This window comes from Paracoccus shanxieyensis (assembly GCF_009711265.1).
In the GTDB taxonomy this organism is placed as follows: Bacteria; Pseudomonadota; Alphaproteobacteria; order Rhodobacterales; family Rhodobacteraceae; genus Paracoccus; species Paracoccus shanxieyensis.
On record NZ_WMII01000008.1, the window covers coordinates 1 to 55,662 of the forward strand.

The window sequence follows — 55,662 nt, forward strand, 5'->3', positions numbered from 1 at the left end:
AAGGTCTCGCAACCCGAAACTTGTCCGAAGATCGACGGTGACCGCCAGCGTCACCAACGGCCGCGCGCTGCGCTACGCCGAAGGCTCCGCGCGCGGCCTCCTACACCATGTGTTGGGACACTGCCCCTCGGCTGCCTCTCCAGCAATTACATTATTGATCGGTCCCGTTCTGTTATCCTGCATATCTACGATGATCGCGGGATGGATGTTGCAGCGGGCCATCCTTCAGCGCTTCGGCCTTTATACGAGAAATTCAATTGCTGGCTGCTGGATCATGACCGCGAAAAAATGGATCTTATCTTCGGTTGAGCCTCACTGCGGCGCTGTTTGGTCACCTGTTCGATACCACGAGGGTTGGAAGACAGCACCGATCAAACCGGTTGCAGTCCCCCCTAAACCCTTTTCCGCCGCCGCTTTTGCGCGCGCTTCACCTCGGCCAGCCGGGCTTGCGTTGCGCGTTTGCGCATCGGTCCGCCCTTGCCGCGGCGCGATCCGCCTTGTGGCAGGGCGCGGCCCTCGATTTCCAGCAGTTCCAGCATCAGCCCGCCGGTCAGCGGCACGGCCTCGGACAGGCGCACGGTGACGCGCTGGCCGATGCCGATTTCCAGCCCGGTTTCCGATCCCATCAGCACCTGCGCCTCGGGGTCGTAATGGAAATATTCGCGCCCGATCTCACGGATCGGCAGCAGCCCGTCGGCGCCGGTTTCGTCCAGCCGGATGAAGGCGCCGAATTTCTGCACGCCAGAGACGCGGCCGGAGAACTCGGCCCCGACCCGATCCGAGAGATAGGCCGCCAGATAGCGGTCGGTCGTGTCGCGTTCGGCCGCCATCGAGCGGCGCTCGGTATCGCTGATCTGCTTGGCGGTATCGGCCAGGTTTTCGACATCCCATTGCGACAGGCCGTCATCGCCCCATTTATGCCCGGCGATCAGCGCCCGATGCACGATCAGGTCGGAATAGCGCCGGATCGGCGAGGTGAAATGCGCATAGGACCGCAGGGCCAGCCCGAAATGGCCATAGTTTTCCGGGTGATAATACGCCTGCTGCATCGAGCGCAGCGCCGTCATGTTGATCAGCTCGTCGAAATCCGACCCCGCCGCCTGTTCCAGAAGCCGGTTCAGGTGGCGCGTCTGCAGGACCTGCCCCTTGGCCAGGCTGAAGCCCGAGGCCTCGGCCACCTCGCGCAGCGCATCCAGCTTTTCGGTGCTGGGTTCTTCATGGACGCGATACAGCAGCGGGCGGCGCAGTTTTTCCAGTTCCTCGGCGGCGGCGACATTGGCCAGCACCATGAATTCCTCGATCAGCCGATGCGCGTCGAAGCGGTCGCGGAAATTGACCGATTTCACCCGCCCGTCGGGCGTCAGGATGATCTTGCGTTCGGGCAGGTCCAGTTCCAGCGGCTGGCGACGGGCGCGGGCCGATTTCAGCAACTCATAGGCGTGCCATAGCGGCTTGATGACCGCATCCAGCAGCGGCGCGGTCTGATCGTCCGGATTGCCATCCGCCGCCGCCTGCGCCTGTTCATAGGACAGGCTGGCCGGGGAATGCATCATGGCGCGGTGGAAGCTGTGGCTGGTCTTGTTGCCCTGCGCGTCCAGCCGCATCCGGACCGCGATGACCGGCCGGTCCACGCCCTGATGCAGCGAACACAGATCGCCCGACAGCACATCGGGCAGCATCGGCACCACGCGGTCGGGGAAATAACTGGAGTTGCCGCGCTTCCTCGCCTCGCGGTCAAGGGCCGAATTCGGGCGGACGTAATGCGCGACATCGGCGATGGCGACCCAGATATCGGCGCCGCCATCGTCGCGGATTTCGGCGGCTACGGCGTCGTCATGGTCGCGCGCGTCCGAGGGGTCGATGGTGACCAGCGGCAGTTTGCGCAGATCCTCGCGGCCCTTCATGGTGGCGGGCTTGGCGGCGTCGGCCTCGGCCATGACCTCATCGGGGAAATCGTCGGGAATGCCGTGCTGGTGGATGGCGATCAGGCTGACGGCGCGCGGCGCGGAGGGATCGCCCAGCCGTTCGCTGACCCGCGCCAGAGGCAGGCCGATGCGGCCGCGCGGGCCGACCTGCTCGGCCTCGACCAGCTCGCCGTTCTGCGCGCCATGGGCGTCGCCGGGGCGCACCTGCCATTCCTTGTCGCTGCCCTTGTCGATCGGCATGATCCGTCCGCCCGCATCGGGGTTCGCGCCCGCACGGTAGATGCCGACGATCTTGTGGCTGACCGTGCCGATGCGGCGGATCAGACGGGCCTGATAATCGTGATCCTCGCCCCGCGTCTCGATCAGCCTCGCCAGCATGCGTTCGCCGGGGGCCATGGCGGGATCGGATTTCAGCGCCGCATACAGGATGCGCGGCATCGGGCCGTCGCCCTGCCATTCCAGGGGCTTCACGAAGATGTCGCCATCCGCATCGGGCGGCAGCAGCTGCACCACGGTGACGGGCGGCAGCTTTTCGGCATCGTGATAATGGCGGCGGCGACGCTCCAGCAGGCCCTCGGCCTCAAGCTCTTTCAGCATGCGCTTCAGCTCGATCCGCTCGGCGCCCTTGATGCCGAAGGCCTTGGCGATGTCGCGCTTTGCGGTTGCATCGGGATGGGCCGAAACCCAGTCGAGAATCTGTTGTCGGGAAGGAAGCTGTGCCATGCTGGCACGCTAGCACGCGTCCGCGCGGCACGGCAGAGGTAAAAAAGCCCGGACCGGCCTTCGCGGATCAACGGAAATTTCATGATAGCGTCTTAGGCTATGCACGAATCTGGGGGACAGGATGGCGCAGCGCCACCCCCGGAACCGCCGGAAGGAACACCGTGACCCACCTGCACAACATCGCCCGCTACAGCGCATTCGCCCTTTGCATTCTGGGCGCGGTCTTTTCCGCCATCGTGCTGGGCCTTGGCTGGCGCTTCAGCGGGGTTTTCCTGCTGGTCTTTCTGGCGCTGACTGTCGTGGGCATCCGCGATCTGCTGCAAAAGCGCCATTCGATCCTGCGCAACTATCCCGTCATCGGCCATATCCGCTTCATGTTCGAAGAGATCCGCCCCGAAATGCGGCAATATCTGATCGAAAGCGACACGGATGAGCTGCCGTTTTCGCGTGAGACCCGCAGCCTCGTCTATCAGCGCGCCAAGGGGCAAGAGGATAAAAAGCCCTTCGGCACCACGGAACGGGTCTACGATTCCGGCTATGCCTGGGTCACGCATTCCATCGCGCCCAAGGTCATCACCGATACGGATTTCCGCGTGCTGATCGGCGGTCCGGATTGTCGCCAGCCCTATTCCGCCTCGCTTTACAATATCTCGGCCATGAGCTTCGGGGCGCTGTCGGCGAATGCGATCACCGCGCTGAACACGGGCGCGCGGCTGGGCGGTTTTGCGCATGATACCGGTGAAGGGGGCATCAGCCGCTATCACCGGCAGAATGGCGGCGATCTGATCTATCAGGTGGCCTCGGGCTATTTTGGCTGCCGGGATGAAAATGGCCGCTTCGACCCGGAAAAGTTCCGCAGTCAGGCCGCCGATCCGCAGATCAAGATGATCGAACTGAAGCTGAGCCAAGGGGCCAAGCCCGGTCACGGCGGCATGTTGCCCGCCGCCAAGATCAGCCCCGAGATTGCCGAAGCGCGCGGCGTGCCGATGGGCGTCGATTGCATCTCGCCCCCCGCGCACAGCGCCTTTTCCACCCCGATCCAGATGATGCAGTTCATCGCCCATCTGCGCGATCTGGCGGATGGCAAGCCGGTCGGCTTCAAGCTATGCATCGGACACCGGCGCGAATTCATGTGTATCGTCAAGGCGATGCTGGAAACCGGCATCACGCCGGATTTCATCGTCGTCGATGGCAAGGAAGGCGGCACAGGCTCGGCCCCGCTGGAATTTTCCAGCCGCGTCGGGATGCCGATGCGCGAAGGGCTGCATTTCGTGCACAACACCCTGCGCGGCGCAGGTCTGCGCGATCGGATCAAGATCTGTGCGGCGGGCAAGATCGTCACCGCCTTCGACATCGCCCGCGCATTGGCGCTGGGGGCCGATTGGTGCAATTCGGCGCGCGGCTTCATGTTCGCCATCGGCTGCATCCAGTCGCAATCCTGCCACACGAATGCCTGCCCGGTCGGGATCGCCACGCAGGACAAGCTGCGCCAGCGGGCGCTGGATACCGGCGACAAGGCGCAGCGCGTGGCGCGGTTTCACCGCAACACCCTGCACGCGCTGGCCGAGATTGCGGGTGCGGCAGGGCTGAATTCGCCCAGTGATTTCCTGCCCTATCACTTCATGTTCCGCCATAATGACGGCACGTTTCAGGACGGGAACGAGGCGTATCCCTATATGCCCGAAGGCTTCCTGTTTTCCGACCAGCCCTCTGAGGAACTGGATGTCTGGCGCAGGCGCTGGAAACGCGCCAATGCCGAAACCTTTGCGCCGACGGAAATTCCCAGCGGGCGGTTCAACTAGCGCCGCCGGGTCGGCTGCGCCCATGCTCAGATCTGCTGCGTCACCCGCACCAGCGCGGCGGCCTCGCGCACGATCGGGTCGGCCTCGGCGCCCTCGCGGATCAGCGCCACGAAATCCTGCCGCATCTGCGGGGCCCAATTGTCGTTGATATGCGCGGCCACCGCCTGAGACGCGGGACGATCTGGCTGGTGGCGAAAGAAATCGGCCATCTGCGTGGCCATGCGGATCAGTTTGTCATTGCCGGTCATGCAGCGGTCCTTCATGGGGCGGTCCTGATGCGGTCTGGATGGGAATAAAGCTCGAAACTGTCGCCACGGGCGCGGGCGATCAGCGTGATCCCGGCGCGTCGGGCCCAATCCAGCGCCAGCCCGGTCGGCGCGCTGGCACCGATCAGCACCGGCGCGCCGATCCGCGCGGCTTTCTGGACCAGATCGACCGACAGGCGCGACGACATGACGATGGCCCCCTGCCCGGCAGCAAAGCCCGCCAAGGCCCCGGCCAGCTTGTCCAGCGCATTGTGGCGGCCGACATCCTCGCGCACCGTGGCCGTCGCGCCGTCCCAGAATGCCGCGCCATGGATGGCGGGCGTCGCCCGGCGCAGGATCTGCCCCTCGGACAGGGCGCGCATGGCCCGACCCACATCCTGAGGCGGCATCGACCAGTCCGAATTGACCGGCACGACCGCAGGCAGGGCGGCGGCGATGCTGTCGACGCCGCACAGCCCGCAACCGACTGGACCGACCATCGACCGCCGCCGTTCGGCCAGCCCCGCGGCCAGACCGGGACGCAGCCACAGCCGCGCCTCACGCGCGGGGAAGCCCTCAGCCTGAACTTCGGCCTCCTCGAAATCCAGCACATCGGCGGGGCTGGCAATCAGCCCCTCGGTCAGGGCAAAGCCCATGGCGAAATCGCGCAGGTCCTGCGGCGTGGCCATCAGCACGGCCTGCGACATGCCGTCGATCACGATGGCCACCGGGCATTCCTGGGGCTGGGGCGGCGGGGCGGCGTGATGCCAGCCGCCATCCCAGCGCAGCGCGCCGTCCGTTGCGTCCCGCATCTTATTCGGCGGCGGTGGGCAGGATGCGTCGCGACAGGTCGGAATGGCTCTGATACTCCTCTTGCCAGTCCGACGGGCCGTTCGAGGGGCTGACCTGCACGGCCGTCACCTTGAATTCGGGGCAGTTGGTGGCCCAGTCGGAATTGTCCGTGGTCACCACATTGGCCTGAGTCGTCGGGTGATGGAAGGTCGTATAGACCACGCCGGGTGCCACCCGTTCCGTAATCAGCGCCCGCAGGCTGGTATCGCCGGACCGCGAGGCGACGCGCACCCAGTCGCCGTCCCGCACGCCCCGGTTTTCTGCGTCCGAGGGGTGGATTTCCAGAACATCCTCGGCGTGCCATGCGACGTTGTCGGTGCGCCGGGTCTGCGCGCCGACATTGTATTGCGACAGGATCCGCCCGGTGGTCAGCAAAAGCGGGAAGCGCGCGCCGGTGCGTTCCTCGGTCGCGACATATTCGGTATGGATGAACTTGCCCTTGCCGCGCACGAAGCCGTCGATATGCATCAGGGGCGTGCCCAGCGGCGCCGCCTCATTGCAGGGCCATTGCACCGAGCCTTCGCGCTGCAAAAGGTCATAGGTCACGCCGGTAAAGCTGGGCGTGGTCATCGCAATCTCGGCCATGATCTCGCGCGGATGGCTATAGCTCCAGTTGCCGCCCAGTCGGTTGGCCAGCATCTGGGTGATCTGCCAATCCTCATAGCCGTTCTTGGGCGTCATGGCCCGGTTCACCAGATTGATCCGGCGTTCGGCATTGGTGAAGGTGCCATCCTTTTCCAGAAAGCTCGACCCCGGCAGGAACACATGCGCGTAATTCGAGGTCTCGTTCAGGAACAGGTCATGCACGATCACGATGTCCATCGCCGACAGCGCGCCGGTCACATGGCGCGTGTCGGGGTCGGATTGCACGATATCCTCACCCTGACAGTAAAGGCCGCGGAAGCGACCGGCCAGCGCCTCGTCGAACATGTTGGGAATGCGCAGGCCGGGCTCGGGTGACAGTTCCACCCCCCAGACGCGCTGATACAGCTCGCGCGTGGCCGGGTCGCTGACATGGCGATAACCCGGATATTCATGCGGGAAGCTGCCCATGTCGCAGGAGCCCTGCACATTGTTCTGGCCGCGCAGCGGGTTCACGCCGGTGCCGGGCACGCCGATATTGCCGCACATCATCGCAAGGTTCGCAATGGCCATGACGGTGGTCGAGCCCTGCGAATGTTCGGTCACGCCCAGCCCGTAATAGATGCTGGCGCGCGGTGCGGCCGCATAGGCCCGCGCCGCCTGACGGATCAGATCGGCCGGCACCTTGGCAAGCTTCTCGACCTCCTCGGGCGCGTGTTTCGGATCCAGCACGAATTCCGCATAGGCCAGAAATTCGTCCCAGTCGCATTTCTCGCGGATGAAGGCCTCGTCATACAGCTTCTCGGCCACGATCACATGCGCCAGCGCCGTGACCACGGCGACATTGGTGCCGGGCCGCAGCGGCAGATGCAGGCTGTCGCCCATATGCGGCGTATGCAGCAGGTCGATTTCACGCGGGTCGATGACGATCAGCCCCGCCCCCTGCCGCAGCCGCTTGCGCAGCCGCGAGCCGAAGACCGGATGCCCGTCGGTCGGGTTGGCGCCGATGACCAGCGCCAGATCGGTGTCCTCGACCGAGTCGAAATCATGCGTCCCGGCCGAGGTGCCAAAGGCGGTTTTCAGGCCATAGCCGGTCGGCGAATGGCAGACGCGGGCGCAGGTGTCGGTGTTGTTGTTGCCAAAGACCGCGCGCGCCAGTTTCTGGACCAGATAGGTTTCCTCATTGGTGCAGCGCGACGAGGTGATCACCCCGATGCTGTCGCGGCCATGATCGGCCTGCGCGCGGCGCAGCCGGTCGGCGGCGAAACCCAAAGCCTCATCCCAGCTGACCACGCGCCAGGGATCGCTGATATTCTCGCGGATCATCGGCTCCAGCTTGCGGTCCTGATGCGTGGCATAGCCCCAGGCAAAGCGGCCCTTGACGCAGCTATGGCCCCGGTTGGCCTTGCCGTCCATGCTGGGCACCATGCGCACGACTTCCTCGCCGCGCATATGCACGTCAAAGGAACAGCCGACACCGCAATAGGCGCAGGTGGTTTTCACGATATGCTCGGGCGTGCCGATTTCGATCACCTTGTTCTCGATCAGCGTCGCGGTCGGGCAGACTTGAACGCAGGCGCCGCAGGACACGCAGTCCGAGGACAGGAAGCTGTCGCTTTCCATCCCGGCGCTGACCCGACTGTCGAAACCGCGCCCCTCGATGGTCAGCGCGAATGTGCCCTGCACTTCCTCGCAGGCGCGCACGCAGCGCGAACAGACGATGCATTTCGCCGGGTCGAAGGTGAAATAGGGGTTCGACTGGTCCTTGGGCCGGTATTCCGGGTTTGGCCCCTCGGCCGTGCGCTTGGCGAAATGGTTCGCGCCCGGCTCATAGCGCACCTCGCGCAGGCCGACCGCGCCCGCCATGTCCTGCAATTCGCAATCGCCATTGGCGGCGCAGGTCAGGCAGTCCAGCGGGTGGTCGCTGATATAAAGCTCCATCACCCCTTTGCGGATCGCCGCGACCTCATCGGTCTGGGTGCGCACCACCATGCCCTCGCCCACCGGGGTGGTGCAGGACGCGGGCGTGCCGCGCATCCCGTCGATCTGCACGACGCAGAGCCGACACGAGCCAAAGGCGCTGACATGATCGGTGGCGCACAGTTTCGGCACGCTGATCCCGGCCACGGCGGCGGCGCGCATGACGCTGGTGCCCGCCGGAACGCTGACCGGGATGCCGTCCACGGTCAGGTTGACGATGACATCGGACTTGACCGCAGGCGTGCCCATGTCGCGGTCGGGGATGATGAAGTCTTTCATTCTGCGGCCTCCTTCCGGGGTTCGCTGCGCCCGTGGAATTCGTCAGGGAAATGCGTCAGCGCCGACATCACAGGAAAGGGCGCAAAGCCCCCCAGCGCGCAAATCGAGCCCCATTTCATCGTGTTGCACAGGTCTTTCAGGACCGGGATGCCGTCCTCGTCGCCGGCGGCAATACGGTCGATCGTTTCGACCCCCCGGACCGAGCCGATGCGACAAGGCGTGCATTTGCCGCAGCTTTCCAGGGCGCAGAACTCCATGGCAAAGCGCGCCAGCTTCAGCATGTCGGCGCTGTCGTCAAAGACGGTGATGCCCGCGTGCCCTAAAAGCGCGTCCTTGGCGCCCAGCTCCTCATAGCCAAAGGGCACGTCGAAATTCCAATGCGGCACATAGGCGCCCAGAGGGCCGCCGACCTGCGCCGCCTTGACCGGACGGCCGCTGGCCGTGCCGCCGCCGAATTCCTCGATGATCTGGCGCAGGGTCATACCGAAGGGCGCCTCGAACAGCCCGCCATGTTTGACATTGCCGGAAATCTGGATCGGGATCGTGCCCTTGGACCTTCCGATGCCCAGTTTCGCGTATTCCGGCCCGCCATGCGCCAAGATCCACGGCACCGTCGCCAGCGAGACCAGATTGTTGACTACGGTTGGACGGCCCAGAAACCCTTCCAGCGCCGGGATCGGCGGCTTGGCCCGCACCGTGCCGCGCTTGCCCTCCAGACTGTTCAGCAGGCTGGTCTCCTCGCCACAGACATAGGCGCCGGCGCCGACCCGAACCTCCATGTCAAAGGCATGGTCCGATCCCAGCACCGAGGCGCCCAGAATGCCCGCCTGCCGGGCCTTGCCGATGGCAGCCTCCAGCACCCGGATCGCATCGGGATATTCGCTGCGGCAATAGACATAGCCCTGCACCGCGCCGACCGCGATGCCGGCAATCGCCATGCCCTCGATCAGGACCAGCGGATCGCCCTCCATGATCATGCGGTCGGCGAAACTGCCGCTGTCGCCTTCGTCGGCATTGCAGACGATGTATTTGCGCGGGGCTTGCGCACCCGCCACGGTTTTCCATTTGATCCCGGTCGGAAAGCCCGCGCCGCCGCGCCCGCGCAGCCCCGAGTCGGTCACGTCCTGCACCACGGCCTCGGGCCCGATGTCCAGCGCCCGGCGCAGCCCCTCCAGCCCGCCATGCGTCTGATATTCCTCGACCGACAGCGGGTCGATCACGCCGACGCGGGCAAAGGTCAGCCGCTGCTGCGCCCGCATCCAGGGCAGATCCTCGACCGGCCCCAGCGCCAGCGGATGATCGGCGCCGCTGCGCAAGGCATCCAGCAGACCGGCCACATCCCCGACCTCGACCGGGCCGTAACCATAGCGCACCCCGCCCCGCTCGACCTCGACCAGCGGCTCCAGCCAGATCATGCCGCGCGTGCCGTTCCGCGTGACGGTGAACTCGCGCCCCAGCGCCTCGGCCACATCGTCAGCACCCAAGGCCTTGGCGGCGGCGTCCAAAGGAACCCAGACCCTCATGCCCCCGCCTCCTGCACCATGCGCTGCACCTTCTCGACCGTCGCCCGGCCCAGCAGCCGCTCGCCCATCTGGGCCGAGGGCGCGCAGGCGCACAGCCCCAGACAGAACACCGGCTCCAGCGTCAGCCGCCCGTCCGGCGTGGTCTCATGGAAATCAATGCCCAAGGCCGCCCGCACCCGATCCGCCAGCGCATCCGCACCCATCGACTGACAGGCCTCGGCGCGGCACAGCCGCAGCACATGCCGCCCCGAGGGATGGTCCCGGAAATCGTGGTAAAAGCTGACCACGCCATGCACCTCGGCCCGCGTCAGGCCCAAAGCCGCGGCAATCACCGGCTGCGCAGCCTCGGGCACATATCCATATTCTGCCTGAATATCGTGCAGGATCGGCAGCAACGGCCCCTCACGCTGCGCATGCAGGGCGATGATCTCGGCAATAGATTCATAAAAATCAGCGGCTTCTTCGGGGATACTCATGGCTGGGGCGGTCCGGGCTATGTGCAATATCCCGTCAGGCTAAGGCCCGGATCATAGCCTGAACAATCGCAAAGTCCCGTCTATTGATCGAAGGCGCCTATTGAATCCGCAGTTTTCAGCAAAGCCTCGACCAGCGGCGGATGCGGCTCACGGCGCGCAACGACCAGCCCGACCAGATGCCCCTCGCCGCTCAGATCCCGCACGCCGACGCCCTCGGGCAGACGCAGACCGCGCGCAATGCTGTGCGGCAGGATCGCCGCCCAGTCGCCCGTCGCCACATGCGCAAGGATCGCCAGCATCGAGGTCGATTCGACCCGTGCCATCGCATCCGCCCCGACATCCAGAAGATGCCGCGTGACGATGCGGCGGTTCTGCATGTCAGGCGTCAGCAGACACAAGGGCCGCGCGGCGGCCTCGCCCCAGTCGACCGGGCCGGTCTTGCTGTCGCGCGACACAAGGCAATAGGTCTCGCGATACAAAGGCAGGCTCTGCACCCGGCCCAAAGGCTCGCTGTCCAGATAGGTCACGCCAGCATCCAGCTCCATCGCCTCGATCTGCTCGCGGATCTCATCCGAAGAACGCGACAGGATCGACACCCCGGCATTGGGATGGCGGCGCAGGAACGGGCCGGTCAGTTCGGCAATCCGCGGCATGGCGGTGGGAATGACGCCCAGACGCAGCAACCCCGACACGCCCTTGCGCCGGGCCTGCATCTCGGCCTGCATGGTCCGGGTATCGCCCACGATCCGGCGGGCCCAGCCCAGCACACGCTCCCCTTCCGGCGTCAGCCCCTGATAGCGCGATCCGCGTCGCACCAACTGGACGCCAAGCTGTTCTTCCAGTGCCTTGATGGCCGATGACAGCGACGGCTGGGTCACGCCCAATGCTTCCGCCGCGCGGCCGAAATGCTGCTCGCGCGCCAGAACCATGAACATGGACAGCTTGTCGATCACGCGCACCCCCTCCCCAAAAGGCGCCCGTCTTCCTTGTTTTCCAAATACCCCGCGGGGGGTCCGGGGGGCGCGAAGCCCCCCGGTCACCAAGGATCAGACGATCTCGACGGCGTATTTCTCGATGACGGTATTGGCCAGCAGCCCCTCGCACATGCGCGCGACCTCGGCCTTGGCGCCCTCGGCATCGGCCGAGGCCAGATCCAGTTCGATCACCTTGCCCTGACGCACGCCCGAAACGCCCTGAAAGCCGAGCCCGCCAAGCGCGTGGCGGATCGCCTCGCCCTGCGGATCAAGAACGCCGTCTTTCAGCATGATGGTGACACGGGCTTTCAGCGTGGCGGTCATGGGGGCAGTCCTTCAGTTGATCAGGGTAGGCTTGGTCAGCGAGGTGGTGTTGGCAGGCATCAGGCCCAGCCGGCGCGCCACTTCGGTATAGGCATCGGTCAGGCTGCCCAGATCGCGGCGGAACACGTCCTTGTCCAGCTTCTGGCCGGTCTTCACATCCCACAGGCGGCACGAATCCGGGCTGATTTCATCGGCCACGACAAGGCGCATGAAATCGCCATCCCAGATGCGGCCGATCTCGATCTTGAAATCGATCAGCTTGATGCCCGCTCCAAAGAACACGCCCGACAGGAAATCATTCACCCGCAGCGCCAGGGAAACGATGTCGTCCAGATCCTGCTGGCTGGCCCAGCCAAAGGCGATGATGTATTCCTCGGACACGAAAGGGTCGCCCAGCTCGTCGTTCTTGAAGCTGTATTCGACGATCGGGCGCGGCAGGGCGGTGCCCTCTTCCATGCCCAGACGCTTGGCGATGGACCCTGCGGCGAAGTTTCGCACGATCACTTCCAGCGGAATGATCTCGACCTGACGCACCAGTTGCTCGCGCATGTTGATGCGGCGGATGAAATGGTTCGGCACGCCGATATTGGTCAGCCCGGTCATGAAGAACTCGGACAGGCGGTTGTTCAACACGCCCTTGCCCTCGATCGTGGCCTTTTTCTGGGCGTTGAAGGCGGTCGCATCATCCTTGAAATACTGGATCAGCGTGCCCGGCTCGGTGCCTTCGTAAAGGATCTTGGCTTTGCCTTCGTAGATCTTCTTGCGTCTTGGTGCCATGCTGCGCGTCTCCCGTCCGCAAGGTAACCGTTCTTTTATTGGCCTATAGGCCAGAAACGGGGTCCGGGGCAATACGGGCTTGCGATGGGATGCGCCCCTCGTCATACCATTGGCCGTGTCAAGCCGACACAGAAGCCGGAGGCCGCCATGACCACCTTTGACGACCGCGAACGCGCCTATGAAAACAAATTCGCCCATGATGCCGAACTGAACTTCAAGGCCGAGGCCCGCCGCAACCGCCTGCTGGGCGAATGGGCGGCAGGACTTCTGGGCATGAACGGCGACGATGCGCGCGCCTATGCCCTGACCGTCGTGACCTCGGATTTCGACGAGCCGGGCGATGAGGACGTGTATCGCAAGCTTGCCGCCGATCTGTCGGACAAATCCGATGAGGCCACGATCCGCGCCAAGATGGCCGAACTGCGCGTTACTGCGCGCGAACAGATCCTGAAGGAAAGCTGATCGGGCACGCGCCCGCCATGACAGCGCCCCGCACGTCGGGGCGCTTTTCATTTCGCATGACCGCAAGGCACGGGGGGACCGCGCGTGACCGAGCTGGAAAAGGCAGCCAAAGGGCTGATTTACGACGCGAATTTCGACGAGACGGTTCTGGCCGCCCGCCTTGCCGCCAAACGGCTTTTGCATCGCCTGAACGCTTTGCCCCCGGATGCCGAGCCGCAGCGGCAGGTGCTGCTTCGCCGGCTTCTGGCCAGCGCCGGGGAACGGCTGGTGATCGAGGGGCCGTTTCATTGCGACTATGGCTTCAACATCCGCATCGGCAGGAATTTCTATGCCAATGTGAACCTCGTCATCCTTGACGGCGCCGAGGTCAGCATCGGCGACAATGTGTTCATCGCCCCGAATGTCGGCATCTACACGGCGGGCCATCCGCTGGACCCTGAACGCCGCAATGCTGGTCTGGAATATGCGCTGCCCATCCGCATCGGCAATGACGTCTGGATCGGCGGCGGTGTCAGCATCCTGCCCGGTGTCACCATCAGCGACGGGGCGGTCATCGGCGCGGGCGCGGTGGTAACGAAAGACGTGCCGCCCGCGACGCTTTGGGCGGGCAATCCCGCCCGGCAGATCCGCCCGATCACCGAGGATGATGCCCGGCGCAGCGATTTCACCCGCCGCTGACGATTCGGTGCAGGCGGCCTAGAACTTTTCGGGCATCACGAAATGCCCCGTCGCCTGCGCAAACAGCCGCGCGCGATTGTCCTGCCATGCCTCGACCTGAACGCTGGCATAGCGCCGCCCCGACCGCACCACCCGCGCGCGGGCATAGGCATCACGCGGCAGGCCGGAACGCAGATAATCCACGGTAAAGTCGATGGTCTTGGGCAGGCGCGGCAGGCTTTCGGGCACTTCGGCATCGGGCGCGATGCGGCCCTGCTCCATATCCTCCCAGATCGCCGTCCATGTCAGCTCGACAATGGCCGCGACCTCCAGAAAGGCGGCCGTCGCGCCGCCATGGATTGCGGGCAGGAACGGATTGCCGATCAGCTTTTCGTCAAAGGGCAGAACGGCGGTCAATTCATCGCCGCGCCGGTCGAAGCTGATGCCCAGAAAGCGGATATAGGGCACGCCCGACACCAGCGCGTTCAGCGTATTGTTGCGCCGCGACTTGATGGCGGCCAGGGGTTCGTTGCGATCGACCATATCAGCGCTCAAACGTGAAGGCCCCGGTGGCGGCGGCCACGGGGCGGGTGTCGTCCTCATCCATCGCCCAGGCGCGGACGAAGGCCACGGACCGGGTGACGTGATAGCATTCCGCCCGCGCCCGGATCCCCTGCCGCGGCGTCGCGGCGCGCATATAGTCGATGCGCAGGTCGATGGTCGCCGTCACCTTGGCACCGTCGGGATGCGACATCACCGCAGCCCCGCAACAGGTGTCCATCAAGGCCGAGATCACCCCGCCATGAATGACACCGCTATGCGGGTCGCCCACCAGGTCGGCATGCCACGGCAACGAGATCACGGCACTGCCCGGCCCCAATTCGTCCAGCGCCATCCCCAGCGCCCGCGCATGCGGGATCGCCTCGATGAACTGGCGCGCGATTCGGGCGCGCTGCGCGTCATCCGCGCCATGCAGCTCTGCGCTCATCCTGGGTCTCCTTCACTGGCATCATGCCGGATCAGGCTAAACACGGCCAAAGCCTGTCACAAGAGCGTATCATTTCCGATGGTTGAGTTTGCCAAAACCCTCAGCTAGGCTTGACCCATCCTGCCAGGTCCAAGAATGACAGACAGCGAATATATCAGTTTCAAAGACATGTGCGCGCGCTTCGATGTGACGCCGAGGACGCTGCGTTACTACGAATATATCGAGTTGCTCGACCCCCGGAAGGAGGGCCGCGCCCGCTTTTACAGCCCCCGCGAAGTGGCGCGCATGAAGCTGATCCTGCGCGGCCGCCGCTTCGGCTTTTCCCTGGAAGAGATCCGGCAATGGCTGCTGATCTATGAAGAAAAGGGCACGCAGGAACAATACAGCGTCTGGATCGACATGGCGGACCGCCAGCTTGACGTGCTGGCCCGCCAGCGCGACGAAATTCAGGCCGCCATCACCGATCTTCAGGCGCTACGCGATCAGACGGTGAATATTCTGGACGCGATGGCCAAGCCCGAAAGCTGACGCCACGTCGCACCTTACGCGCACGTCAACTTGCCCTATATTCCGGTTATGCGATCGGAACTTCGGGAGGGGGAGGACGGCCGTGAGCGATACGTTGATGACCATCCGCGAGATGTGTGACGCCTTTGACGTGACACCCCGCACCCTGCGCTTTTATGAATCGCGCGAACTGATTTTCCCGGAACGCCGTGGCCAGCACCGGCTTTACGACCGCACCGACCGGGCGCGGCTGACGCTGATCCTGCGCGGCAAGCGCTTCGGATTTTCGCTGGAACAGATCCGCCAGCTCTTGGAACTTTACGATCCCGCCGAACGCAACCTGACGCAGGCGACCGCCACCATCGCCACCGCCCGCGAGCGGCTGGCCGACATGGAGCGCCAGCATCACGAGCTTGGCCTTGCCATCACCGAACTTCGCCAGCAGATCGCCGAGGGCGAACAGATGCTGGTGCAACTGAAAACCGGCGCCTGACCGCGCCAGCCCCGGAGGACACATGACCACCTATACCGCCCCCATCCGCGACATCCAGTTCGTGCTGCATGACATGCTGGACATCTCGGGCCTGGACGTGCCCGGCTATGGCGATCTGGACCGCGACTTCACCGAGGCGGTTCTGGACGCGGCAGGCAAGCTTGCCTCCGAGGTGCTGGCACCGCTGAACAGCGTGGGCGACCGGCAGGGATGCCGGCTGGAAAACGGCATCGTGCGCACGCCCGACGGCTTCAAGGCGGCGTTCGATCAGTTGCGCGAAGGCGGCTGGACGGCGCTGGACGCCGACCCGGAATATGGCGGTCAGGGCATGCCCTATGTCATCGGCCATTCCGCGGCCGAGTTGTTTTCCGGCGCCAACATGGCCTTTGCCATGTATCCGGGCCTGACCCATGGCGCATATTCGGCCATTCATGCGCATGGCACCGATGACCAGAAGGCGACCTATCTGCCCAAGATGGCCAGCTGCGACTGGACCGGCACGATGAACCTGACCGAACCGCATGCCGGGACCGATCTGGGGATGCTGCGCACCAAGGCCGAACCGCAGGACGATGGCAGCTATCTGATCACCGGGCAGAAGATCTTCATCTCGGCCGGCGACCACGACATGTCCGACAACGTGATCCATCTGGTGCTGGCCAAGGCCCCCGGCGGCGGCGAAAGCACCAAGGGCATCTCGCTGTTCATCGTGCCGAAGTTTCTGGTGAATGCCGATGGCTTTCTGGGCGAGCGCAATGCCGTCTCGGTCGGCAAGCTGGAAGAAAAGATGGGCATTCACGGCAATGCCACCTGCGTCATGAACTATGACGGGGCGCGCGGCTGGCTGCTGGGCGATCTGCACAAGGGTATGCGGGCCATGTTCACCATGATGAACGAAGCGCGCATCGGCGTCGGCCTGCAAGGCTATGCCGTGGCCGAGGCCGCCTATCAGGAAGCGGTGATCTATGCCCGCGACCGCCTGCAAGGCCGCGCCGTCACGGGCACGGCGAACCCCTCGGGACCGGCCGATCCGCTGATCGTGCATCCCGATATCCGCCGCAACCTGATGGATCAGAAAAGCTTCGTCGAAGGCGCCCGTGCGCTGGCCACATGGTGCGCGCATCTGATCGACCGCAGCCATCTGGGACAGGATCAGGCCGCCGAGGCGCTGGTCTCGCTGCTGACCCCCGTGGTCAAGGGCTTCCTGACCGACAAGGGATTCGAGACCGCCGTGCAGGCGCAGCAGGTCTTTGGCGGGCATGGCTATATCGAGGAACAGGGCATGTCGCAATTCGTCCGCGACGCCCGCATCGCCATGATCTATGAGGGCGCAAACGGCGTGCAGGCGCTGGATCTGGTCGGGCGCAAGCTGGCAGCCGAAGGCGGCAAACCGATCATGGCCTTCTTCGAGATGGTCAAGGCCGAGATCAAATCCGTCGAAGCGGACGAGGCGCTGAAAGCAAGCTTTGCCGAGCCGCTGAAAGCCGCCTCGAAGGATCTGCAGGCCGCGGCGATGTATTTCATGGATCAGGGCATGAAAAACCCCAATGCCGCGCTGTCGGGGTCTTACGACTTCATGCATCTCTTCGGCCATGTTGCGCTTGGCCTGATGTGGACGCGGATGGCCGTGGCCGCCAGCAAGGCACTTGCGGACGGCACTGGCGACACGGCCTTTTTTGAAACCAAGATCGCGACCGGGCGCTATTACATGGCGCGTCAACTGCCGATGACGGCGACGCACCTGTCCCGCATCCGGTCGGGTGCCGAGCCGGTGATGGCACTGGACGCGGCGCAGTTCTGAGAAACCGCAACGATATGCAGGGTGGAGGGGTCGCATGGGTATTTTCAAAACAAGGAAGACCAAAGTTGCGCCCCGACCACCCCGCCTTGCGGGCGGGAAGGATTTTCGCCCGATGATCGGGGCGGCTTCCTTGTTTGCGGTCATCGGCTCCCCAGCCTGTACCGCTCCGCCAGACTAGATCGTGAAGATTAAGGATCCGCTAACGGCTTCCTTGTTTTTCAAATACCCACAGCAAGGCCACCGCAATCGCAACGCCGCCCCGTCAGGACATTCAGATGACCGCAAAACTTCACTGCTTCGGCGAATCCGGCCATTCCTACAAGGTGGCGCTGATGCTTGAGCTGACCGGCACGCCGTGGACCGCGGTCTTTGTCGACTTCTTCAACAATGAAACGCGCAGCGCCGAGTACCGCGCGCGCCTGAACCAGATGGGCGAAGCGCCGGTCTATGTCGATGGCGACCTGACCCTGACGCAATCCGGGGTCATCCTGCTGCATCTGGCCGAGCAGACCGGACAATTCAGCGATGGCGATCCGAATGAGATCCTGCGCTGGCTGTTCTGGGACAATCACAAGGGCTCGTCCCAGTTCGGCGCACTGCGGTTCCTGCGCAATTTCCTGCCCGAGGCAAAACGCCCGGACGGCGCGATTGCCTTCATGCAGGGCCGGGTGGATGCGGCGCTGGCGACGCTGGATGCCCGGCTGGCGGATCGGGACTGGCTGGCCTCGGACCAGCCCACCATCGCCGATCTCTCGTGCTGCGGCTATCTGTTCTATCCCGAGCCCTTTGGCTTCGACCCGGACAAACATCCCAATATCGCCGCATGGCTGGGCCGCATCAGCGCCCTGCCCGGCTGGAACCATCCCTATGATCTGATGCCCGGCAACCCTTCGGACCGGGCCGAGAAGGAGGACGCATGACCGACGCTTTTATCTATGATGCCGCCCGCACGCCGCGCGGCAAGGGCCGCAACGATGGCAGCCTGCACGAGGTGACATCCGTTGCGCTGTCAGCGCGCCTGTTGAACGCCGTCAAGGCGCGCAACGGGCTGGAAGGCCATGCCGTCGAGGACGTGATCTGGGGCAATGTCACGCAGGTCAAGGAACAGGGCGGCTGCCTTGCACGCTCGGCGGTGCTGGAATCCGCCCTCGACCAATCGATCCCCGGCCTTGCGATCAACCGCTTCTGCGCCAGCGGCATGGAGGCGGTGAACCTTGCCGCCAACCAGGTGCGCGGCGGCGCGGGTCAGGCCTATATCGCGGGCGGGGTCGAAATGATGGGCCGCGTTGCCATGGGCAGCGACGGCGCGGCGATTGCCGTTGACCCGACCCTGACCTTCGGCACCTATTTCGTGCCGCAGGGCATCTCGGCGGATATCATCGCGACCGAATACGGCTTCACCCGCGAGGATGCCGACAAGCTGGCCGTCGAAAGCCAGCGCCGCGCCGCCCTTGCATGGTCAGAGAACCGCTTTGCGAAATCCATCGTCCCCGTGCTGGACCAGAACGGCCTGACCATTCTGGATCACGACGAATACATGCGCCCCGGCACCTCCTATGAGGATCTTGCCCGCCTGAAGCCCAGCTTCAAGGAAATGGGCGAGATGATGCCGGGCTTCGACAAGGTGGCGATGCTGAAATATCCGCATCTGGACCATATCGACCACATCCACCATGCCGGCAACAGCTCGGGCATCGTCGATGGCGCGGCGGCCGTGCTGATCGGCAACGCCGAGTTCGGCAAGGCCTACGGGCTTAAGCCCCGCGCCCGGATCCGCGCCACCGCCAAGATCGGCACGGACCCGACCATCATGCTGACCGGCCCGGTTCCGGTGACCGAAAAGATCCTGCGCGACAGCGGCATGTCCATCGGCGACATCGACCTGTTCGAGGTGAACGAGGCCTTCGCCAGCGTCGTTCTGCGCTTCCAGCAGGCGTTCCAGATCGATCCGGCGCTGGTCAATGTCAACGGCGGCTCGATCGCCATGGGCCATCCGCTGGGCGCGACGGGCGCCATCATCATCGGCACCCTGCTGGATGAGCTTGAGCGGCAGGACAAGAATGTCGGTCTGGCCACGCTGTGCATCGCGTCCGGCATGGGCGCGGCCACCATCATCGAACGCGTCTGAGGGGGAAAGACATGACCGATTTTACCATGACCAAAGACGACGACGGCGTGGCCATCATCACCTGGGATGTGGCCGCGAAGTCGATGAACGTGCTGTCTCTGGACGGCGCGGCGGAACTGAACGGGCTGATCGACGACGCGCTGGCCGATGACGCGGTCAAAGGCATTGTCATCACCTCAGGCAAGAAGGACTTTGCCGCGGGCATGGACCTGAACGTGATCGCCGGGATGAAGCAGGGCGGCGCGCAGGCGGTGTTCGACGGCATCATGGGTCTGCACCACCTGCTGCGCAAGATCGAGCTTGCGGGCATGGACCCCAAGACCAAGAAGGGCGGCAAGCCGATCGCGGCCGCTCTGCCCGGCTCGGCGCTTGGCATCGGGCTGGAACTGCCGCTGGCCACGCATCGCATCTTTGCCGCCGAAAACCCGAAGGCCAAGATCGGCCTGCCCGAAATCATGGTTGGCATCTTCCCCGGCGGTGGCGGCACGACACGGCTGGTGCGCAAGCTGGGCGCGATGGCAGCGGCCCCCTTCCTGCTGGAAGGCAAGCTCAGCGATCCGGCCAAGGCCAAATCCGCCGGGCTGATCGATGAGGTCGTGGCCGATCCGTTGGCCGCCGCGCGTGCATGGGTGCTGGCTGCAAGCGATGCCGATCTGGTCAAGCCATGGGACGCCAAAGGCTACAAGATGCCGGGGGGCGAACCCTATCACCCGGCGGGCTTCATGACCTTCGTCGGCGCATCGGCCATGGTGCATGGCAAGACGCTGGGCGTCTATCCCGCCGCCAAGGCGCTGCTCAGCGCCGTTTACGAAGGCGCGATGGTGCCCTTCGACACCGCGCTGAAGATCGAGGCGCGCTGGTTCACCAACGTCCTGATGAACCCGTCCTCGACCGCGATGATCCGCAGCCTGTTCATCAACAAGGAGGCGCTGGAAAAAGGCGCGAACCGCCCCGAGGCGCCCGACCAGACAGTGAAAAAGGTCGGCATCCTTGGCGCGGGCATGATGGGCGCGGGCATCGCCTATGTCTCGGCCATGGCGGGCATTCAGGTTGTGCTGATCGACTCGGCGCAGGAATCGGCAGACCGCGGCAAGTCCTATTCCGCCGATCTGCTGGACAAGGCGATCTCGCGCCGGAAATCCACCGATGAGAAAAAGGCCGAGGTGCTGGCCCGCATCACGGCGACCACCGATTACGCCGCGCTGGAGGGCTGCGACCTGATCGTGGAAGCCGTGTTCGAGGATCCGAAGGTCAAGGCCGAGGTGACCGCCAAGGCCGAAGCCGTGATCCCCAAGGACGCGATCTTCGCCACCAATACCTCGACCCTGCCGATCAGCGATCTGGCCCGCGCCAGCAGCCGCCCCGAGCAGTTCATCGGCATCCACTTCTTCTCACCCGTCGACAAGATGCTGCTGGTCGAGATCATCAAGGGCAAACAGACCGGGCCCGTCGCGGTCGCCAAGGCGCTGGATTTCGTGCGCCAGATCCGCAAGACGCCCATCGTGGTCAACGACGCGCGCTTCTTCTATGCCAACCGCTGCATCATCCCCTATATCAACGAGGGCATCCGCATGGTGGCCGAAGGCGTCAGCCCGACGCTGATCGAAAATGCCGCCAAGATGATGGGCATGCCGCTGGGTCCGCTGCAACTGGTCGATGAAACCTCGATCGATCTGGGCGTCAAGATCGCCAAGGCCACGCGCGCGGCCATGGGCGACGCCTATCCCGATGCGGCGGTCGATCAGGTGATCTTCAAGCTGGCCGATCAGGGTCGGCTGGGCCGCAAGACCAAGGCGGGCTTTTACGACTATGACGATGCGGGCAAGCGTCAGGGCTTCTGGTCCGGCCTTGCCACGGAATGGCCGGTCGAGGGTGAACAGCCCGAGCTGACCCAGATCCAGCATCGCCTGATGTTCGCCCAAAGTCTTGAAGCCGTGCGCGCGCTGCAGGACGGCGTGCTGGAAGACATCCGCGAAGGCGATGTCGGGGCGATCCTCGGCTGGGGCTTTGCGCCGTGGTCGGGCGGCCCGTTCGGCTGGCTCGACATGCTGGGGGCCGCACGCGCCGCCGAGATCGCCGACGACCTGACGGCAAAATTCGGCGACCGCTTCACGACGCCGGATCTGCTGCGCGACATGGCCGCCAAGGGCGAAAGCTTCTATGGCCGCTTCGGCGGGGCGAAAAAGGCCGCATAAACGCTCCAAACATGAACCCAACAAAAAGGGCAGAGGCGAAACCCTCTGCCCTTCTCTGTTCTGCAAATACTCAAAAAGACGCCGCGATCAGCGGATCAGCCCTTCGGCGCGGAACGCCGCCAGCAGATCGCTTTCCGGGCGCGGCCCGACATGGCCGATCACCTCGGCTGCGGCAATGCAGCCCATGCGGCCCGCCACCGCCAGCGGCAGATCCCGCGCCAGCCCATAGATCAGCCCGGCCGCGAACTGATCGCCCGCCCCGGTTGCATCGACCGGCACCACGCGATGCACGGGCGCACTGACCCGCTCGCCCTCGCGGATCAGGATGGCGTCCTCGCCCGAGCGTGTGCAGATCACCGTGCGGCAATCGGCGGCGGCCAGACGCAGCGCCTCCTCCAGATCCTCGACCTGATACAGCGATGTCCATTCATGGGAATTGCCGATGACGTAATCCATCGGTCCGGCCACAAGACGGCGGAAGCCGTCGCGGTGACGGTCGACGCAGAACGGATCCGACAGCGCGATCCCCGCCTGCCCGCCCGCTTTGTGGCAGGCCTCGGCGGCTTTTAGAAACGCCGCCTTGCCGACATCCTTGTCGAACAGATAGCCCTCCAGAAACAGCCAGTCCGCGCCGCTGAACGTCGCCGGGTTCACATCATCCGGGCCAAGATCGCCGGAAACCCCCAGATAGGTGTTCATCGACCGCTCCCCATCCGGCGTCACGAAGATGATCGAACGCGAGGTCGGCAGCACATCCCCCGCCACCGGCGGATTGACGAAGACCGTGCCCATCGCCTCAGTCTGTTCGGCATAGGACAGGCCCAGCGGATCGGCGGCCACGCGACCGATCAAGGCGGTCTTCAGCCCCATCATGCCCAGACCGGCCAGCGTATTCGCGACCGATCCGCCCGGCACCAGCCGCGCCTTCTGCGCCTCGTGATCCGCCGATTGCGCCGCCATCAGGAATTCCGAGCGGTCACGCTCGATCAGTTGCATGATCCCCTTTTCGATCCCCAGACGGCCAAGCGTGGCATCCGATGTGGGCGCGATCACGTCCATGATCGCATTGCCGATCCCGATCACATAGGGCGTGGTCATTCGGTCTTCTCCTCATAGGGGCAAAGGTCTTCGATGGGACAGATCTTGCAGCGCGGGCGCTTGGCCTGACAGACATAGCGCCCGTGCAGGATCAGCCAGTGATGCGCGTTCTGCTGAAAGGGAACCGGCACATTGTCCTCGATCGCGCGCTCGACCGCCTCGACGTCGCGGCCCGGCGCGATGCGGGTGCGGTTGCCGACGCGAAAGATATGCGTATCGACCGCCTGCGCGGGAAAGTCGAACACGCTGTTCAAGACGACATTCGCCGTCTTGCGCCCGACGCCGGGCAGCGTCATCAGGGCGGCGCGCGATTGCGGCACCTCGCCGCCATATTCGGCCAGCAGGCGCTGGGACAGGGCGATGACATTCTTGGCCTTCTGGCGAAACAGGCCGATGGTCTTGATCTGCTCGGTCAGCGCCTCAAGTCCCAGATCCACCATCTGCTGCGGCGTCGTCACCTTGGCGAACAGCGCCTTGGTGGCCTTGTTCACGCCGACATCGGTGGCCTGCGCCGACAGCGCCACAGCCACCAGCAGGGTGAATGCGTTGACATATTCCAGCTCGGTCACCGGCTGCGGGTCGGCCTCGCGGAAGCGCGAAAAGATCGCGACCTGCGCGGCATAGGGCAACGGAGCGGGAATGCGGGATGACACAGCACGGACCATAGCCCTCAGATGCCCTGCCCCGCGCCGGTCCGCAACCAAAGACTGACATTCGCCGCGCCGCGCGCTAGGTTTGCCCGAAACCGGAAAGGTGCCGCATGTCGCAGATCAGCATGGAGTTCACCGACCGCAGGCCCTCGCGGCTGCGGATCGCTGTCACATCCGATCCTAAGGATGGCGCGGGCGATCTGGCGCATGGCACATTCGCCTCGCCCATCGGGGGGCTTGTGGCGCTTGGCACTGCAGATGCGCTTTGGGGTCTTGGCATCGTGGGCCGGTTCAGCGCGCCTCAGGTGCTGGGCGATCTGTCGGCGCGCTGGCCGCATGCGCGGCTGACCGAGGCGCCCGACCGGCTGGCCCCGATGATCGACGCGCTTTTGCAGGACGCGGGGCAGATCACCCTGCGCCTGACCGGCACGGCCTTTCAGATGCAGGTTTGGCACGGGCTGCTGCAGATCCCGGCCGGGCAAATCTTCAGCTATGCCGGACTGGCGCAGCGGATCGGGCGGCCCACGGCCCTGCGCGCGGTCGGCACGGCGGTCGGACAGAACCCGATCTCATGGATCGTGCCCTGCCATCGCGTCACCCGCGCCGATGGCAGCATCGGGAATTACCATTGGGGCGAGGCCGCAAAACGCGCCTTGCTGGCGCGGGAAGGTGCCGTCCTCGCGCCGCAATCCATCGCTGCAATGTGAGCGTCGGTTACGAAATTATTGCGTATTCCGGTAGAGTTGGCCCGGAACCCGTGCCATCTTGCCCACGTTTGGGGATCAGCCGCCGTTCAGCCTGCGAAACAGGCAATGGCCGCGTCGTAAGGACAGGCGACGTAGGATCGCCCCATGAAGAAAGGTGATAAGATGAAACTCCGTATCTCGCTGATGGCCGCAACTGCGGGCGTGCTTGCCCTTGGGGCATGCGCAACCACCGATCCCTATGGCAACCCGACGGCGCCCGGCGGCAATATGAGCCGCACCCAGCAGGGCGCCATCGCAGGCGCCGTGGTCGGCGGTCTGATCGGCGCTGGCGAAAGCCGCGAGAATGCCTTGAAAGGCGCAGTGATCGGCGCAACCGCAGGTGCGGTCGGCGGTTCGATCCTTGACCAGCAGCGCGCGGCACTTCAGCAATCGCTGAACAACCCGAATATCCAGGTGGTGAACCGCGGCAGCTATCTGTCGGTCATCATGCCGGAAACGACGCTGTTCGCGACCGACTCGGCCGCTGTCGGCGCGCAGGGCCAGAACGATCTGTACACGATCGCGCGCAACCTGAACCAATATCCCAACAGCCGCATTCAGGTCATCGGCCATACCGACAGCACCGGCTCGGCCGCCTATAACCAGGACCTGTCCGAGCGTCGCGCGCGTTCGGTCGCGGGCATCCTGTCGGCGGGCGGCGTGGCCACCGGCCGCATCGCCACCACCGGTCAGGGCGCATCCAGCCCGGTCGCCTCGAACGACAGCGCTGCCGGCCGCGCGCAGAACCGCCGGGTCGAGATCCAGATCATCCCGACCACGACCCGCTAAAGCGACCGCCCAATCGGGGCGCGAGGGGTCGGCAGCAGCGCTGCCGGCCCTTTTGCATGGCCCTCTCGATGGGGGCCGTGCAAAAGTCCTGCGGCTGAGCGTGTCTCGGCGAACCGGCGCGACAATATGCAAAAACCCCGGATGTCGCCATCCGGGGTTTTTCACTGTCCAACGGGTCTTGGTGCGACCCTTTTCTCGTTCTCAGTTCAGGCTGCCTCAGTCAGGCGACCTCAGTTCAGGCGGCGCGCTACATCGGCGATGGCCTGATCGATGCCCGCGCTGCGTTGTTCGGCAGTTGCCTGCTGACCAAGGATCTCGGACGCCGCAGAAACCGCGGTGCGGATCGCACGGTCGCGCACGGCACGCACGGCGTCGGATTCGGCGCTGGCGATCTGCTCTTCGGCCGCTTTCAGGCGACGCTCGATGGAAAGCTGCAACGCCGTCTTGGCCTTTTCGGCCTCGATGGTGGCTTCGCGCTTGGCATTGGCCACGATCTCGTCGGCCTGACCCTTCACTTCGCGCTGGCGACGCTCATAGCTGGCATAGATCTCCTGCGCTTCTTCACGCAGGCGACGTGCCTCGGCCAGATCGTTGCGGATGCCTTCGGCGCGCTTGTCCAGCAAGCCGCCGACGATCTGCGGCACCCGGTAATATACCAGGATCGCGATGAACAGCAGGAACGCCAGCGTCACCACGAAATCGGTATTGCGCAATGAGAAGAACGGACCCGTCGCCGCGAATGCCGGGCTTGCCATCAGAACGAAGAATGCGCTCAGACGTTTCATTGCAGCGCCCCCTTCAGTCGCTGATCGACAGCCGCGTTGATCGCGGCCTGATCGGCAGTTCCGCCCAGATTTTGAACCAGCGCCTCGGTCACTTCGCGGGCCACGCTGCGCGCGTCCTCGACCGCCGATGCACGGATCTCACCGATGCGCTTTTCGGATTCGACCGCGCGGGCCGAAATCTCGGCATCCGCATGTGCGATGGCAGCGTCGAGTTCCTTCTGGATCTCGGCCTTGTTCGCAGCAACGATCTTGCTTGCTTCGGCCCGGGCATCGGTCAGCGCCTTGTCATAGGCGGCTTCCGCGTCCTTGGCTTTCTGCTTGAATTCCTCGGCGGCCATAAGGTCACCGGTGATGGCGCCCTGACGATCGCTGATGACCCCGCCGATCCGCGGCAATGCCACGCGCGACAGAACCCAGTAGATGACGGCCAGCACCACAAGCAGCCAGAAGATCTGGTTGCCGAAGGTGGTGAAGTCCAACTGCGGCATGCCGGGTGCGCTGGCGGCATGACCCGCCGCACCGGCCGCGCCATGGGCCGCATCGGCCCCGTGCGCGGCAGCTTCAGCGCCGTGCTGGACTGCCGTTTCCGAATGTTCGACCACGCCGGGCGCGGTCTGTTGCAACAGGCTGATCATGTCCTACCCCATGCCGGTCGTTTCACAATCGGATGGGGGCATCGCCCCCATCCAACCGCAAGGATGGCAAAGGATCAGACTGCGAACAGCAGCAGCAGCGCGACGAGGAACGAGAAGATCCCCAGAGCTTCTGCGAAGGCCATGCCGATGAACAGCGTGGCGGTCTGCGAAGCAGCGGCCGAAGGGTTGCGCAGAGCGCCAGCCAGATAGTTGCCGGCAACGTTGCCCACACCCATGGCAGCCCCGGCCATGCCGATGCAAGCCAGACCGGCGCCGAGATACTGACCGAGTTGACCCAGGTTTTCCATATTGATGCTCCTTGAGGCTTTGGAAAGGGGTTGTGATTTGCCTGATCTGCGGGTCGGCGCTTAGTGCGCCGGATGCAGCGCGTCCTTCAGATAGACGCAGGTCAGGATGGTGAAAACATAGGCCTGGATCAGTGCGACAAGCACCTCAAGGCCATACATGGCGGTGATCGCAAGGATCGAAACCGGCGCGATGGCGGCAACGGCGGCGAAGGCGGCAAAGACCTTGATCACCGCGTGACCGGCCATGACGTTGCCCGCAAGCCGGATCGAGTGGCTGACCGGACGCACGAAATACGAGATCAGCTCGATCACGGCCAGAACCGGACGCAGCGCCATCGGGGCCGACTTGACCCAGAACAGGCCCAGAAAATGCGTGCCGTTCTTGACGAAGCCCAGCACCGTCACGCCGATGAACACCAGAAGCGCCAGCGTCGCCGTGACCGCGATATGCGACGTGGACGAGAAGGATTTGGGGATCAGCGCCAGGAAGTTCGCAAACAGGATGAAGCAGAACAGCGTCATGACATAGGGGAAGTATTTCAGCCCGTCCTTGCCGGTGACATCTTCGACCATCTTGCGGACCATGCCGTAAAGCAGCTCGGCGATGGATTGCAGACGGTTCGGGATGATGGCGCGGCCACGGGTGCCAAAGACCAGCAGCGCAATGATGCCCGCGGCGGCCAGAGCCATCCACAGCGTCGCGTTCGTGGGGGTGTACCAATGCACATGCGTGCCGCCGAACAGCGGCTTGATGATGAACTGGTCCATCGGGTGGAAAACCAGACCCTCAACTTTTTCTTCAGTCACAGCCATCGTCATTCACCCTTGTCGTCGCCGGGTTGCCCCGGTGCCTTGCCAATTTCCCGTGCCGTCCGCAGCATCGTCTTCACCCCGGCCGCAAGGCCGAACAACACGAAGACGACCATCAGAAGCGGCGTCGTGCCGAACAAGCTGTCCAGCCCAAACCCGATCCCGAAACCGATGCCCAATCCGGCCACCAGTTCGGTCACCATGCGCCAAGCCATATTGGCCTGACTGAAATGCTCTTCCCCACGAGAGCCGGGCACCGGGGCTGCCTTCTGCCCCAGACGGGCCTCAAGGTCGCGCAACCGCTCTGCGTCCCGGGCCCGCGCGATGTCCTGGTCCGGTTCCTCGGCCACCGCTCACACCCTCGTTATTGGTTGAGGCGGTGATAGGTTCTAAGCCCCCCCGAGTCAAGCAAGCAAGGCAGCGCGCTATATGACTGAAATCGCTGTGTTTATCGTTAACGCAACAGAGGGCTGCGGATGGTTTTCGGCACAGTCTGGGCGATGGCGTTTATTCAACTCTTCGGTTAAACAAAGCTGATGACCGTTGCCAGCCCGCCCTTGGACGCCATTTTCGCCGCCCTCGCCGATCCGACGCGGCGGGCCATTCTGGGCATGTTGCTTGAGGATGACATGGCGGTGACGGATGTGGCCGCGCCTTTCGAGATGAGCCTTGCGGCCATCTCGAAGCATCTTGCTGTGCTGGCCAGCGCCGGGCTGATCCGGCAGGAACGGCGCGGGCGCATCATCTGGTGCAAGCTTGAGCCGGAAAGCCTGCGCAGCGCCTCGGTCTGGATGCAGGGCTTCGGCCAGTTCGATCCGGTCGATCTTGATGATTTCGAGCGTTTCCTGCTGACCGAACTGGAAGATCAGAAGCCTACTTCACCGTGATCCGGCCATTCAGCTTGGGCGCGAAGCCCGGTCCCTGCTTGGACAGATAGTCCGCCAGCACATCCGCCAGATCCGGCCCGAAATCATATGCGTTCATGCCGTTCGTGGCGAAGACCTTATAGCCGTCGCCGCCTGCGCGCATGTAATTGTTGGACACGACGCCATAGGTTGCGTTGCGGTCAATGGGCACCCATTGCTGATCCTGACGCACCATCACGTCTGAAATCCGCGCTCCGGACGGGGCTTTCGGATCGACGGTGTATTTCAGCCCGGCCACCTGAGCGAACCGGCCCGCCGCGTCCTCATATTGGCTGGCACCGTTTTCCAAGGCCGCGACGATGTCGCTGCCTTTCAACTGAAACGTCGAAAGCGTGTTCTGGAACGGAAGCACGGTCAGCACATCGCCCATGGTCACCGGCCCCGCCGCGATCGATGCACGCAACCCGCCGCCATTCGCGATTGCGATGGAAATGCCCTGATCCTGCACACGGGCCAGCATGGCATCAGCCGCGACCACGCCCATCTCGCATTCACGCTGGCGGCAGTTTTCGCGTGCGGCATCGATGGGTGCTGCGATTTCGGCAATGCGCTTCTGCTTCAATTCCTCAATCGGCGCTGCCATTTCCTTGACACGGGCCGCGATGCGCGCATCCGGCGTGACCGAAGCATCCAGCAGGATCGGCGAGCCCTCGGCCTTGATCAGATTGCCGGCATCGTCCCATGTCAGCACAAGATGGCCAAGATATTTACTGTAGGCATAGGCGGTTACGACGGGAACCTCGGCGCCGTCAGGGCCTTTTACCATGGTCGGATAAGGCCCTTCGGCCCCCTCCATGTCGCCCAGCAGCGTGTGGCTGTGGCCACCGACAACGGCGTCGAGACCTGCGACCTCGGCGGCAATCCTCTGATCGCGGCGATATCCTTCATGGGTCAGCGCGATGATCTTGTTGACACCTTCGTCGGTCAGGCTTTGCACATCGCCCTTCAGGCTTTCCAGATCGTCCTGAAAGATGACATTCGCGCCGGGGGATGAGGTTTCGGGCGTATCCATCGCCAGCGCCGAGACGATGCCGATCTTCTGACCGCCGACATCCAGCGTCAGCGTGTCACCGACCACGCCCTTCAGTTCCGGGGATTGCGACAGATCCAGATTGCCCGAGATGACCGGAAAGTTCACACCTTCAGCCAGCAGCTTCAGACCGGCGGGGCCATCGTCGAATTCATGGTTGCCCACCGCCATGGCATCAAAGCCGATCGCGTTCATGAACTCGACCGTATCGGTGCCCTTATAGGTCGTATAGAACAGGCTGCCCTGATACTGGTCACCCGCATCCAGAACCACGACGTTCTGACCATCGGCCTGAAGCTGATCGCGCAACTCATTGATCTTCGAGGCAAGCCGGGCGACGCCACCGAAGCATTCGCCTTTGGCATCGGTCTCGGCATCGCAGGTGCTGTCATAGCTGTTGATCGGCTCGACCCTGCTGTGGAAATCGTTAATATGCAGGATGTGCAGCGTGTAATCCGCCTGCGCCGCGCCGGTGCTGAATGCCAGAACTGCCGTCGATATCAGAAGCCAGCTTTTCATCTTCATCCCCTTTAGGTCCGGTTGCGGGAAGCTTCCGGCAAGGATGGGGACAGGTCAACCGCCGATGGGCCATTTCCGGGAAAGGTTCGCGCTTGACTGCACGCCGGGCTGCGCGCAAGAACCGCGGCCATGCTGGCTTACAAAATCCTTCGCCCCGATGAATATCAGGCCCTGCGGCAAGACGGTCGCAGCGCAGGTGCGCCCGTCGATATCGCGGATGGCTTTATCCACCTGTCGACAGCCGAACAGGTGTCCGGCACATTGGCAAAGCATTTCGCGGGGGAACCGGGTTTGGTGCTGCTGGCCATCCAGACCGACGGCCTGGACCCTCTGCGGTGGGAACCTTCGCGCGGTGACGCTCTGTTTCCGCATCTCTATCGCGAATTGCGGCTGACCGACATCCTGTGGTCGCGCGAGATTGCGCTGAACGATCAGGGCCACGATCCCGGAGAACTGACATGAACCCGATTGAGCGTCTGGGCGTTCGCGCATTGCATCGTCTGGACCCCGAGCGCGCGCATGATCTGTCGATCCGCGCCTTGGCGCATGGTCTGGTGCCGCTTCCCGGCAAGCCGGTGACATCCCAGCGCCTGCGGATCAATCTGGCCAGGCTGGATCTGCCCAACCCCGTCGGGCTTGCAGCGGGATACGACAAGAATGCGGTGGCTTTGCCTGCCTTGATGCGTGCGGGGTTTGGTTTTGTCGAAGTTGGTGCCGCGACCCCGCGCCCGCAGCCTGGCAACCCCAAACCTCGCCTGTTCCGGCTTAGCGAGGATCGGGCCATCATCAACCGCTTCGGGTTCAACAATCATGGCGCGCAGGCGATTGCCGAACGTCTTGCTGCCAGACCCGCTGGCATTCCGGTCGGGTTGAATATTGGCGCGAACAAGGACAGTGACGACAAAAGCGCGGATTTTGCCGCGGTTATCGACATCGCCGGGGCATCAGCAGATTTCCTGACGGTCAACGTCTCATCGCCAAACACCGAAAAGCTGCGGGATCTGCAGGGTGCGGATGCGCTGGCGGCCTTGCTGGACCGGGCTATTTCCGCCCGTAACGCCCTGCCAAGCCGCCCGCCGCTGTTCGTCAAGATCGCCCCGGACCTTGATCCGGATGCAGTGTCGGATATTGCGGCGGTGGCCTTGTCGTCAGGGGTGGACGGTATCATCGCCACAAACACCACGCTGGCCCGCGATGGCATCGGCCCGCAGCATGCAAACCAGATGGGCGGCCTTTCCGGCGCGCCCCTGTTTGCGAAATCGACGCATGTGCTGGCGCGCCTCAGCCAGCAGATAAACGGTCAGATCCCGATCATCGGCGTCGGGGGCATCGGCTCGACCGAACAGGCATGGCAGAAGATCCGCGCGGGTGCGTCGGCCGTGCAGATCTACTCTGCCTTGATCTATCAGGGATTTTCTCTGGCCAGCCGTATCGCGCGGGACTTGGATGACCGATTGGCGCGTGAACGCATCAGCCTTGAGGAACTGACCGGCAGCGGGCTGAACGACTGGCTTTAACAGCCTAGAAGATATCCTCGTGCCCAAGAAGCTGGTTCATGCTGTTCGAGGGCTCGGTGCAACCGGCATCGCCCACGATCCGCGCCGGCACGCCAGCGACGGTCTTGCACGGCGGCACGTCGCTCAGCACAACCGAACCGGCGGCGATGCGAGAATGGTGGCCGACATGGATATTTCCAAGCACTTTCGCACCCGCACCAATCATCACGCCATTGCCGATCTTGGGGTGACGGTCGCCATCTTCCTTGCCGGTGCCGCCCAGCGTGACGGAATGCAGCATCGACACATCGTTTCCGACGACGGCGGTTTCCCCGATGACGATGGAATGCGCGTGATCGATCATCACGCCCGTGCCGATCTTCGCCGCAGGGTGGATGTCCACGCCGAACACCTCCGAGCAGCGCATCTGCACGAAATACGCCATGTCCGAGCGGCCCTGCTGCCACAACCAATGCCCGATGCGATAGGCTTGCAGCGCCTGATAGCCCTTGAAGAACAGGATCGGCTGCATCAGGCGATGCGTTGCCGGGTCACGATCATAAACCGCCAGCAGATCGGCCTGCCCCGCCTGCGAAAGCTCGGGTGATTGGGCGAATGCGTAATCCGCGATCTCGCGCAGGATCTGTTCGCTCATCTCGCGCGAGGCCAGCTTCAGCGAAAAACGATAGGCCAACGCCGCCTCGAACGTCGAATGGTGCAGCAGACCGGCATGGATCAGCGCACCCAGCAAAGGCTCATCGCGCACGGCGATGCGCGCCTCGCGCTGGATGCGCGCCCAGATCGAGCTGTGAAGCTCATCGCTCCGGTCTTCCGAAATGGGTTCGACCATATCTTTCTGAACGTTCATATCGGCGCGCCTGTCAGTCTGGGTCCAATACCACACTTAGCGCATGATGCCCCATTCTTAAAGGGCTGCTCAGTCCGGCAGACGCAGTTCCCACCAATGCAGCACGATCCGCACCCGCCCGCCTGCCGCGAACTGGCCGCCGACTGCCGACAAGCGCAGCGGTGTGGGGGTGTAATAGGTCAGCGGCGACGACAGGATGCCCCGCGCCCATGACCCGGCGCTTTTGCCAAGGTTTTCGCCAAAGCGGTTGATGGCATCGCCATGGCCCAGCGACCAGCTGGTGGCGCTGCCGGTGATCGTGGTCAGCACCCGCGCCGTCGCGCCGATCAGCATGGCGCCTGCCGGGATCACCATGCTGGTCGTCACCGACCCGCCTGCGGTCAGCGTGACATCCTCGGACAGTTGCCCCGCAATCAACCCGGATCCGTGCTGGCCAAGGCTCAGCGCGCCGACAACCCAGCCCGAGCCGTTATGGATCGCCGCCAGTCCACGGTCGGCAATCATGGCCTTGCGGCCAAATCGCGGTTGCACAAAGACCCAACCGCCGTTTGCGCCGATGGCGATCTTGCCCGCCTGCCCTTCCCAGCCATTCGTCGCACCGGCAGGCACTGCCCAGCACATGCCATCCACCACCGTCGCGGGCGGCGTGACCCGCGTGATGCTTTGCAGGACCAGATCCACCTGTCCGTCCAGCCGCATCAGCGCGTCGTTGACGGTGACATGCTTTTGCGCCTGCGCCGGCAGCAGCAGCGGCAGGTCGATATTTGCGGTCACGTCAGCCATTGATCGTCATCCTCGCATAGGGGCCCGCACCAAAGGTGTCGGACAATTGGGCAATCTCGATGGTGAAGGCGCCCGCCGCCTTCGCCGTATTCCATATCGTCTGGGGAACCACCCATCTCGCCTCGGACGGCATCGCCTGCGCCAGCAGTGCGCCCCCCTGCACCAGCCGGGTGGCATAACGCTCTTGCGCCTCGCCCAAGGGCACATCGGGGCCGTCCCAACCGTCGCCCTGAATGCGGGTTCTGCGGATCCAGCTGACCGTGTTGCCATCGACGCTCAGATGACACGGCGTCAGCGGCCGCAGCCCTGCGCCCCGGAACGCCGCAGCGATGTGACGATAACTCGCATCGTCGGGCGCGCGGGTGCCGGGACCGATCCGCCAATGCCGCAGCTGATTGCGCGCCGACGGAGGCAGATCGACCTGCACGGCCGCACCGTCCAGCAGCACCACCTTGCTGCCCACCGGCCAGACCGCAGGCATGAAGGCATCGGTGCCAGACTGCCCGCGCAACCGGGTCGAGATCTCCCACACGCCCGGCCCGATCAGTACCGCATCGCGAAACTGCAGCAGTTCCCAGCTTTCAGCCGAACCGTCGCCAACGGCCAGAAGGTTCGCACCGCTCAGCAAGGCATCCACCGTCGCCGAGGCAAGCACGCCGCCCTTGACGCGCAGTCGCAACGGCGCGCCCAAGTCCCAGACACCCGGACGCGCTGCCGCCAGCGGCGACAGCGTTTCCCCCATGACCGAAGGCGTGGGCAGGGTCGTGTTCAACTTGTAGCCGCCCGCCTGCTCGACCGAGGCCCAGACCGCAGCCGATCCCGGCCAGGGCGTTGCCGTCACCGCAAGATGCGGCGCATGGGGAATTTCATCCCCCCGCAACAACGGCAGGTCCAGAAAAACCGGCCAGACAGGGATCGGCGGCTGGAATGCCCGAGTTTCGGTCTCGCCTTCGACCACGCGGGCCGGGCGATAGATGCCGGGTTCGACCCTGACCGCATCCACCGTGATGGCTCCGGCGCGCTCGACACGGTCGATGCGCCAGCGCTTTGCTTCACCCCGTCCTTCGGAAAGGCGGACGACATCGCCGGGTCCCAGGTGATCCAGACTGGGGGGAAGCGCAAAGCGCACGCCATCCCGCGCCACCATCGTCTCCGAGATCCAGCGCTCGACCATGGCCTGACCTTCGCCCCGCGTCAGCGCCATCGGCAATTCGCTTTCAGAAACCGCCAGAAAATCGCCGCCTGACAGGCGGGTTTCGGCCGTGCGCGCCGAATAGTCGCTGCCCGCCTCGATATGGGTCAGCCGCAATCTGCCCGGCAACTCGGCCTCAGCGGCACGCGATACTTCAGGCTGCGACAGATCCTCGGTCATCGCCATGTCATCTGGGGCAAGCTCGGCATCGACAGCGGCGCTGCGCATCCGGAAACCCAGAACGCCGTCACGCTCGACCGCGTCGAAGCCATGCGACAGCATCAGCGGCTGCAAGGCCGCACGGCCGCTTTCCTGTCCGCTGATCGCATAGCCCTTGACCAGCCCGTAAATCGCCGAGGTATCAAACGCCCGAACCCCGGCATCGCGGCAAAGCTCGGCCACGACATCCGCCAGAGGCACGGCCCCAGCGCGACCGTTCAGCCAATGCCCGCGTTCCCATGCAGGGCCGTCCGACCAAAGGTCGGTGCGTGCCGGAAAGGCCGGATATGGCCGCGCATCCCAGGCCCAGACATGGGCGCGATCCATTTCGATCATGCGCCCTGCCGCCGCGCGACCAAAGGCCGCCCGCTGCGGATTGTTCGCAGGATCGCCCCAGAATTCGGTCATCGCCCGGATATAGGCCGCCTGCACACCATCGTCGCGCCGCCCATCCGAGAACCACGGCAACATGGATTCCGAACTCATCGCGTCCAGAAACTTGTTGGGCTGGTTCGTGCCCTTATCCAGCGCGGCGCACCCCATCTCGGTGAACCAGACGGGCTTGGAGCCGGGGATCCATGGGCTTGAGCCTGCACGCCGTTGACCGCCAACCCGGTCATGATGCTTGTTCAGCCACCAGTTGCGAATGTCCTTGTAACGCCAGATCCAATGCTCGTGAAACAGCCCGTCGCGGATGGGCGTCCGGACCTGCATCTGCCGGTCCTCGTCGCGGGCGTAATACCAGTCATACCCCTCGCCGCCCGCAACGTTGGCGCGCAGATAGGCAGGGTTGTCGATCTGGCCCCAATGCGCATCCAGATGATCTTCGCCGTCGCGCCAGTCGGACAGGGGCATATAATTGTCGATGCCGATGAAGTCGATCTCATCGTCGGCCCACAGCGGATCAAGGTGGAAATACACATCGCCATCCGCGGTGTGATAGCCGAAATATTCCGACCAATCGGCGGCATAGCCGATCTTGACCCCATCGCCCAGAATGGCACGCACGTCGCGCGCCAGCCGGCGCAATTGCGCGACTGCCGGGAACGTGCCGTTCACCGCCTGGATCTGCGTCAGCCCCACCATCTCCGAGCCGATTAGGAACGCGTCGATCCCGCCCGCCGCCGCGCAAAGATGCGCGTAATGCAGGATAAACCGGCGATAGGACCATTCCGCAGGCCCGGTATAGGTGATCTGCGTGCCCTCGACCTGAAACTGGCTTGCCTGAGCGCTGCCGAAAAAGCGCGCGACTTCGGTGGCAGCCTCGGCTGTGCCGACAGGCGTGCCCTCGCGGCCCGGTGCGATGCTTGACGTGATGCGCCCGCGCCACGGCATGACCGGCTGATGTGGCGCGCCGCTCCATGGGTCGGGCCGACCGTTGCCTGCCATCTGCTCCATCAGGATGAACGGATAGAATACGGCGCGCCGGCCGCTTGCGGAAATCTCGTGCAATGCCTCGATGACCGAGCCATCGGCAGGCGTGCCGCCATAGATCGGGCGGCCGTCAAGCCGTGCGACCTGTTGCGCGGCATCGCGCCCGATCCCCCCCGCGCGCCACGCCATGCCCTGCCCGTCGCGCGAGCGATCCTCGACCTTGGGCTGAACCGTGCAGTTGCCGACACGCAGATCGTCGCCGAACCATGACACCACCAGCGAGACCGAACCGACACGCGGCAATTCCCGCCCCAATGTCCGCAGCGACGCCTGAAAGTCGGTTCCCGCGACCGGAGTGTTGCGGTTGATGACCTGCGTTTCACCCAGCCCCATGTCATAGCTGACAGCGGTCGTCGCCAGCGAATACTCGCCGGTTCCGGGGATCAGCGCCACCGCCTCGACCTCGCGCGACATGCCGCGACCCTGCTTGGCCTGCCGGGTGACCTCAAAATGCAATTGCGGGACACGGTTGCCCCAACGCTCCAGGGCCAGATCCTCCAGAACGACATAGGCAATCCCGCGATATGCAGGTGCGCTGTCGCCCTCCTGCGCCTTGATGGCGGGATCGGGGATCTGTTGCTCATCGCCGGGGTAGACACGCATGTTCAGTTCGTCAGGTGAGACCTCCTCGCCATCGGCCCAGACCCGGCCGACACCAAGGATTGGACCCTCGCACAAGGCCAGCGCGAAGCTCAGCTGATAGCCGATCTCGGTCACGGTGGGACGCGATGCGCCTTTGCCGCCACCCTGCTTGCGTCGCGTCTCGACCAGCGGTCCGGTCCAGATGGTATGGCCGGGCACACGCATCTGCCCCCAGATCCGGGGGATGGGCTGGCCCTCGCCTGCGGTCTGCATGCGCAGCCGGTCGACCCGCCCGGTTTCAACCGCTTTCGACCCCGCGCCCAGCAGACGCTGGTCGATGACCCGGCCCAGCGTCGCCCCGACCGCACGTCCGATCACGGCGCCGGAAAGCCCCAGTACCGTGCCGCCAAAGCCTGCGCCGATGGACGCGCCCGCAGCCGCCAGAAGTATCGTCGCCATAAGCGGCCTGTCCTTTCCTTAATCCAGTGGCGGGAAGCTGAACCGTCCCGCAATGCGCCCCCGCCAAGGCGCCGAAAGCGGACTTTCGACGACCCCGTGGCGGTCATATGCGTGAATGAAGCGCGGCTCTGGCCCTGTTTCGGCCAGAATACCCATGTGTTTGGCAATCGCGTCGGGCCGCATCCGAAAGATCAGCACCACGCCCGGCGCGTCCTCGGTCGCCGGCAGCAACAGGCGCGCGGCCCCGGCCATCAGCAATTCGTCATCGCCGATTTCGCCCCAGTCCGAGGTATAGGCCGGCATCCGCTCGGGCTCGGGGCCGTAAAGTTCGCGCCAGATGCCGCGCACAAGCCCCAGACAATCCGTCCCCGCCCCCTTGGTCGAGGCCTGATGGACATAAGGCGTGCCGATCCAGCCCCGTGCCGTGCTGACCACGACGCTCATCGGTTCACCTGCGGCGCGATCAGCCAATCCTCGGGCGGCAGGTGCGGAAAGCCGCGAAAGTTCAGATAGTTCAGGAACTTCATCCGGCAGGTTTCGGCTCGCTTGTCGCAGCCTGCGGTCAGCTTGACGCGATCGCCGGGCGCGGGTTGCAGGCCCAGTTCGGCCCAAAGCTCGACCTCGCGCTGCATCCCGGTCAGCAGCAGATCATGCTTGATCTGACCGCGTAGCCCCGCGGCCGCGCCTGACAGGACGATCAGCTGGCCACGCTCGAACCAACGCGCGTCATGCCGGTCGATCTGGCGCAGACGGACCCGCTGACCGTCAACCTGATCGACGATGCCCAGGGCGGAATAGCCGGGCGCATCCAGATTGAACCGGCATTGCCCGTCGCCCAGATCCGCCGAGCAGCGCGGATGATAAACCCGACCCTGCGCGCGGTTCAGCGGCTCGGACAGACCACGCAATTCAGCGCGAAACGACCCGCCGCTGCGGCTGATTTCACCCAGATGACCACGGAACACCAGACTGCGGTTTTCCGGATCGCTCCAGTCGACATCCCAAAGCTGCACATCCGCACTGTCCCAGCGGCCCGCCATCAGATCCAGCTCGGTGATCGCGCTGTCCGAAAGCGCCCCGACGGCCTCGCTGTTATCCACCGACAGGCCCGAGCCCTGCACAACCGCCTTGGCGCTTAGCCCGCTATCCGGGCGGAAGGTCATGCCGCCGAACTCAAGCGCGCGGTCATGATCGGTAAATCCCAGCACCAGACCGTCGCTGCGCGTGACGGCCCATGCGCGTGCAATCGTTTCCCCCTTCACAGCCGCACCTCCACGACCGGAACTTGCGGTAGATCACCCGCATGAAACGACGCGACCGAAACGGCAATGCGGTCGGTATCGAAGCGCACGGGAACATCGAACTCGAACCCCGCGGTCACCTGCGCGCCGTCCGGCGGGGCCACGTTGAAGGTCAGAATGCCCAAAGCGGTATCCACCACGAAATCCTGTCCCTCGAACTGCTCGACATTCCCGACACCGGCGCGAACGGTCCCGGAAACGGGCTTTGCAACCGGACGCCAGTATTGCGCCGGACCGGACTGATAGGATTTGCGCAGAGCAAACTGTGTCCGCAAACCGTCGCCCAGACCCAGAATCTGATCCTGATAGAACGTCGCCGTGCTGGGGGCCGACGATTTGAAATCCGACCAGTCCTTCCAGCGAAAGCCGTGCAGCTGCCCGGCCCGCGCCTCGAAGAACGCAATCAGCGCCGCCACGTCATCCAGCGACCGCAAGCCCATTCCCGCGTCATAGCGGCGGCGTGAATGCGCCCAGGGGCTGCGGCGTTCCTCGTGACCGTTTGTCATGGCGACGATCTCGGTGCGCCGCTCGGGGCCGCCGACCGACCCGAAGGACAGGTTCGCCGGAAATCTGATCTCGTGAAATGCCATCTCAGCCGTTCCTTTCGCCACGCGCCAACAGGCGCGACATCTGCGCGGCCATCTGGCTTTGCGAACGCTGGAAGCCCGCAACATCAGGGGTCGAGATATTGAAGGTCACGTTGACCGGACGCCCGCCCCCGGCCGCAGCCACGCCCAGCTTGCCATCCGCGCCACGGCGCAGGGGCATGATCGCTTCGGGGCCCGCCTCTCCCATCAGGCCGGTTGCGCCGCGCATGGGAAAATAGGTCGGCGCGCTGACCACGCCGCCTTTGGCAAAGGGCATCACCCGCCCCTGCGTGAACGCGCCGCCATTGGCGAAAGGCATCGCGCCCGACACCAGCCCCGTCACCCCCTGCGAGATCGCACCCGCCAAAGCCTGCTGGATTGGCTTCATCGCGACGGCAAAGGCCGTGTCGGCCATGCTGCGCGCCACGCCTTTCAGCGCATCCGACAGCTTCATGCCGTCAAAGACCAGCCCCTCGAACGCGCGCCGCAAGCCGCTGCCGATCCCCGAGGCAAGCGATCCCACCTCGCGATTTGTATACAGCATCCCCTCGCGCAGGCGCGAAAGCTCCTGCTCAAAGGCGGCGGTCACCCGGCCGCTTTCGTCCAGACTGCGGCCAAGCGTGCCCTCTCCGGTCTCGCTCAGCGAGCCGAACCCATCCTTGTTCGCCACGGTGGCGCCTCCTGTTTCTCAAGCCTTCGGCGCCGCCGCCCGGTCGGGGTAGCGTGCTGCCAGTTCCGCCAGACGGTCACGCGTCATGGCGCGCGCCCCCGGCTCGATGCCAAGCATCAGCGCCAGTTCCGCAGGGGTCAAAGCCCAGAACCGATCCGGGGTCAGACCCAGCCCGCCCATGCGCGCCGGGCCAAGGCCGACCTTCATCAGCCCTGCCCAGTCCAGACCCAAGGCGCTCATGCGCCCTCGACGCGGAAGGCGCGGGCCAGAAGTTGCGCCGCCAGATGCGCCGCAGCGACCGGACCGCCCTTCAGCTCGGCCAGCGCAAATTCATCCGCCGCGCCCTGCCAGCCCCCGCCGCGCAGACCGGCGATCAGCACGGCGATCACGTCACGACTGGAAAAGCGCGCGCCCTCGAAGCGTTCGACCAGCGCGATCATGCTGTCGGCCCCCAACTCGGTCTCAAGCTCGGCCAAAGCACCCAGCGTCAGCTTGGCCACATGCGGCTGACCGTCCAGCCAGACCTCGACCTCGCCTGCGAAGGGGTTGACCATGTCACAGGGTGACGAAGTTGATTGCGCCCGCGCTTGCCATGGAAATCTCATAGCTCGCCTCTCCGTTATAGCTGCCGGAATATTCCAGGGATGTGATCTGGAACGGACCTTCGATCGTGCCGAAATCCGGCACGACGACCTGAAAACGCGGCACCTCTCCGTCAAAGAACACCTGCCGCGCCCGTTCGTCCGTGGTGCCGTCGCGAAAGACGCCCGACCCCGAGATGGTGGCCGAGCGCACACCCGCACCGCCCAGAAGCTCGCGCCAGCGACCTTCGCTTTCGATGCTGGTCACATCGATCGTTTCCGCGTTGAACGCGATCCGCGTTGCCCGCAGGCCGGCGATCGTCTCGAAAAAGCCGTCGCCGGTCATATCCATCTTGATCAGAAGGTCACGCCCGTTCTGCACCGCCATAGCCTAACTCCTTGCCCCAAGATCAATGCGCGCGCGAAAGGTCAGATCGACCCGCCGCCCCGCGCCATTTTCTGCACGGCGCGCCCGCGCGCGCTGAAACCACATTCCGACCAGATGCCCGCTTTCCAGCGACAGTTCCGCCGTTTCCAGCGCCTCGCTGACAGCCACTGCCGCAGCCTTCACCGCGCCAAAGCCGTTCGCATCATCCGACCCCGACAGGACCGAGACGACGAAATCATGCTGCGATCCCGCGCCCGTCATATCGCCGGCATCCCGCACATCCTCGGGGCCCAGCGACACATAGGTGCCGGTCGGGGCTGCCACGGGCATCGCGTCATAGATCGCATCCCCCACAAGCGCCTCCAGCGCATCGCTGCCTCGCAATGCCTGATAGACCGCCGCCTGCAATGCGGCCGTCGCTGCATAGCTCATACCGCGCTCTCCTCTTTTGCGGTCAGGACCAGATAGCGACCCTCGCGGTCGCTTTCGGCGACGGCCTCGATGCGGAAGCGCCGCTCGGCCGGGCCGCTTCCCATGCGCAGCCTCTGATCGGGGCGCGGACGACGAGGATCGCCAGCGCGTGCCGCCCGGACGATGATCCGCCACGACATCACGCTTTGCGCCCCCACCTCGGCGAAACGCTCGCCGCCCGCGCCCGACCGCATCTCGGCCCAAAGCTGGCCGACGGGTTGCCAGGACAGCTGAAAACCGCCCATCCCGTCCGGCACGCGGACCGTAGATTCCAGAACCACAGGCACCGTCAGTCGCGGCGCGCTCATCCGCGCCTGCGCGAAGCGCCGCGCCCTCCCAGCACCCGGACCGCCCGCCAGCGCTCGATCAGCGACGACACCCCAAAGGGCAAGGCCGAGGCCGTGTCCTCAAAGCTGCGATCCTCATAGTAACGCGCCGCCAGCAGCAGCACGGCTTGCGCCAGATCGGCGGGGACGGCATCCCAGACCGCGCCGAACCCGGCTGAAAAGGTCACCGTCACAAAGCCCGCCTCGGGAACCACCGGTAGCCATCCGCCGCGCGGCATCAGCATCGGCCGCTGCATGTCCGGCGCCAGCCGCCATGTCGACGCATCGACCGGAACCACCTGGCCAAAGCCATCGTCGATTTCGACGCGTTCGATCGTATTGACCGGCGCCAGCGGCATGGGATGCCCCCTCGGGTCGCGCCAATCCTCAAGCCGCAGCCGGAACTGCCGCGCCAGAAGCACCTTTCCCGTCCGCGCCTCGATCGTGCCGATGGCCGCGCGCAGGAACCCTGCCAGCGCCGCCGTTTCGGCTTCATCCTCGGCCATCTCGAAGCCGCTGCCCAGCCGCAGATGGGCACGCAGCCCCGCGACGGGCAGCGCCTCAAGCGCCGGGGCCGTCAATTCCACAAGCATCATCTTCGAACCTCCCGCTTGCACGGTCGCTGCATTGATCAGGCGAAACTGGGGCCGCGCGATCCGCCCTTCGCGCGCGCGGACAGCCTTGCCAGTCGGGCGGACATGGCGCGCGCGGCCCCCTTCGGCCTAGATCAGCCGAAGACCATCAGCTTGATGGCGCGGGCATCGGTCACACCGCCGCCGACGCGCTTGGTCGCATAGAAAAGGACATGCGGCTTGGCCGAGAAGGGATCGCGCAGCACGCGCAGATCGGGACGCTCGACGATGGTATAGGCCGACTTGAAATCGCCGAACGCGATCGAGGCCGAGCCGTTGGCAATGTCGGGCATGTCCTCGCACAGCAGCACCGGATAGCCCAGCAGTTGCGGAGGCTGGCCCATGGACAGGCTGTCGGCCCACAGGAAGCGCCCGTCCGTGTCGCGCATCTTGCGCACGGCAGCCGCGGTTTTCGAATTCATAACGAAGCTCGCATTGGCGCGGTATTGCGCGGCCAGCGCATAGACCAGATCAATCAGCGCGTTGGCCGGGTTGGCTGCGGCGAAATCGCCCGTCGCACCCGAAGGGATCGTGCCGATCTGTACGTTGTTGGCCGTGGCATTCGCCGCACGCGCATGGGTCAAGAAGCCACGCGGCTTGTTCACGCCGTCGCCGCTGATGAAGGCGGTCGCTTCGGCGCGGATGAACTTGTCTGCGATGCGACCCGCAAGCCAGCTTTCCACATCGAATGCGCCGTCATCCAGCAGACGCTGGCTGGCCTTTGGCATGGCGGACAGTTCGTGCACCGGAATGACCACGCGCTGCACGGTCGGGGTCGCAGTGTCGGCGGTAATGTTCGCGGTCTCGGTGGCCCAGCCATGGGCGATGTCGCCCATATCAACCAGCATCTCGAAGGTCGCCGATTCCACGGTCACCACATTGGCGACCTTGCGCAGCGAGGGCATGCTATTCAGCGCTTCCTGCACCTGCACGGCGACGGTCGGCGCGGCCAGAAAGCCCGCATCCGAGGTCGAGTTCATCGCCTTGCCCTCCAGCGGCAGACCGCGCAGCGCGCCGTCATCGCCATGGCGGATATAGGCGTCGAACGCCTTTTGATGCGGAGCGCCGCCATCCGCCTCGGCGGCCAGAGGTGCGCGGGCGCGGGAAAGGTTCTTGCGGTCCAGCATGGTCATGCGATCTTCCTGTGCTTCCAGTCGTTTCTGAATATCCGTGCGGAAAGACTTGAGTTCATTCACGAACCCCAGCATTTCGGCGCCCAGTTCACCGGGCATGTCCGCCCCGGCCGCGGTTTTCACCTCGGTCATGGTCCCCTCCGTCTTTGGTGAAATCACTCGGCGCGCAGCGCCATGGTCGCGGCGCGGAACGCCGCCGCCATCTCAAGGCTGCGGTCGGATTTCTTGCCGACCTTCGCCTCTGCCAGCATGGGAAATGTCACCAGCGACACCTCCCACAGCTCAACCTCGGTCAGCATGCGGCGGCCCTTGCCGTCCCGCTCTGCGGAAATCGTGCGATAGCCGATCGACAAGCCGTCGATCGCGCCCGCGGCGATCAGCGCCGCCGCCTCGCGGGCCTGAGCGATCTCGGGCAGCAGGCGGCCCTTGACCCACAGCCCCTTGTCATCCTCGCGGATGTCGTCCCAGACGCCGATGGGACGGGCGGGATCGTGCTGCCACAGCATCCGCACCTTGTCGCCCCGCGCGGCCAGACGGGCCAGACTGGCCGCATAGGCGCCCTTGACGACGACATCGCCGCCCTGATCGGTCAGGCCGAACAGACTGCCATAGCCCTCGATCTGCGTGCCGTCCGACACGATCTGCGCGCCCTGAGCATATTTCAACTCAAGCCCGTAATCCTTGCTCTGCAAGATCAGCCTCCTTTCGGGGTAAAAGACAGGATCGACTGGACCGCCTGGGTCAGGATCACCGCGACGACGCCGTAAACGGTCATCCAAAGCCGCCGCTCCAGCCCCTCGATCAGCCCCTCGATCCGTTCCAGCCGACGCTCGACCTGCCCGAATTGCAGCGCCATGATCCGCTCTTGCGAATCGAAGCGCTGGTCGTGCCAGTCGAATGGCTCTTTCAGGAAACGCGAGCCCTCCATTCAGCCCTCCGTCAGCGGAGGCAGGCCCAGCACCGCCCGCTTTTCGGCAACCGACAGGAACTCGGCGGCGCCGACGCGCTGCCAAAGCTGGTCGCGTTCCTCGGCCAGGGCGGGGACCTGATCGGGATCGGGCCGCAGATCGACCTCGGCCCCCAGATGCTCGGACAGCCACCACGCAACGCTGCTGGCCACCCGAGACACCAGCGGCAGGACGGTCAGGCGATAGAACGCCCGATGCGCCTCGGCATAATTGGCATAGGTCGCATCGCCCGGAATGCCAATCAGCATGGGCGGCACGCCGAAGGCCTGCGCGATTTCGCGCGCGGCGGCCAGCTTGGTCTCGTGGAATTCCATGTCGCTGGGCGAAAACCCCATGGGCTTCCAGTCCAGACCGCCCTCCAGCAGCATCGGACGCCCGGCATTGCGCGCGCCCTGATGGTGCATCTCCATCTCGGTCACCAGCCGGTCGTATTGATCCTCGGACAGGCTGCCCTGCCCGTCCGCGCCCCGATAGACGATCGCCCCCGAAGGCCGCGCGGCATTGTCCAGAAGCGCCTTCGACCAGCTCGAGGCGCTGTTATGCACATCGACCGCAACCGCCGCCGCCTGCATGGGCGACAGGCCGTAATGGTCGTCCAGCGGGTGAAAGCTGCGGATATGGCAGATCGGATCGGGGCTGCCGGTCATGTCGAAACGCACCTTGCGCCCGCCGACGGCATATTCGTAAGCCTCGGGCCAGCCATCCGCGCCGGGCACCACCGCCATCCGGTCCGAACGCAGCACATGCAATTCGGCGGGCAGGCCCTTGGGCGTCTCGCCCACGGCTTCCAGATAGCCGTTGCCCGACAGCAGGATCTGCCCGAACAGCGCCTCGAACAGCTCGGCCCGGCCCTGCCCCGCATTGGGGCGGCGCAGCAGATCCAGCGCCGGATGCATGTCATAGCGCCGCTCGCGGTCCTGACAGATCAGCGGCACGGCGGCGGCGGCCTCGGCGATCAGCCGGACGGCGCGAAAGCCCACCGGATTGCCCGCAAAGCCCGTCCGCGTCATCGAGGCCGTATCGCGGGCCGACCACACGACCCGACCCGAGCCCGCCGCCAGCGCCACCACCTTGCCGGTCGCGCTGGCCTTTGTCTCGACCGGGGCCGGGGCGGTGGCCGCGCCCCGCCCGAACCAGGGAAAAGCCATGGTTTCCTCCTGAAATACGAAAAGAAAAGGGCCGCCCGAAAGCGACCCCTGTTGCAGTCACGTCCCGCCGTGGCGCGCATCGCGCGGGCCCGATCAAGGGGCCGGCGATGCGGGGGACAGGCCCCCTAAAGTCCCCGGACCGAGGGACGGCGATAGGTTGCCGCAGGCTCGATCATCAGCTCGTGGATGGCCCAGACCAGCGCATCCAGCCGGTCGGGCGAGCCCTTGCCCTGATAGCCCGCGACGGTCATGCGGCACATCTGATCCTCGACCGCGCCCAGCCCGCGCAGATGCCGCACGCGGCCCTGTTCGTAAAGCGCCGCGACCGGCTCGGCCCGCAGGCCCTTGCCGCGACCGGCGCGCAAGGCCCGGAACGGCACCAGCGGGTCGATCTGGCGGATCACGCTTTCGATCAGATCGCCGCCCTGATTGACCTCGGCGACCAGCCGTTCCGCGCCATGCCGGTCCATCGCGGCAATCGCCGCCCGCGCCCAGTCCGTAGGCCCGCCCCGGACCGAGGCATCCTCCAACACATAGGCCCGCCATTCCGTCGCGGGCCCCTCGGACACGACGCCCGCCACCACGATCCCGCATTCGTCCGAAGCCGCCCCCGAGGTCACCGCCGGATCGACCGCGACGACGATGCGCGACAGCTTCGGCGCCGTCTCGACGCGGCAACCTTCGACCATGGTGGTCGTCCACAGCGCGCCTTCGACATCGTCCAGCAGCAGGCCTTCCAGCTCCTGCCGGCCCAGCCGCGTGCCGGCATATCGCGTCTCGACCTCGGCCAGAAAGCTCTCGGCCAGATAGGCGCGGTTCGCATCGGTCGGCGCATGGGTGGTAACGGTCGACGCCGCGCCAAGAATGCGCTTCAAGACGCCCACATTGCGCGGCGTCGTCGTCACCACCTGCTGCGGATGTTCGCCCAGCCGCAGCGCGAATTGCAGCATGTCCCAGGTATCCTCGGCCTTTTTCCACTTGGCCAGCTCATCGACCCATGCGGCGTCGAATTGCGGGCCACGCAAGGCCTCGGGCTCATGCGCCGAAAACACCTGCGCCGTGGCCCCGTTCGGCCAGACCAGACGCCGCCGCCCGGCTTCCCATACCGGGCGGCGGTCGGGGGGCGAGCAGGCCAGAATGCCCGACTCGCCAAAGACCATGACATCGCGCGCCTGATCGAAGGTCTCGCTGACCAGCGCCACGCGATGCGCGCGGCCCGGTGCATCCGGGGTCGCCCCCTCGACCTGCGCGCGCACCCATTCGGACCCGGCGCGGGTCTTGCCCGCCCCGCGCCCGCCCATGATGACCCAGCTTTTCCAGTCGCCCTCGGGCGGAAGCTGGTGGGGCAAGGCCCAGAACTCGAACAGCCACGGCAACGAGGCCAGCGCGTTGTCGCTAAGCCCCCCCAGAAACTCGTCAACCTCATCCGGCTCTGCGCAGGCAAGCCAGGCGGCGCCCGACTTCATCTCGTGCCGCGCCCAGGTCGAGTGCGCCTGCACCGACCTGTCCGGCAGCATCCTTGCGAAGCTTGTCAACCTTGCCCCTTTCCTCCAGCACCAGATGGGCCGCATCGCGCAGCGCGCGGACCAGCTTGCCGGATTCCTTCAGTTCATCAGTTTCACCCAACCTGATCTTGTCCCGAAGCCGGGCAAGATCCGCAGCGTAGGACCGAAACAGTCCATCCGCGATATCCAGCACGTCCATCTCGTCGGTCTCATCGACCGTGAACGGGCCTTCCGGTGGCTTTTGCCCCGGATCGAAGTTGATCGTCATTGCGGTATCGCCCTGCCCTCGTGTGCCTGTCCGCACGAGCGAGAGACGAAAAAAGCGGCCCAAGGTCCATGACCCGGCCGCTTGCCCATCTCTCCCAGCATGTGTAATTTCTACTTTAGGGCGTTCGCTGAGTCAACGTTAAACCAAAGGTTGCTTTACCCTTTGTAAATAATCCCTGAAAAACAATGAATTGCCCAGCGCAACACCGTTGCGCACGCTGCATGCAACGGGGCGGTTTCACCCGCCCCGATGCCGTGGAATCAGTCGCTTTGCACCGGCGTCAGCGGCTCGCCGCGCTGGCGTTCGATCTCGCGCCAGCGGGCGACATTGGCGTTGTGTTCCTCCAGAGTGCGCGCGAATGCGTGCCCGCCCGAACCATCGGCCACGAAGAACACATATTGCGTATCCTCGGGATCCAGCGCCGCCGCGATCGAGGCGCGGCCCGGATTGGCGATGGGCGTCGGCGGCAGCCCGTCGATCTGATAGGTGTTATAGGCCGTGCGCCGCCGCAATTCCGACGCACGGATGCCCCGGTCCAGCACGCCCTTGCCCTCGGTGATGCCATAGATCACCGTCGGGTCGGTCTGCAGCCGCATTCCGTCACGCAGACGGTTCACGAAGACGCTGGCAACCACGCGCCGCTCGGCGGCGACCGCGGTTTCCTTCTCGATGATCGAGGCCATGATCAGCGCCTCTTCGGGATTGGCATAGGGCAGCCCGGTCTCGCGCGCCTCCCATGCGGCGGCCAGCGCGGCGGATTGGCGGCGCTGCATTTCTTCTAGCAGCGGCGCGCGCGCCCCGCCCTTTTGCAGATCATAGGTATCGGGCGCCAGACTGCCCTCGGCGGGAACATCGGCGATGTCGCCGGTCAGGAAACCGGCCTGCTTCAACCCCTCGACGATCTGCCAGCTTGTCACGCCCTCGGCCACGGTCAGGCGCAGACGCACGTCCGACTTGGCCTCGGCGGCGGTGATCGCCTCGGGCGCGGGTTCGGTCGCGGGGTTGTATTTCGCTTGCTCGGCCATCTCGCCGGTCTGGGCATCCGTGTCGCGCAGCACGACCGAATTCTCGCGCACGCCGATGCGGAAAATCACCTCGGTGCCACAGGTCGACGGCCCGCCAGCGGTCACCGTGTTCACGATATCCTGCATGCTGACATTCGGCGGCACCAGATAGGACCCGAATTTCAGATCCCGCGCCTTGCCCTGATAATCGGCCCCGGCGCGGAAGATATAGGCGTTCGACACCACGCCCTGCTGCGCCAGTTGCTGGCTGACGGCATTCAGGCTGGCCCCCGGCGCGACCCGCACGCAGGCGGCCGAGGCATTCGGCCCCGGCGCCACATAGGCATGTTTCGCCCATGCGACCGCGCCCGCCATCGCGACCAAAATGACAACCAGCAGCGTCAGGAAATTCGACGCGATGTTGCGCCAGATCATCCCTGCACCTTGCCCATCACAAGGCTGGCATTGGTGCCGCCGAAACCAAAGCTGTTCGACAGGACGTAATCCACCTTGCGGCGCACGGCGGCATTGGCCGCCAGATCAATCGCGGTTTCCCGCGCGGGGTTGTCCAGATTGATCGTCGGCGGGCAGATCTGGTCGCGGATCGCCAGAATGCAGAAGATCGCCTCGACCGCGCCCGCAGCCCCCAGCAGATGCCCGATACTGGATTTGGTCGAGGACATGACAACATTGCCCGCCGCATCGCCCAGCAGCCGCTCGACCGCGCCCAGTTCGATCACGTCGGCCATGGTGCTGGTGCCATGCGCGTTGATGTAATCCAGCTTGTCCGGCCCGATGCCCGCCCGTTTCAGCGCCGCGCTCATCGAGCGGAAACCGCCATCGCCATCCTCGCTGGGCGCGGTGATGTGATAGGCGTCGCCCGACAGGCCATAGCCCAGAATCTCGGCATAGATCTTGGCACCGCGCGCCTTGGCGTGCTCGTATTCCTCCAGCACGACGACGCCCGCGCCCTCGGCAATGACGAAACCGTCGCGGTCCTCGTCCCAGGGGCGGCTGGCGGCCTTGTGGTCATTGTCGCGCTTGGTCGACAGCGCCTTGCAGGCGTTGAAGCCCGCCACGCCGATTTCGCAGATCGGGCTTTCGGTGCCGCCCGCCACCATCACATCGGCATCGCCCAGCATGATCAGCCGCGCCGCGTCGCCGATGGCATGGGCACCCGTCGAACAGGCCGTGACGACGGCGTGGTTCGGCCCCTTGAAGCCGAACCGGATCGAGACCTGCCCCGACACAAGGTTGATCAGCGCGCCGGGAATAAAGAACGGCGACACGCGCTTGGCGCCCTTTTCCTTGATCAGCACGGCGGTTTCCGCGATCGAGGCCAGACCGCCAATGCCCGCGCCGATCATCACGCCGGTGCGTTCGCGGTCTTCGTCGCTCTCGGGGATCCAGCCGGAATCCTCGACGGCCTGCTGCGCGGCAGCCATGCCGTACAGGATGAAATCATCGACCTTGCGGCGGTCTTTCGGCTCCATCCAGTCGTCGGGATTGAACGTGCCGTTGGTGCCGTCGCCCAAGGGGATCTCGCAGGCATATTTCGTGGCGACGCCTGACGCGTCAAACCGTGTGATCGGCCCGGCACCGGATTCCCCGGCCAGAAGCCGTGTCCAGGTTTCCTCGACGCCGCAAGCAAGCGGGGTGACCATCCCAAGGCCGGTAACGACAACTCTGCGCATAGATGGCTCCTTAACCCTCGCATAATCGGGCAGGTTCTACACGCGCCCCGGGCTTCGCGCAACGCCGAGGCGTGCGCGCGGTTCCAAAACGCCCCGCGCGCGGCCCCTGCGCGGCAGTTGCAAGACCTTGGGCAAAATACCGCGCCTTGGCCAACTGCCATTGAACCCTCACAAAATCCGCCTATTCTGCGCGGGGTCATGATTATCATCATAAAGGGCCACCGGAATGACGACCAAGACGCAGGCCAGCGCCGAAGCCGCAATGACCGAAATCATGAGCGTGACCTCTGTGGTCCTGCCCGACCCGCCGCCCGCTGCCCCCGTCTTTGCGCAGGCGCAGGGCCCGGTCGCCGAAGAAATCCGCAAGCGCATGGACGAAATCGACATCCGCGATACCGGCTCGATCGTGCATTTCGGCGCGCGGGCGCAGAACGAATTGCAGGAAATCAGCCAGGCCATGCTGGCCGATGTCAAGAACAAGGACGTTGGCCCGGCCGGCGAGTCGCTGCGCAACATCGTCACCACCATCCGCGGCTTTTCGGCGGGCGAACTGGATGTGCGCCGCGAACGCAGCTTCTGGGAACGCCTGACCGGCCGCGCCGCGCCCTTTGCGAAATTCGTCGCCAATTACGAAAAGGTGCAGGCGCAGATCGACAATATCACCGCCGAGCTTGACGGCCACCAGCACCGGCTGCTCAAGGACATCAAGTCGCTGGACCTGCTTTACGACCGCACGCTGGATTTCTATGACGAACTGGCGCTGTATATCGCGGCGGGCGAAGAGAAGATCGCCCAGATCGACCGCGAGGATGTGCCCGCCAAGGAAGCCGAGATGAACGCGGCGCCGGACGATCACAAGGTGATGAAGGCGCAGGAACTGCGCGACCTGCGCGCCTCGCGCGATGATCTGGAACGCCGCGTGCATGATCTGAAGCTGACGCGTCAGGTCACCATGCAATCGCTGCCCTCGATCCGGCTGGTGCAGGAAAACGACAAGTCGCTGATCACCAAGATCAATTCCACGCTGGTCAATACCGTGCCGCTTTGGGAAACCCAACTGGCGCAGGCCGTCACCATCCAGCGCAGCGCGCAGGCGGCCACGGCCGTCAAGCAGGCCAACGACCTGACCAATGACCTTCTGGAAGCAAATGCCCGGAACCTGCGTCAGGCCAATGCCACGATCCGGTCCCAGATCGAACGCGGCGTGTTCGACATCGAAACCGTGCGCACCGCCAATGCCGAACTGATCGCCACCATCGAAGACAGCCTGCGCATCGCCGACGAAGGCAAGACCCGCCGCGCCGCCGCCGAAACCGAATTGCAGACGATGGAGGCGGAGCTGCGCAAGGTGCTGGCCTCGGCCAGCGCAAAGCAGCTTCCCGGCCAGACACAGGCCCGGTCATGACGATCCGGGCGGCATCGCCAGCCACATGCCCCATGCCCCGCGCGTTCTTTCGCGCGGGTCTGCTGCTTGTGGGGCTGCTGGCGCTGTCGGCCTGTTCGGATGCCCTGCCGAAATCCGACACGCCCGATGCCATCGACGCCGCAGCCCCCCTGCCGCGCCCGGACCGCCCCGACCTGACGCAGGCCGCGCTGCGCCGCGACCGCGCCAGCGCCGCACGCGCCGCCAATGCCGCCGCCGCCAGCGCCGCCGATACGCCCGCCAGCCGCAACATGCGGGCCTATCTGACCAGCGTGCAAGAGACGCTTTTGGCGCGCGGCAAGATGCGCACAGATGGCGGCACGGAAATCCAGCTGACGCCGGAACGGCTGACCGACGATTTCGTGCTGATCGCGCTGCATGACGAATATATCCGCGACGGCGACCGGCTGATCTCGAAATCCACGCCCGCGCCGCTGCGGCGCTGGGACCAGCCCATCTCGATGCGGATCGAATTCGGCGCCTCGGTCGCTCCGACCCAGCGCAACCGCGACCGGGCCGAGATCGCGAAATACGCCGCCCGCCTGCAGGCCGCCAGCGGCCATCCCATCGGGCTGACCAATGGCGACGGCAATTACGACATCCTGATCCTGTCCGAGGACGAGCGCCGCGCCATCGGCCCGCGTCTGGCCGCACTTGTTCCCGGCATCCCGCCCGAGGACATTCAGGCGCTGGTCACGCTGGCCCCGCAGAACTATTGCACGGTCTTTGCCTATTCGCGGGGCAGCTCCTCGACCTATGTGCAGGCCGTGGCCCTGATCCGGGCCGAAGCGCCTGCCCGGCTGCGGACCTCGTGTTTCCACGAAGAACTGGCGCAGGGCCTTGGCCTCGTCAATGACAGCCCGATGGTGCGCCCCTCGATCTTCAACGATGACGAGGAATTCGCCCAACTGACCCCGCATGACGAATTGCTGTTGCAGATCCTGTACGATCCGCGCCTGCGCCCCGGTATGACCGAGGCCGAGGCCCGGCCCATCGTCTTGCAGATCGCGCGCGAATTGCTGGCGACCGACGTTTAGCCCCGCACCCGTTGACCCGCGCCTGCTGATCCGCCGCCAACCCGGTCGCGGCACGGAAAAACCGGCGCTGCTGCAAGGCGATATTCAAACCTTGTCCGCAGCCCTGAACCGGGGCTAGGATCGCCCGTGTGAACCATTTCGGGACGGTGCGCCCAGGGCGGGCCTGTCCGTGACCCACGTTATCAAAGGGGACGGAAGCATGTCGATCTTCAACATTCTGGGCGGCGAGTTCATCGACATCATCGAATGGACCGACGATACCCGCGACACCATGGTCTATCGCTTTCCGACCGTCGGCAGCGCCATCAAATACGGCGCCAAGCTGACCGTCCGCGAAGGTCAGGCCGCCGTCTTCATTCATGAGGGCCAGCTTGCCGATGTGTTCGGCCCCGGCCTCTACATGCTGGAAACCAACAACCTGCCGATCCTGACGCGCCTGCAGCACTGGGACCACGGCTTCCGCTCTCCGTTCAAGTCCGAGATCTATTTCGTCAACACCACCCGCTTCAACGACCTGAAATGGGGCACGAAAAACCCGGTCATCGCCCGCGACCCGGAATTCGGCGCGGTGCGGCTGCGCGCCTTCGGCACCTATTCGATGCGCGTGACCGATCCGGGCAAGTTCATGCTGGAAATCGTCGGCACGGACGGCGAATTCACCAAGGACGAAATCAGCTTCCAGCTGCGCAACATCATCGTGCAGGAATTTTCCCGCATGATCGCAGGCTCGGGCATCCCGGTTCTGGACATGGCCGCGAATACCGGCCAGTTCGGCAGCATGATTGCCAAGGCGATCAGCCCGACCGTCACGCAATACGGCCTGACGATCCCGGAATTCTACATCGAAAACATCAGCCTGCCCGACGAAGTCGAAAAGATGCTGGACAAGCGCACCTCGATGGGGATCGTCGGCGATCTGGACCGCTTCGGCCAATATGCCGCGTCCGAAGCGATGCTGAACGCCTCGACCCAGCCCGGCGGCATGGGCGCGGGCATCGGCGCGGGACTGGGCGCGGGCATGGGCGTCGCCATGGCAGGCGCGCGCGGCCCATGGGGCGCGGCCCCGGCGCAGCTTTCTCCGGCGCCCGCCGCGCAGACCCCGCCGCCGCTGCATCCCGAAACCGTCTGGCACATCGCCGTGGACGGTCAGGCGCAGGGCCCTTATGGCCGCACCAAGCTGGGGCGGCTGGCGAACGAAGGCGGCTTTGCCCGCGACACGCTGGTCTGGACCCCCGGTCAGGACGGCTGGAAACCCGCCGATGAGGTGGCCGAACTGGCACAGCTTTTCACCATCTCGCCCCCGCCGCCGCCCCCGCCGCTGCCCCGGCAGGACTAAGCGGACGCGCCCATGCCGACGCCTCCCTCGGAATATCGTTACCCGTGCGAGAATTGCGGCGCGGGGCTGGAATTTTCGCCCGGCCAGCAACGCCTGAAATGCCCCTATTGCGGCCATCAGCAGGATATCGGCCCCGGCCCCGCACGCGCGCCCAGCCGCTCGGCGCAGGACGGGCCATGGGGCGATGCGGCGATCCTGCGCGACCCCGCCACGGGCCGGGCGCTGCAATGGGATGCCAGCCACAAAGCCCCCGAGATCGTCGAGCTGCCGCTGCATCAGGGCCTGAACCTTGACCGCGACAGCGACCTGACGGAAACCCACCGCACGCTATCCTGCCCCAATTGCGGCGCCAAGATCGAGGTGACCTCGGACAGCCACGCCTCGGCCTGCCCGTTCTGCGCCACGGCGGTGGTGACCGATACCGGAACGACGCGCCTGATCAAACCGCAGGGCGTCCTGCCCTTCATCATCACGCAGGATCAGGCGAAATCGGCGCTGGAAAGCTGGCTCAAGGGGCTATGGTTCGCGCCCTCAGGGCTGACGGCCTATGCCCGGCGCGGCAAGCGGCTGCAGGGCATCTATTCGCCGTTCTGGACTTTCGACGCGATGACGCAATCGCAATATGCCGGCGCGCGCGGCGATTGGTATTACGAAACGGTCTGGGTCACGCGAGAGATCAACGGCCAGCGTCAGCGCGTGGCCGAACAGGTGCGCCGCACCCGCTGGACCCCGGTGCAGGGCCGGGTGCAGCGGCATTTCAACGATGTGCTGGTGCTGGCCTCCAGCGCCCTGCCCCGCCGCATCACCGACGCGCTGACGCCGTGGGATCTGTCGCATCTGATGCCCTATCGCCCCGATTACCTCGCGGGCTTTCTGGCCGAGGGCTATACCATCCCGCTGGCTTCCGGCCATGACATCGCCCAGCAGGAAATGGCCGGGGTGATCGCCATGGACGTGCGCCGCGCGATCGGCGGCAACGAACAGCAGGTCAGCCAGATCCGCACCAGCCACTCGGACGAAACCTTCAAGCATATCCTGCTGCCGGTCTGGACCGCCGCGTATCGCTATAACGGCAAAAGCTACCGCTTCGTGGTGAACGGCCAGTCGGGGCGGGTGCAGGGGGAACGCCCGTGGTCGGTGTGGAAGATCGCGCTGGCGGTGCTGGCCGCTCTGGCGCTGGTGGCGGCGCTTTTGGTGCTGAACGAACATGGCCGCTATGTGCAACTGGGCACAGGACAGGGGATCCGCTTCGATCTGCCCGCGATTTCCATCGACGGCCCCGGCAGTTAACGCTATCAGGACGAAAAACCAAAAGGGGGAGGACAGCCCGTGATCCTGTGCGCAGGCGAGTCGCTGATAGATATGGTGCCCGAGGCAGGCGGCTTCCGCCCGCTGGCAGGTGGCGCGGTGTATAACACGGCCATCGCGCTTGGCCGTCTGGGCGCGCCGACCAGCTATCTCTGGCCGATTTCGCGCGATGATTTCGGCCAGACGCTGCTGCAGCCGCTGACGCAGGCGGGCGTCGCCACGGATCTCTGCCCGCGCTCGGACCGGCTGACGACGCTGGCCTTCGTCACCCTGACCGATGGCGAGGCGCGGTATTCCTTCTATGACGAAGGCTCGGCAGGACGCATGTTCGGCCCCGAGGACCTGCCCGATCTGTCGCAAGACATCAGCGCGCTCTTCATCGGCGGCATCAGCCTTGTCCCCGATCCCTGCGGCAACACCATCGAGGAACTGGCGAAACGCGCCCGCCCCCGGATGCCGGTGATGCTGGACCCGAATATCCGCCCCTTCTTCATTCAGGATGCCGATGCCTACCGGGCGCGCCTGCGCCGCCTGATCGCGATGGCCGATATCGTCAAGCTTTCCGCCGATGATCTGGACTGGCTGATGCCGGGCACAAGCTTCACCGATGCCGCAGCGGACATCCTGTCGCAAGGCCCCAAGGTGCTGCTGCAAACCGGCGGCGCCCAGGGTGCCACGGCGCATTGGCAGGGCGCGCCCGTCTCGGCCCCCGCCCTGCTGGTCGATGTCGCCGATACCATCGGCGCGGGCGATACCTTCAATGCGGGCGTGCTGGCGGCGCTGCACCAATCCGGCCGCCTGACCCGCCATGGCATCGACACCCTGACGCAGCAAGACCTGCTGCAAGCCCTGACCCTTGG

60 protein-coding genes (1 of these 60 only partly in view) are annotated in these 55,662 nt (G+C 65.0%); 20 read left to right on the top strand and 40 right to left on the bottom strand.

The genetic code is table 11. From position 1 onward, the window contains the following. A partial coding sequence (locus GL284_RS21470) for a DUF3885 domain-containing protein (protein ID WP_155044414.1) occupies positions 1–309 on the top strand: 309 nt, incomplete at its 5' end. A gap of 83 nt (positions 310–392) precedes the next feature. On the opposite strand, the gene rnr is transcribed toward GL284_RS21470, so the two are convergent. After that, the gene (gene rnr / locus GL284_RS09700; RefSeq protein ID WP_155044415.1) at positions 393–2,648 is read right to left on the bottom strand and encodes a ribonuclease R; all 2,256 of its coding nucleotides are present in this window, start codon (positions 2,646–2,648) and stop codon (positions 393–395) included. 161 nt (positions 2,649–2,809) lie between these two features. On the opposite strand from rnr, the gene GL284_RS09705 reads away from it, so the two are divergent. Further along, positions 2,810–4,450 carry an FMN-binding glutamate synthase family protein gene (locus GL284_RS09705; RefSeq protein ID WP_341870343.1) on the top strand — a complete coding sequence of 547 codons (1,641 nt, stop codon included), beginning with the start codon at positions 2,810–2,812 and terminating at the stop codon, positions 4,448–4,450. 26 nt (positions 4,451–4,476) lie between these two features. Here GL284_RS09705 and GL284_RS09710 read toward each other — a convergent pair whose 3' ends face one another. The 8 genes from GL284_RS09710 to purC form a co-directional block, all read right to left on the bottom strand. Beyond that, positions 4,477–4,698 (bottom strand): formate dehydrogenase subunit delta, encoded by a 222-nt coding sequence (locus GL284_RS09710; RefSeq protein ID WP_155044604.1) that lies wholly within the window; start codon positions 4,696–4,698, stop codon positions 4,477–4,479. 11 nt (positions 4,699–4,709) lie between these two features. Further along, positions 4,710–5,507, bottom strand: coding sequence for a formate dehydrogenase accessory sulfurtransferase FdhD (gene fdhD, locus GL284_RS09715; protein ID WP_155044416.1), 798 nt, complete (start codon positions 5,505–5,507; stop codon positions 4,710–4,712). Position 5,508: 1 nt separating this feature from the next. Next, a complete protein-coding gene (gene fdhF, locus GL284_RS09720) occupies positions 5,509–8,388 on the bottom strand; it encodes a formate dehydrogenase subunit alpha (RefSeq protein ID WP_155044417.1) in 2,880 nt (959 codons plus the stop codon). Next, the gene (locus tag GL284_RS09725; protein WP_155044418.1) at positions 8,385–9,911 is read right to left on the bottom strand and encodes a formate dehydrogenase beta subunit; all 1,527 of its coding nucleotides are present in this window, start codon (positions 9,909–9,911) and stop codon (positions 8,385–8,387) included. The genes fdhF and GL284_RS09725 overlap by 4 nt, the downstream gene beginning before the upstream one ends. Then, entirely contained in the window at positions 9,908–10,387 is a 480-nt protein-coding gene (locus GL284_RS09730) for a formate dehydrogenase subunit gamma (protein WP_155044419.1), read from the bottom strand. Before GL284_RS09730 ends, GL284_RS09725 begins: the two co-directional genes overlap by 4 nt. Before the next feature lie 80 nt (positions 10,388–10,467). Beyond that, complete coding sequence (locus GL284_RS09735) at positions 10,468–11,340, bottom strand: LysR family transcriptional regulator (protein ID WP_341870344.1); 873 nt, start codon at positions 11,338–11,340, stop codon at positions 10,468–10,470. Positions 11,341–11,433: 93 nt separating this feature from the next. After that, the gene (gene purS, locus GL284_RS09740; protein WP_155044606.1) at positions 11,434–11,673 is read right to left on the bottom strand and encodes a phosphoribosylformylglycinamidine synthase subunit PurS; all 240 of its coding nucleotides are present in this window, start codon (positions 11,671–11,673) and stop codon (positions 11,434–11,436) included. A 24-nt stretch (positions 11,674–11,697) separates the two neighbouring features. Further along, positions 11,698–12,462: a phosphoribosylaminoimidazolesuccinocarboxamide synthase gene (purC, locus tag GL284_RS09745; protein WP_155044420.1), complete on the bottom strand. Its 765-nt coding sequence runs from the start codon at positions 12,460–12,462 to the stop codon at positions 11,698–11,700. Between the two features lie 147 nt (positions 12,463–12,609). Here purC and GL284_RS09750 point away from each other — a divergent pair, with 147 nt between their 5' ends. Together GL284_RS09750 and GL284_RS09755 are read left to right on the top strand one after the other, a co-directional pair. Further along, on the top strand, positions 12,610–12,924 hold the full coding sequence (locus GL284_RS09750; RefSeq protein WP_155044421.1) for a DUF1476 domain-containing protein: 315 nt from the start codon (positions 12,610–12,612) through the stop codon (positions 12,922–12,924). Between the two features lie 84 nt (positions 12,925–13,008). Then, positions 13,009–13,602 (top strand): sugar O-acetyltransferase, encoded by a 594-nt coding sequence (locus tag GL284_RS09755; protein ID WP_341870345.1) that lies wholly within the window; start codon positions 13,009–13,011, stop codon positions 13,600–13,602. Positions 13,603–13,620: 18 nt separating this feature from the next. Here GL284_RS09755 and GL284_RS09760 read toward each other — a convergent pair whose 3' ends face one another. Continuing rightward, positions 13,621–14,124 (bottom strand): PaaI family thioesterase, encoded by a 504-nt coding sequence (locus GL284_RS09760; RefSeq protein WP_155044422.1) that lies wholly within the window; start codon positions 14,122–14,124, stop codon positions 13,621–13,623. A 1-nt stretch (position 14,125) separates the two neighbouring features. Beyond that, complete coding sequence (locus GL284_RS09765) at positions 14,126–14,569, bottom strand: PaaI family thioesterase (protein ID WP_155044423.1); 444 nt, start codon at positions 14,567–14,569, stop codon at positions 14,126–14,128. Between the two features lie 135 nt (positions 14,570–14,704). Between GL284_RS09765 and GL284_RS09770 the strand changes: the two genes are divergently transcribed. From GL284_RS09770 to GL284_RS09795, 6 genes are all read left to right on the top strand, one after another. Beyond that, entirely contained in the window at positions 14,705–15,097 is a 393-nt protein-coding gene (locus tag GL284_RS09770) for a MerR family transcriptional regulator (RefSeq protein ID WP_155044424.1), read from the top strand. 82 nt (positions 15,098–15,179) lie between these two features. Next, positions 15,180–15,569: a MerR family transcriptional regulator gene (locus GL284_RS09775; protein ID WP_341870346.1), complete on the top strand. Its 390-nt coding sequence runs from the start codon at positions 15,180–15,182 to the stop codon at positions 15,567–15,569. 22 nt (positions 15,570–15,591) lie between these two features. Then, on the top strand, positions 15,592–17,370 hold the full coding sequence (locus tag GL284_RS09780; RefSeq protein ID WP_155044425.1) for an acyl-CoA dehydrogenase C-terminal domain-containing protein: 1,779 nt from the start codon (positions 15,592–15,594) through the stop codon (positions 17,368–17,370). 275 nt (positions 17,371–17,645) lie between these two features. Then, a complete protein-coding gene (locus GL284_RS09785; RefSeq protein WP_155044426.1) occupies positions 17,646–18,290 on the top strand; it encodes a glutathione S-transferase family protein in 645 nt (214 codons plus the stop codon). Then, the gene (locus GL284_RS09790; protein WP_155044427.1) at positions 18,287–19,498 is read left to right on the top strand and encodes an acetyl-CoA C-acetyltransferase; all 1,212 of its coding nucleotides are present in this window, start codon (positions 18,287–18,289) and stop codon (positions 19,496–19,498) included. The genes GL284_RS09785 and GL284_RS09790 overlap by 4 nt, the downstream gene beginning before the upstream one ends. 11 nt (positions 19,499–19,509) lie before the next feature. After that, positions 19,510–21,693 carry a 3-hydroxyacyl-CoA dehydrogenase NAD-binding domain-containing protein gene (locus GL284_RS09795; protein ID WP_155044428.1) on the top strand — a complete coding sequence of 728 codons (2,184 nt, stop codon included), beginning with the start codon at positions 19,510–19,512 and terminating at the stop codon, positions 21,691–21,693. Positions 21,694–21,780: 87 nt separating this feature from the next. Here the strand turns inward: GL284_RS09795 and GL284_RS09800 are convergent, their stop codons facing one another. Continuing rightward, positions 21,781–22,791: an adenosine kinase gene (locus GL284_RS09800; RefSeq protein ID WP_155044429.1), complete on the bottom strand. Its 1,011-nt coding sequence runs from the start codon at positions 22,789–22,791 to the stop codon at positions 21,781–21,783. Next, positions 22,788–23,456, bottom strand: coding sequence for an endonuclease III (nth, locus tag GL284_RS09805; protein WP_155044430.1), 669 nt, complete (start codon positions 23,454–23,456; stop codon positions 22,788–22,790). The genes GL284_RS09800 and nth overlap by 4 nt, the downstream gene beginning before the upstream one ends. Before the next feature lie 95 nt (positions 23,457–23,551). Here nth and GL284_RS09810 point away from each other — a divergent pair, with 95 nt between their 5' ends. After that, positions 23,552–24,148: a methylated-DNA--[protein]-cysteine S-methyltransferase gene (locus GL284_RS09810; protein ID WP_230383012.1), complete on the top strand. Its 597-nt coding sequence runs from the start codon at positions 23,552–23,554 to the stop codon at positions 24,146–24,148. Positions 24,149–24,310: 162 nt separating this feature from the next. Further along, the gene (locus tag GL284_RS09815) at positions 24,311–24,976 is read left to right on the top strand and encodes a YiaD family glycine zipper/OmpA-like lipoprotein (RefSeq protein ID WP_155044610.1); all 666 of its coding nucleotides are present in this window, start codon (positions 24,311–24,313) and stop codon (positions 24,974–24,976) included. Between the two features lie 230 nt (positions 24,977–25,206). On the opposite strand, the gene GL284_RS09820 is transcribed toward GL284_RS09815, so the two are convergent. The 5 genes from GL284_RS09820 to GL284_RS09840 form a co-directional block, all read right to left on the bottom strand. Next, positions 25,207–25,761, bottom strand: coding sequence for a F0F1 ATP synthase subunit B (locus GL284_RS09820; RefSeq protein WP_155044431.1), 555 nt, complete (start codon positions 25,759–25,761; stop codon positions 25,207–25,209). Continuing rightward, positions 25,758–26,396 carry a F0F1 ATP synthase subunit B' gene (locus tag GL284_RS09825; protein ID WP_155044432.1) on the bottom strand — a complete coding sequence of 213 codons (639 nt, stop codon included), beginning with the start codon at positions 26,394–26,396 and terminating at the stop codon, positions 25,758–25,760. Before GL284_RS09825 ends, GL284_RS09820 begins: the two co-directional genes overlap by 4 nt. 74 nt (positions 26,397–26,470) lie before the next feature. After that, the gene (locus GL284_RS09830; protein ID WP_114348568.1) at positions 26,471–26,704 is read right to left on the bottom strand and encodes a F0F1 ATP synthase subunit C; all 234 of its coding nucleotides are present in this window, start codon (positions 26,702–26,704) and stop codon (positions 26,471–26,473) included. Positions 26,705–26,764: 60 nt separating this feature from the next. Beyond that, a complete protein-coding gene (locus GL284_RS09835) occupies positions 26,765–27,517 on the bottom strand; it encodes a F0F1 ATP synthase subunit A (protein ID WP_425274221.1) in 753 nt (250 codons plus the stop codon). A gap of 2 nt (positions 27,518–27,519) precedes the next feature. Beyond that, complete coding sequence (locus GL284_RS09840) at positions 27,520–27,864, bottom strand: AtpZ/AtpI family protein (RefSeq protein WP_341870347.1); 345 nt, start codon at positions 27,862–27,864, stop codon at positions 27,520–27,522. Positions 27,865–28,050: 186 nt separating this feature from the next. Here GL284_RS09840 and GL284_RS09845 point away from each other — a divergent pair, with 186 nt between their 5' ends. After that, positions 28,051–28,401: an ArsR/SmtB family transcription factor gene (locus GL284_RS09845; RefSeq protein ID WP_155044434.1), complete on the top strand. Its 351-nt coding sequence runs from the start codon at positions 28,051–28,053 to the stop codon at positions 28,399–28,401. Here the strand turns inward: GL284_RS09845 and GL284_RS09850 are convergent. Further along, the gene (locus GL284_RS09850) at positions 28,388–29,989 is read right to left on the bottom strand and encodes a bifunctional metallophosphatase/5'-nucleotidase (RefSeq protein WP_155044435.1); all 1,602 of its coding nucleotides are present in this window, start codon (positions 29,987–29,989) and stop codon (positions 28,388–28,390) included. The two genes, GL284_RS09845 and GL284_RS09850, sit on opposite strands and share 14 nt — an antisense overlap. 129 nt (positions 29,990–30,118) lie before the next feature. On the opposite strand from GL284_RS09850, the gene GL284_RS09855 reads away from it, so the two are divergent. Both GL284_RS09855 and GL284_RS09860 read left to right on the top strand, forming a co-directional pair. Further along, positions 30,119–30,451 (top strand): DUF952 domain-containing protein, encoded by a 333-nt coding sequence (locus GL284_RS09855; RefSeq protein ID WP_155044436.1) that lies wholly within the window; start codon positions 30,119–30,121, stop codon positions 30,449–30,451. Next, the gene (locus GL284_RS09860) at positions 30,448–31,506 is read left to right on the top strand and encodes a quinone-dependent dihydroorotate dehydrogenase (RefSeq protein WP_155044437.1); all 1,059 of its coding nucleotides are present in this window, start codon (positions 30,448–30,450) and stop codon (positions 31,504–31,506) included. Before GL284_RS09855 ends, GL284_RS09860 begins: the two co-directional genes overlap by 4 nt. A 4-nt stretch (positions 31,507–31,510) precedes the next feature. On the opposite strand, the gene cysE is transcribed toward GL284_RS09860, so the two are convergent. The 21 genes from cysE to fabF all read right to left on the bottom strand — a co-directional run bounded on the left by cysE (position 31,511) and on the right by fabF (position 49,698). Next, entirely contained in the window at positions 31,511–32,353 is an 843-nt protein-coding gene (gene cysE / locus GL284_RS09865) for a serine O-acetyltransferase (RefSeq protein ID WP_155044438.1), read from the bottom strand. 69 nt (positions 32,354–32,422) lie between these two features. Then, on the bottom strand, positions 32,423–33,136 hold the full coding sequence (locus tag GL284_RS09870) for a DUF2793 domain-containing protein (RefSeq protein WP_155044439.1): 714 nt from the start codon (positions 33,134–33,136) through the stop codon (positions 32,423–32,425). Then, the gene (locus tag GL284_RS09875; RefSeq protein WP_155044440.1) at positions 33,129–37,022 is read right to left on the bottom strand and encodes a baseplate multidomain protein megatron; all 3,894 of its coding nucleotides are present in this window, start codon (positions 37,020–37,022) and stop codon (positions 33,129–33,131) included. Before GL284_RS09875 ends, GL284_RS09870 begins: the two co-directional genes overlap by 8 nt. 18 nt (positions 37,023–37,040) lie before the next feature. After that, complete coding sequence (locus GL284_RS09880; protein ID WP_155044441.1) at positions 37,041–37,466, bottom strand: NlpC/P60 family protein; 426 nt, start codon at positions 37,464–37,466, stop codon at positions 37,041–37,043. Beyond that, positions 37,463–38,284, bottom strand: a complete 822-nt coding sequence (locus tag GL284_RS09885; RefSeq protein WP_341870348.1) for a DUF2163 domain-containing protein — start codon at positions 38,282–38,284, stop codon at positions 37,463–37,465. Before GL284_RS09885 ends, GL284_RS09880 begins: the two co-directional genes overlap by 4 nt. After that, positions 38,281–38,913, bottom strand: a complete 633-nt coding sequence (locus GL284_RS09890) for a DUF2460 domain-containing protein (protein ID WP_155044442.1) — start codon at positions 38,911–38,913, stop codon at positions 38,281–38,283. Before GL284_RS09890 ends, GL284_RS09885 begins: the two co-directional genes overlap by 4 nt. A 1-nt stretch (position 38,914) precedes the next feature. Further along, positions 38,915–39,580 carry a phage tail tape measure protein gene (locus GL284_RS09895; protein ID WP_425274226.1) on the bottom strand — a complete coding sequence of 222 codons (666 nt, stop codon included), beginning with the start codon at positions 39,578–39,580 and terminating at the stop codon, positions 38,915–38,917. A gap of 18 nt (positions 39,581–39,598) precedes the next feature. Next, positions 39,599–39,820, bottom strand: coding sequence for a phage tail assembly chaperone (locus GL284_RS09900; protein WP_155044443.1), 222 nt, complete (start codon positions 39,818–39,820; stop codon positions 39,599–39,601). Beyond that, positions 39,817–40,134: a gene transfer agent family protein gene (locus GL284_RS09905; RefSeq protein ID WP_155044444.1), complete on the bottom strand. Its 318-nt coding sequence runs from the start codon at positions 40,132–40,134 to the stop codon at positions 39,817–39,819. The genes GL284_RS09900 and GL284_RS09905 overlap by 4 nt, the downstream gene beginning before the upstream one ends. Before the next feature lies 1 nt (position 40,135). Then, positions 40,136–40,549, bottom strand: coding sequence for a phage major tail protein, TP901-1 family (locus tag GL284_RS09910; RefSeq protein WP_155044445.1), 414 nt, complete (start codon positions 40,547–40,549; stop codon positions 40,136–40,138). Between the two features lie 3 nt (positions 40,550–40,552). Continuing rightward, positions 40,553–40,981, bottom strand: coding sequence for a DUF3168 domain-containing protein (locus GL284_RS09915; protein WP_155044446.1), 429 nt, complete (start codon positions 40,979–40,981; stop codon positions 40,553–40,555). Next, positions 40,978–41,328 carry a head-tail adaptor protein gene (locus tag GL284_RS09920; RefSeq protein ID WP_155044447.1) on the bottom strand — a complete coding sequence of 117 codons (351 nt, stop codon included), beginning with the start codon at positions 41,326–41,328 and terminating at the stop codon, positions 40,978–40,980. The genes GL284_RS09915 and GL284_RS09920 overlap by 4 nt, the downstream gene beginning before the upstream one ends. Beyond that, on the bottom strand, positions 41,325–41,942 hold the full coding sequence (locus GL284_RS09925; RefSeq protein WP_155044448.1) for a head-tail connector protein: 618 nt from the start codon (positions 41,940–41,942) through the stop codon (positions 41,325–41,327). Before GL284_RS09925 ends, GL284_RS09920 begins: the two co-directional genes overlap by 4 nt. A gap of 131 nt (positions 41,943–42,073) precedes the next feature. After that, entirely contained in the window at positions 42,074–43,243 is a 1,170-nt protein-coding gene (locus GL284_RS09930) for a phage major capsid protein (RefSeq protein ID WP_155044449.1), read from the bottom strand. 23 nt (positions 43,244–43,266) lie between these two features. Next, entirely contained in the window at positions 43,267–43,803 is a 537-nt protein-coding gene (locus GL284_RS09935) for an HK97 family phage prohead protease (protein WP_155044450.1), read from the bottom strand. A gap of 2 nt (positions 43,804–43,805) precedes the next feature. Then, complete coding sequence (locus GL284_RS09940) at positions 43,806–44,039, bottom strand: GTA head formation protein, RCAP_rcc01685 family (protein WP_155044451.1); 234 nt, start codon at positions 44,037–44,039, stop codon at positions 43,806–43,808. Then, positions 44,040–45,227 carry a phage portal protein gene (locus GL284_RS09945; protein WP_155044452.1) on the bottom strand — a complete coding sequence of 396 codons (1,188 nt, stop codon included), beginning with the start codon at positions 45,225–45,227 and terminating at the stop codon, positions 44,040–44,042. A gap of 125 nt (positions 45,228–45,352) precedes the next feature. Further along, positions 45,353–46,693 carry a DNA-packaging protein gene (locus tag GL284_RS09950; RefSeq protein WP_155044453.1) on the bottom strand — a complete coding sequence of 447 codons (1,341 nt, stop codon included), beginning with the start codon at positions 46,691–46,693 and terminating at the stop codon, positions 45,353–45,355. Beyond that, on the bottom strand, positions 46,650–47,000 hold the full coding sequence (locus tag GL284_RS09955) for a permease (protein WP_155044454.1): 351 nt from the start codon (positions 46,998–47,000) through the stop codon (positions 46,650–46,652). The genes GL284_RS09950 and GL284_RS09955 overlap by 44 nt, the downstream gene beginning before the upstream one ends. 260 nt (positions 47,001–47,260) lie before the next feature. Beyond that, positions 47,261–48,439 (bottom strand): endolytic transglycosylase MltG, encoded by a 1,179-nt coding sequence (gene mltG, locus GL284_RS09960; protein ID WP_155044455.1) that lies wholly within the window; start codon positions 48,437–48,439, stop codon positions 47,261–47,263. Beyond that, the gene (fabF, locus tag GL284_RS09965; protein WP_155044456.1) at positions 48,436–49,698 is read right to left on the bottom strand and encodes a beta-ketoacyl-ACP synthase II; all 1,263 of its coding nucleotides are present in this window, start codon (positions 49,696–49,698) and stop codon (positions 48,436–48,438) included. The genes mltG and fabF overlap by 4 nt, the downstream gene beginning before the upstream one ends. A 226-nt stretch (positions 49,699–49,924) precedes the next feature. On the opposite strand from fabF, the gene GL284_RS09970 reads away from it, so the two are divergent. From GL284_RS09970 to GL284_RS09990, 5 genes are all read left to right on the top strand, one after another. Beyond that, on the top strand, positions 49,925–51,103 hold the full coding sequence (locus GL284_RS09970; RefSeq protein WP_155044457.1) for a toxic anion resistance protein: 1,179 nt from the start codon (positions 49,925–49,927) through the stop codon (positions 51,101–51,103). Between the two features lie 32 nt (positions 51,104–51,135). Continuing rightward, complete coding sequence (locus GL284_RS09975; RefSeq protein ID WP_230383013.1) at positions 51,136–52,158, top strand: DUF2927 domain-containing protein; 1,023 nt, start codon at positions 51,136–51,138, stop codon at positions 52,156–52,158. A 199-nt stretch (positions 52,159–52,357) separates the two neighbouring features. Further along, the gene (locus GL284_RS09980; RefSeq protein ID WP_155044459.1) at positions 52,358–53,494 is read left to right on the top strand and encodes an SPFH domain-containing protein; all 1,137 of its coding nucleotides are present in this window, start codon (positions 52,358–52,360) and stop codon (positions 53,492–53,494) included. A 12-nt stretch (positions 53,495–53,506) separates the two neighbouring features. Then, positions 53,507–54,784, top strand: coding sequence for a TFIIB-type zinc ribbon-containing protein (locus GL284_RS09985; RefSeq protein ID WP_155044460.1), 1,278 nt, complete (start codon positions 53,507–53,509; stop codon positions 54,782–54,784). A gap of 39 nt (positions 54,785–54,823) precedes the next feature. Then, on the top strand, positions 54,824–55,662 hold the 5' portion of the coding sequence (locus GL284_RS09990; RefSeq protein WP_341870349.1) for a carbohydrate kinase family protein. 79 nt of this gene lie beyond the right edge of the window; 839 of the gene's 918 nt are visible here — the first part of the coding sequence; the start codon lies at positions 54,824–54,826; its stop codon lies beyond the right edge, outside the window.

Excerpts from the sequence above, each read along its gene's own strand:
- GL284_RS09900 (WP_155044443.1), bottom strand. The coding sequence starts at position 39,820 with ATGAGCGCCTTGGGTCTGGACTGGGCAGGGCTGATGAAGGTCGGCCTT.
- GL284_RS09905 (WP_155044444.1), bottom strand. The coding sequence starts at position 40,134 with ATGGTCAACCCCTTCGCAGGCGAGGTCGAGGTCTGGCTGGACGGTCAG.
- GL284_RS09925 (WP_155044448.1), bottom strand. The coding sequence starts at position 41,942 with ATGATGCTTGTGGAATTGACGGCCCCGGCGCTTGAGGCGCTGCCCGTC.
- GL284_RS09760 (WP_155044422.1), bottom strand. The coding sequence starts at position 14,124 with ATGGTCGATCGCAACGAACCCCTGGCCGCCATCAAGTCGCGGCGCAAC.
- GL284_RS09825 (WP_155044432.1), bottom strand. The coding sequence starts at position 26,396 with ATGATCAGCCTGTTGCAACAGACCGCGCCCGGCGTGGTCGAACATTCG.
- GL284_RS09730 (WP_155044419.1), bottom strand. The coding sequence starts at position 10,387 with ATGAGTATCCCCGAAGAAGCCGCTGATTTTTATGAATCTATTGCCGAG.
- GL284_RS09780 (WP_155044425.1), top strand. The coding sequence starts at position 15,592 with ATGACCACCTATACCGCCCCCATCCGCGACATCCAGTTCGTGCTGCAT.
- fdhD (WP_155044416.1), bottom strand. The coding sequence starts at position 5,507 with ATGCGGGACGCAACGGACGGCGCGCTGCGCTGGGATGGCGGCTGGCAT.
- GL284_RS09710 (WP_155044604.1), bottom strand. The coding sequence starts at position 4,698 with ATGACCGGCAATGACAAACTGATCCGCATGGCCACGCAGATGGCCGAT.
- GL284_RS09980 (WP_155044459.1), top strand. The coding sequence starts at position 52,358 with ATGTCGATCTTCAACATTCTGGGCGGCGAGTTCATCGACATCATCGAA.
- GL284_RS09815 (WP_155044610.1), top strand. The coding sequence starts at position 24,311 with ATGAAACTCCGTATCTCGCTGATGGCCGCAACTGCGGGCGTGCTTGCC.
- GL284_RS09790 (WP_155044427.1), top strand. The coding sequence starts at position 18,287 with ATGACCGACGCTTTTATCTATGATGCCGCCCGCACGCCGCGCGGCAAG.
- GL284_RS09985 (WP_155044460.1), top strand. The coding sequence starts at position 53,507 with ATGCCGACGCCTCCCTCGGAATATCGTTACCCGTGCGAGAATTGCGGC.
- GL284_RS09845 (WP_155044434.1), top strand. The coding sequence starts at position 28,051 with ATGACCGTTGCCAGCCCGCCCTTGGACGCCATTTTCGCCGCCCTCGCC.
- fabF (WP_155044456.1), bottom strand. The coding sequence starts at position 49,698 with ATGCGCAGAGTTGTCGTTACCGGCCTTGGGATGGTCACCCCGCTTGCT.
- GL284_RS09820 (WP_155044431.1), bottom strand. The coding sequence starts at position 25,761 with ATGAAACGTCTGAGCGCATTCTTCGTTCTGATGGCAAGCCCGGCATTC.
- nth (WP_155044430.1), bottom strand. The coding sequence starts at position 23,456 with ATGGTCCGTGCTGTGTCATCCCGCATTCCCGCTCCGTTGCCCTATGCC.
- purC (WP_155044420.1), bottom strand. The coding sequence starts at position 12,462 with ATGGCACCAAGACGCAAGAAGATCTACGAAGGCAAAGCCAAGATCCTT.
- GL284_RS09765 (WP_155044423.1), bottom strand. The coding sequence starts at position 14,569 with ATGAGCGCAGAGCTGCATGGCGCGGATGACGCGCAGCGCGCCCGAATC.
- GL284_RS09850 (WP_155044435.1), bottom strand. The coding sequence starts at position 29,989 with ATGAAAAGCTGGCTTCTGATATCGACGGCAGTTCTGGCATTCAGCACC.
- GL284_RS09890 (WP_155044442.1), bottom strand. The coding sequence starts at position 38,913 with ATGGCATTTCACGAGATCAGATTTCCGGCGAACCTGTCCTTCGGGTCG.
- GL284_RS09860 (WP_155044437.1), top strand. The coding sequence starts at position 30,448 with ATGAACCCGATTGAGCGTCTGGGCGTTCGCGCATTGCATCGTCTGGAC.
- GL284_RS09750 (WP_155044421.1), top strand. The coding sequence starts at position 12,610 with ATGACCACCTTTGACGACCGCGAACGCGCCTATGAAAACAAATTCGCC.
- GL284_RS09785 (WP_155044426.1), top strand. The coding sequence starts at position 17,646 with ATGACCGCAAAACTTCACTGCTTCGGCGAATCCGGCCATTCCTACAAG.
- GL284_RS09830 (WP_114348568.1), bottom strand. The coding sequence starts at position 26,704 with ATGGAAAACCTGGGTCAACTCGGTCAGTATCTCGGCGCCGGTCTGGCT.
- fdhF (WP_155044417.1), bottom strand. The coding sequence starts at position 8,388 with ATGAAAGACTTCATCATCCCCGACCGCGACATGGGCACGCCTGCGGTC.
- GL284_RS09795 (WP_155044428.1), top strand. The coding sequence starts at position 19,510 with ATGACCGATTTTACCATGACCAAAGACGACGACGGCGTGGCCATCATC.
- GL284_RS09810 (WP_230383012.1), top strand. The coding sequence starts at position 23,552 with ATGTCGCAGATCAGCATGGAGTTCACCGACCGCAGGCCCTCGCGGCTG.
- rnr (WP_155044415.1), bottom strand. The coding sequence starts at position 2,648 with ATGGCACAGCTTCCTTCCCGACAACAGATTCTCGACTGGGTTTCGGCC.
- GL284_RS09875 (WP_155044440.1), bottom strand. The coding sequence starts at position 37,022 with ATGGCGACGATACTTCTGGCGGCTGCGGGCGCGTCCATCGGCGCAGGC.
- GL284_RS09970 (WP_155044457.1), top strand. The coding sequence starts at position 49,925 with ATGACGACCAAGACGCAGGCCAGCGCCGAAGCCGCAATGACCGAAATC.
- GL284_RS09975 (WP_230383013.1), top strand. The coding sequence starts at position 51,136 with ATGCCCCGCGCGTTCTTTCGCGCGGGTCTGCTGCTTGTGGGGCTGCTG.
- cysE (WP_155044438.1), bottom strand. The coding sequence starts at position 32,353 with ATGAACGTTCAGAAAGATATGGTCGAACCCATTTCGGAAGACCGGAGC.
- GL284_RS09835 (WP_425274221.1), bottom strand. The coding sequence starts at position 27,517 with ATGGCTGTGACTGAAGAAAAAGTTGAGGGTCTGGTTTTCCACCCGATG.
- mltG (WP_155044455.1), bottom strand. The coding sequence starts at position 48,439 with ATGATCTGGCGCAACATCGCGTCGAATTTCCTGACGCTGCTGGTTGTC.
- GL284_RS09950 (WP_155044453.1), bottom strand. The coding sequence starts at position 46,693 with ATGAAGTCGGGCGCCGCCTGGCTTGCCTGCGCAGAGCCGGATGAGGTT.
- GL284_RS09870 (WP_155044439.1), bottom strand. The coding sequence starts at position 33,136 with ATGGCTGACGTGACCGCAAATATCGACCTGCCGCTGCTGCTGCCGGCG.
- GL284_RS09920 (WP_155044447.1), bottom strand. The coding sequence starts at position 41,328 with ATGAGCGCGCCGCGACTGACGGTGCCTGTGGTTCTGGAATCTACGGTC.
- GL284_RS09955 (WP_155044454.1), bottom strand. The coding sequence starts at position 47,000 with ATGACGATCAACTTCGATCCGGGGCAAAAGCCACCGGAAGGCCCGTTC.
- GL284_RS09855 (WP_155044436.1), top strand. The coding sequence starts at position 30,119 with ATGCTGGCTTACAAAATCCTTCGCCCCGATGAATATCAGGCCCTGCGG.
- GL284_RS09945 (WP_155044452.1), bottom strand. The coding sequence starts at position 45,227 with ATGGCTTTTCCCTGGTTCGGGCGGGGCGCGGCCACCGCCCCGGCCCCG.
- GL284_RS09915 (WP_155044446.1), bottom strand. The coding sequence starts at position 40,981 with ATGAGCTATGCAGCGACGGCCGCATTGCAGGCGGCGGTCTATCAGGCA.
- GL284_RS09940 (WP_155044451.1), bottom strand. The coding sequence starts at position 44,039 with ATGGAGGGCTCGCGTTTCCTGAAAGAGCCATTCGACTGGCACGACCAG.
- GL284_RS09800 (WP_155044429.1), bottom strand. The coding sequence starts at position 22,791 with ATGACCACGCCCTATGTGATCGGGATCGGCAATGCGATCATGGACGTG.
- GL284_RS09910 (WP_155044445.1), bottom strand. The coding sequence starts at position 40,549 with ATGGCGGTGCAGAACGGGCGTGACCTTCTGATCAAGATGGATATGACC.
- GL284_RS09930 (WP_155044449.1), bottom strand. The coding sequence starts at position 43,243 with ATGACCGAGGTGAAAACCGCGGCCGGGGCGGACATGCCCGGTGAACTG.
- GL284_RS09880 (WP_155044441.1), bottom strand. The coding sequence starts at position 37,466 with ATGAGCGTCGTGGTCAGCACGGCACGGGGCTGGATCGGCACGCCTTAT.
- GL284_RS09770 (WP_155044424.1), top strand. The coding sequence starts at position 14,705 with ATGACAGACAGCGAATATATCAGTTTCAAAGACATGTGCGCGCGCTTC.
- GL284_RS09725 (WP_155044418.1), bottom strand. The coding sequence starts at position 9,911 with ATGAGGGTCTGGGTTCCTTTGGACGCCGCCGCCAAGGCCTTGGGTGCT.